The organism is Actinobacillus seminis, assembly GCF_002263215.1.
Lineage (GTDB): Bacteria > Pseudomonadota > Gammaproteobacteria > Enterobacterales > Pasteurellaceae > Actinobacillus_B > Actinobacillus_B seminis.
In genome coordinates, this window is record NZ_NLFK01000005.1 from 55,914 (window position 1) to 113,584 (window position 57,671).

50 protein-coding genes, 1 other RNA gene and 3 pseudogenes (1 of these 54 only partly in view) are annotated in these 57,671 nt (G+C 40.2%); 10 read left to right on the plus strand and 44 right to left on the minus strand.

Annotation, left to right across the window (positions count from 1 at the left end; genetic code table 11):
- From CFY87_RS06085 to CFY87_RS06170, 18 genes are all read right to left on the minus strand, one after another.
- Positions 1-192, minus strand: partial view of a hypothetical protein gene (locus CFY87_RS06085; protein WP_094946350.1) — the 5' portion only. The gene continues 81 nt to the left of window position 1, outside the view; 192 of the gene's 273 nt are visible here — the first part of the coding sequence; the start codon lies at positions 190-192; the stop codon falls past the left edge of the window.
- A 352-nt stretch (positions 193-544) separates the two neighbouring features.
- Entirely contained in the window at positions 545-946 is a 402-nt protein-coding gene (locus CFY87_RS06090; protein WP_094946351.1) for a helix-turn-helix domain-containing protein, read from the minus strand.
- Positions 947-993: 47 nt separating this feature from the next.
- The gene (locus CFY87_RS06095) at positions 994-1,260 is read right to left on the minus strand and encodes a type II toxin-antitoxin system RelE family toxin (RefSeq protein WP_094946352.1); all 267 of its coding nucleotides are present in this window, start codon (positions 1,258-1,260) and stop codon (positions 994-996) included.
- A 146-nt stretch (positions 1,261-1,406) separates the two neighbouring features.
- Positions 1,407-2,066: a primase-like DNA-binding domain-containing protein gene (locus CFY87_RS06100; protein WP_094946353.1), complete on the minus strand. Its 660-nt coding sequence runs from the start codon at positions 2,064-2,066 to the stop codon at positions 1,407-1,409.
- A 45-nt stretch (positions 2,067-2,111) separates the two neighbouring features.
- The gene (locus CFY87_RS06105; protein ID WP_094946354.1) at positions 2,112-3,248 is read right to left on the minus strand and encodes a hypothetical protein; all 1,137 of its coding nucleotides are present in this window, start codon (positions 3,246-3,248) and stop codon (positions 2,112-2,114) included.
- Between the two features lie 12 nt (positions 3,249-3,260).
- The gene (locus CFY87_RS06110; RefSeq protein ID WP_094946355.1) at positions 3,261-3,560 is read right to left on the minus strand and encodes a hypothetical protein; all 300 of its coding nucleotides are present in this window, start codon (positions 3,558-3,560) and stop codon (positions 3,261-3,263) included.
- Positions 3,541-3,807: a hypothetical protein gene (locus tag CFY87_RS06115; protein ID WP_094946356.1), complete on the minus strand. Its 267-nt coding sequence runs from the start codon at positions 3,805-3,807 to the stop codon at positions 3,541-3,543. Before CFY87_RS06115 ends, CFY87_RS06110 begins: the two co-directional genes overlap by 20 nt.
- Positions 3,800-4,135 carry an ash family protein gene (locus CFY87_RS11945; RefSeq protein ID WP_172539979.1) on the minus strand — a complete coding sequence of 112 codons (336 nt, stop codon included), beginning with the start codon at positions 4,133-4,135 and terminating at the stop codon, positions 3,800-3,802. Before CFY87_RS11945 ends, CFY87_RS06115 begins: the two co-directional genes overlap by 8 nt.
- Positions 4,136-4,656: 521 nt before the next feature.
- Complete coding sequence (locus CFY87_RS11955) at positions 4,657-4,908, minus strand: hypothetical protein (protein ID WP_174904591.1); 252 nt, start codon at positions 4,906-4,908, stop codon at positions 4,657-4,659.
- A gap of 160 nt (positions 4,909-5,068) precedes the next feature.
- Positions 5,069-5,770 carry a Rha family transcriptional regulator gene (locus CFY87_RS06130; RefSeq protein ID WP_094946357.1) on the minus strand — a complete coding sequence of 234 codons (702 nt, stop codon included), beginning with the start codon at positions 5,768-5,770 and terminating at the stop codon, positions 5,069-5,071.
- On the minus strand, positions 5,760-6,035 hold the full coding sequence (locus CFY87_RS06135; RefSeq protein ID WP_094946358.1) for a helix-turn-helix domain-containing protein: 276 nt from the start codon (positions 6,033-6,035) through the stop codon (positions 5,760-5,762). The genes CFY87_RS06130 and CFY87_RS06135 overlap by 11 nt, the downstream gene beginning before the upstream one ends.
- 18 nt (positions 6,036-6,053) lie before the next feature.
- Entirely contained in the window at positions 6,054-6,275 is a 222-nt protein-coding gene (locus tag CFY87_RS06140; protein ID WP_094946359.1) for a helix-turn-helix transcriptional regulator, read from the minus strand.
- Between the two features lie 186 nt (positions 6,276-6,461).
- A complete protein-coding gene (locus CFY87_RS06145; protein WP_094946360.1) occupies positions 6,462-7,139 on the minus strand; it encodes a hypothetical protein in 678 nt (225 codons plus the stop codon).
- A 141-nt stretch (positions 7,140-7,280) separates the two neighbouring features.
- Positions 7,281-8,525 carry an integrase arm-type DNA-binding domain-containing protein gene (locus CFY87_RS06150; RefSeq protein WP_094946361.1) on the minus strand — a complete coding sequence of 415 codons (1,245 nt, stop codon included), beginning with the start codon at positions 8,523-8,525 and terminating at the stop codon, positions 7,281-7,283.
- 255 nt (positions 8,526-8,780) lie between these two features.
- Positions 8,781-9,147, minus strand: a transfer-messenger RNA (tmRNA) gene (gene ssrA / locus CFY87_RS06155).
- Positions 9,148-9,257: 110 nt separating this feature from the next.
- The gene (locus CFY87_RS06160; protein ID WP_094946362.1) at positions 9,258-9,788 is read right to left on the minus strand and encodes a hypothetical protein; all 531 of its coding nucleotides are present in this window, start codon (positions 9,786-9,788) and stop codon (positions 9,258-9,260) included.
- 305 nt (positions 9,789-10,093) lie between these two features.
- On the minus strand, positions 10,094-10,822 hold the full coding sequence (gene bioD / locus CFY87_RS06165; protein WP_094946363.1) for a dethiobiotin synthase: 729 nt from the start codon (positions 10,820-10,822) through the stop codon (positions 10,094-10,096).
- An 82-nt stretch (positions 10,823-10,904) separates the two neighbouring features.
- Positions 10,905-12,131: an ROK family protein gene (locus tag CFY87_RS06170; protein WP_094946364.1), complete on the minus strand. Its 1,227-nt coding sequence runs from the start codon at positions 12,129-12,131 to the stop codon at positions 10,905-10,907.
- 197 nt (positions 12,132-12,328) lie between these two features.
- Between CFY87_RS06170 and asnS the strand changes: the two genes are divergently transcribed.
- Positions 12,329-13,732, plus strand: coding sequence for an asparagine--tRNA ligase (asnS, locus tag CFY87_RS06175; RefSeq protein ID WP_094946365.1), 1,404 nt, complete (start codon positions 12,329-12,331; stop codon positions 13,730-13,732).
- 95 nt (positions 13,733-13,827) lie between these two features.
- Here the strand turns inward: asnS and CFY87_RS06180 are convergent.
- The 11 genes and pseudogenes from CFY87_RS06180 to CFY87_RS06230 all read right to left on the minus strand — a co-directional run bounded on the left by CFY87_RS06180 (position 13,828) and on the right by CFY87_RS06230 (position 28,321).
- Positions 13,828-14,285, minus strand: a pseudogene (locus CFY87_RS06180) (ClpXP protease specificity-enhancing factor).
- A gap of 12 nt (positions 14,286-14,297) precedes the next feature.
- Positions 14,298-14,930, minus strand: coding sequence for a stringent starvation protein SspA (gene sspA / locus CFY87_RS06185; RefSeq protein ID WP_094946366.1), 633 nt, complete (start codon positions 14,928-14,930; stop codon positions 14,298-14,300).
- Between the two features lie 185 nt (positions 14,931-15,115).
- Positions 15,116-16,840 carry a group II intron reverse transcriptase/maturase gene (ltrA, locus tag CFY87_RS06190; RefSeq protein WP_094946367.1) on the minus strand — a complete coding sequence of 575 codons (1,725 nt, stop codon included), beginning with the start codon at positions 16,838-16,840 and terminating at the stop codon, positions 15,116-15,118.
- Positions 16,841-18,397: 1,557 nt separating this feature from the next.
- A complete protein-coding gene (locus tag CFY87_RS11705; RefSeq protein WP_158216620.1) occupies positions 18,398-18,541 on the minus strand; it encodes a hypothetical protein in 144 nt (47 codons plus the stop codon).
- Positions 18,542-18,561: 20 nt separating this feature from the next.
- Positions 18,562-18,954, minus strand: coding sequence for a 30S ribosomal protein S9 (gene rpsI / locus CFY87_RS06200; RefSeq protein WP_094946369.1), 393 nt, complete (start codon positions 18,952-18,954; stop codon positions 18,562-18,564).
- A 16-nt stretch (positions 18,955-18,970) separates the two neighbouring features.
- On the minus strand, positions 18,971-19,399 hold the full coding sequence (gene rplM / locus CFY87_RS06205; protein WP_094946370.1) for a 50S ribosomal protein L13: 429 nt from the start codon (positions 19,397-19,399) through the stop codon (positions 18,971-18,973).
- A gap of 277 nt (positions 19,400-19,676) precedes the next feature.
- Positions 19,677-21,673: pseudogene (gene recD, locus CFY87_RS06210) on the minus strand (exodeoxyribonuclease V subunit alpha).
- Positions 21,673-25,281 carry an exodeoxyribonuclease V subunit beta gene (gene recB, locus CFY87_RS06215; RefSeq protein WP_094946371.1) on the minus strand — a complete coding sequence of 1,203 codons (3,609 nt, stop codon included), beginning with the start codon at positions 25,279-25,281 and terminating at the stop codon, positions 21,673-21,675. Before recB ends, recD begins: the two are co-directional and overlap by 1 nt.
- Before the next feature lie 120 nt (positions 25,282-25,401).
- A complete protein-coding gene (locus CFY87_RS06220) occupies positions 25,402-25,758 on the minus strand; it encodes a DsrE/DsrF/TusD sulfur relay family protein (protein ID WP_094946372.1) in 357 nt (118 codons plus the stop codon).
- 121 nt (positions 25,759-25,879) lie between these two features.
- Positions 25,880-27,190 (minus strand): NCS2 family permease, encoded by a 1,311-nt coding sequence (locus tag CFY87_RS06225; protein WP_094946373.1) that lies wholly within the window; start codon positions 27,188-27,190, stop codon positions 25,880-25,882.
- A gap of 174 nt (positions 27,191-27,364) precedes the next feature.
- Positions 27,365-28,321 carry an oxidoreductase gene (locus CFY87_RS06230; protein WP_094946374.1) on the minus strand — a complete coding sequence of 319 codons (957 nt, stop codon included), beginning with the start codon at positions 28,319-28,321 and terminating at the stop codon, positions 27,365-27,367.
- 73 nt (positions 28,322-28,394) lie between these two features.
- Between CFY87_RS06230 and ybaK the strand changes: the two genes are divergently transcribed.
- Positions 28,395-28,871 carry a Cys-tRNA(Pro) deacylase gene (gene ybaK, locus CFY87_RS06235; protein WP_094946375.1) on the plus strand — a complete coding sequence of 159 codons (477 nt, stop codon included), beginning with the start codon at positions 28,395-28,397 and terminating at the stop codon, positions 28,869-28,871.
- Between the two features lie 82 nt (positions 28,872-28,953).
- Here ybaK and fabA read toward each other — a convergent pair whose 3' ends face one another.
- Both fabA and CFY87_RS06245 read right to left on the minus strand, forming a co-directional pair.
- On the minus strand, positions 28,954-29,484 hold the full coding sequence (gene fabA, locus CFY87_RS06240; protein WP_094946376.1) for a bifunctional 3-hydroxydecanoyl-ACP dehydratase/trans-2-decenoyl-ACP isomerase: 531 nt from the start codon (positions 29,482-29,484) through the stop codon (positions 28,954-28,956).
- Between the two features lie 220 nt (positions 29,485-29,704).
- A complete protein-coding gene (locus tag CFY87_RS06245; protein ID WP_094946377.1) occupies positions 29,705-31,483 on the minus strand; it encodes an AAA family ATPase in 1,779 nt (592 codons plus the stop codon).
- A gap of 153 nt (positions 31,484-31,636) precedes the next feature.
- Here CFY87_RS06245 and matP point away from each other — a divergent pair, with 153 nt between their 5' ends.
- Both matP and dld read left to right on the plus strand, forming a co-directional pair.
- The gene (gene matP, locus CFY87_RS06250) at positions 31,637-32,089 is read left to right on the plus strand and encodes a macrodomain Ter protein MatP (RefSeq protein ID WP_094946378.1); all 453 of its coding nucleotides are present in this window, start codon (positions 31,637-31,639) and stop codon (positions 32,087-32,089) included.
- A gap of 103 nt (positions 32,090-32,192) precedes the next feature.
- Positions 32,193-33,887 carry a D-lactate dehydrogenase gene (gene dld / locus CFY87_RS06255; RefSeq protein ID WP_094946379.1) on the plus strand — a complete coding sequence of 565 codons (1,695 nt, stop codon included), beginning with the start codon at positions 32,193-32,195 and terminating at the stop codon, positions 33,885-33,887.
- Positions 33,888-33,949: 62 nt separating this feature from the next.
- Here dld and CFY87_RS06260 read toward each other — a convergent pair whose 3' ends face one another.
- Genes CFY87_RS06260 through CFY87_RS06270 form a run of 3 tightly spaced genes read right to left on the minus strand, consistent with a single transcriptional unit; the run spans position 33,950 to position 35,950 of the window.
- Positions 33,950-34,282, minus strand: coding sequence for a branched-chain amino acid transporter permease (locus CFY87_RS06260; protein ID WP_094946380.1), 333 nt, complete (start codon positions 34,280-34,282; stop codon positions 33,950-33,952).
- Between the two features lie 5 nt (positions 34,283-34,287).
- Positions 34,288-35,022, minus strand: coding sequence for an AzlC family ABC transporter permease (locus tag CFY87_RS06265; protein ID WP_094946381.1), 735 nt, complete (start codon positions 35,020-35,022; stop codon positions 34,288-34,290).
- 1 nt (position 35,023) lies between these two features.
- On the minus strand, positions 35,024-35,950 hold the full coding sequence (locus CFY87_RS06270; protein ID WP_094946382.1) for a LysR family transcriptional regulator: 927 nt from the start codon (positions 35,948-35,950) through the stop codon (positions 35,024-35,026).
- A gap of 223 nt (positions 35,951-36,173) precedes the next feature.
- On the opposite strand from CFY87_RS06270, the gene metE reads away from it, so the two are divergent.
- The 3 genes from metE (at position 36,174) to CFY87_RS06285 (ending at position 40,526) form a co-directional block, all read left to right on the plus strand.
- Positions 36,174-38,447, plus strand: coding sequence for a 5-methyltetrahydropteroyltriglutamate--homocysteine S-methyltransferase (metE, locus tag CFY87_RS06275; RefSeq protein ID WP_094946383.1), 2,274 nt, complete (start codon positions 36,174-36,176; stop codon positions 38,445-38,447).
- A 179-nt stretch (positions 38,448-38,626) separates the two neighbouring features.
- Positions 38,627-39,529, plus strand: a complete 903-nt coding sequence (locus CFY87_RS06280; protein ID WP_094946384.1) for a type II restriction endonuclease — start codon at positions 38,627-38,629, stop codon at positions 39,527-39,529.
- The gene (locus CFY87_RS06285; protein WP_094946385.1) at positions 39,522-40,526 is read left to right on the plus strand and encodes a DNA cytosine methyltransferase; all 1,005 of its coding nucleotides are present in this window, start codon (positions 39,522-39,524) and stop codon (positions 40,524-40,526) included. The genes CFY87_RS06280 and CFY87_RS06285 overlap by 8 nt, the downstream gene beginning before the upstream one ends.
- Positions 40,527-40,603: 77 nt before the next feature.
- Here the strand turns inward: CFY87_RS06285 and tyrA are convergent, their stop codons facing one another.
- The 3 genes from tyrA to sppA all read right to left on the minus strand — a co-directional run bounded on the left by tyrA (position 40,604) and on the right by sppA (position 44,881).
- Positions 40,604-41,722: a bifunctional chorismate mutase/prephenate dehydrogenase gene (gene tyrA, locus CFY87_RS06290; RefSeq protein ID WP_094946386.1), complete on the minus strand. Its 1,119-nt coding sequence runs from the start codon at positions 41,720-41,722 to the stop codon at positions 40,604-40,606.
- A 9-nt stretch (positions 41,723-41,731) separates the two neighbouring features.
- On the minus strand, positions 41,732-42,796 hold the full coding sequence (locus CFY87_RS06295) for a 3-deoxy-7-phosphoheptulonate synthase (RefSeq protein ID WP_094946387.1): 1,065 nt from the start codon (positions 42,794-42,796) through the stop codon (positions 41,732-41,734).
- 201 nt (positions 42,797-42,997) lie between these two features.
- Positions 42,998-44,881 carry a signal peptide peptidase SppA gene (gene sppA / locus CFY87_RS06300; RefSeq protein WP_094946388.1) on the minus strand — a complete coding sequence of 628 codons (1,884 nt, stop codon included), beginning with the start codon at positions 44,879-44,881 and terminating at the stop codon, positions 42,998-43,000.
- Between the two features lie 129 nt (positions 44,882-45,010).
- Between sppA and CFY87_RS06305 the strand changes: the two genes are divergently transcribed.
- On the plus strand, positions 45,011-45,565 hold the full coding sequence (locus tag CFY87_RS06305) for a nitroreductase family protein (RefSeq protein WP_094946389.1): 555 nt from the start codon (positions 45,011-45,013) through the stop codon (positions 45,563-45,565).
- A gap of 61 nt (positions 45,566-45,626) precedes the next feature.
- Here the strand turns inward: CFY87_RS06305 and hrpA are convergent, their stop codons facing one another.
- The gene (gene hrpA, locus CFY87_RS06310) at positions 45,627-49,547 is read right to left on the minus strand and encodes an ATP-dependent RNA helicase HrpA (RefSeq protein WP_094946390.1); all 3,921 of its coding nucleotides are present in this window, start codon (positions 49,545-49,547) and stop codon (positions 45,627-45,629) included.
- A gap of 109 nt (positions 49,548-49,656) precedes the next feature.
- Here hrpA and CFY87_RS06315 point away from each other — a divergent pair.
- A pseudogene (locus CFY87_RS06315) lies at positions 49,657-50,468 on the plus strand (5'-nucleotidase, lipoprotein e(P4) family).
- A gap of 74 nt (positions 50,469-50,542) precedes the next feature.
- Here CFY87_RS06315 and CFY87_RS06320 read toward each other — a convergent pair.
- Entirely contained in the window at positions 50,543-50,995 is a 453-nt protein-coding gene (locus CFY87_RS06320; RefSeq protein ID WP_094946391.1) for a DUF441 domain-containing protein, read from the minus strand.
- A 200-nt stretch (positions 50,996-51,195) separates the two neighbouring features.
- Here CFY87_RS06320 and CFY87_RS06325 point away from each other — a divergent pair, with 200 nt between their 5' ends.
- The gene (locus CFY87_RS06325; RefSeq protein ID WP_094946392.1) at positions 51,196-52,521 is read left to right on the plus strand and encodes an L-cystine transporter; all 1,326 of its coding nucleotides are present in this window, start codon (positions 51,196-51,198) and stop codon (positions 52,519-52,521) included.
- Between the two features lie 453 nt (positions 52,522-52,974).
- Here CFY87_RS06325 and CFY87_RS06330 read toward each other — a convergent pair whose 3' ends face one another.
- From CFY87_RS06330 to accD, 5 genes are all read right to left on the minus strand, one after another.
- Positions 52,975-53,625: a YczE/YyaS/YitT family protein gene (locus CFY87_RS06330; RefSeq protein ID WP_336595881.1), complete on the minus strand. Its 651-nt coding sequence runs from the start codon at positions 53,623-53,625 to the stop codon at positions 52,975-52,977.
- 278 nt (positions 53,626-53,903) lie between these two features.
- Positions 53,904-54,128 (minus strand): sulfurtransferase TusA family protein, encoded by a 225-nt coding sequence (locus CFY87_RS06335; protein WP_094946394.1) that lies wholly within the window; start codon positions 54,126-54,128, stop codon positions 53,904-53,906.
- A 9-nt stretch (positions 54,129-54,137) separates the two neighbouring features.
- Positions 54,138-55,175, minus strand: coding sequence for a YeeE/YedE family protein (locus tag CFY87_RS06340; RefSeq protein ID WP_094946395.1), 1,038 nt, complete (start codon positions 55,173-55,175; stop codon positions 54,138-54,140).
- A gap of 229 nt (positions 55,176-55,404) precedes the next feature.
- On the minus strand, positions 55,405-56,757 hold the full coding sequence (folC, locus tag CFY87_RS06345; protein ID WP_094946396.1) for a bifunctional tetrahydrofolate synthase/dihydrofolate synthase: 1,353 nt from the start codon (positions 56,755-56,757) through the stop codon (positions 55,405-55,407).
- Positions 56,750-57,649, minus strand: coding sequence for an acetyl-CoA carboxylase, carboxyltransferase subunit beta (gene accD, locus CFY87_RS06350; protein WP_094946397.1), 900 nt, complete (start codon positions 57,647-57,649; stop codon positions 56,750-56,752). The genes folC and accD overlap by 8 nt, the downstream gene beginning before the upstream one ends.
- Between the last annotated feature and the right edge of the window lie 22 nt (positions 57,650-57,671).

A 57,671-nucleotide genomic window follows, 5' to 3' on the forward strand; every position in this document is an offset into this window, starting at 1 on the left:
TTCTTTTGTAATAGTTTCTTTTGTGGTTGCGTTTTTACACAACTGCGATTGCGTTTTTATACAATTATTTTTGCGTTTTTCTACAACTTTTCTTTTAGTTGCGTTTTTACACAAATCATCATTTTTCCACGCTGAAAAATTTAAATTGACCCCAATTTTTTTACCATCTTGAACAAGAATATTCTTTCGCAAAAGGCTCTTTTCTGTTCGTGGGTATCAGGATTTTCTTTATACCCCCGATCTCAATCGGACCGTAAAAGGACCGTCGCAAATCGCTTTTAGTTGTGATCATATGCCCACGGTAGGGATTAGGGCAATACTCTGTAACTGCGGTTAAATTGGTTCAACATCCACCATCAACACTATTTAACCGGGTCCAATCCCTACAATTTCGGGAACTCCCTATTATTTCGGGAACTCGCAAAACAAGCTCTATTTCACCATTTTTAGCTGTTTTGGTTGTTGGCGGATTGGCTCCCTTACGATTCCCATAATTGTATATTTTTTGTACTTGACACATTCTGCGGTTATTAATTGTTATGGTTTATAACGTAAGTTGAGTAGGCTTACAGTCGTAAACTTTCGCCAATCGCTCAAGAGTTTTGCGCTGTGGTTTGCTTTCTTTGCGCTCTGCTTGTGAAATAGCGGATTGCGTTAACCCTGTTTGTTTTGCTACATCATACTGCGACAGCTTGCGATAAATGCGCCACGCCCCCAATAAGCTAACATCTTCATTAATCATAATGTTTACTATCTCATTAGGGATTGTGTCGCCTTGTTCGTCTGCTTTGTTGGCTTCCACTGGAATATCTTCCCACTGCGCTTGTTCTTCTTTACTCTCAATCGCAAAACGGCTTAATAATTCCATTTCTTCAAATTGCTCAATTGGCAAAATCACAAAGAGCGGTTTGCCGTTGCTATCATTGATATATTGTAAATTGCTCATATTTGCCCCTTATTTCGCACTGTGGGCGATTTCTCGCCCCTGTTGGTTTAGTGGTAGGTTTGTTCATCTCGTTTCTTAATGGCTTGAATTTCAATTATTTTTGGCTCGCTGTTTATCCATTCAAAAATAACGCGATAATTGCCAACTCTTAGCCTGTATGTTCTTTCTTGCCCTTGTAGCTTCTTAATATCAAGCAATACATCGGGAAAATGCGCAAGGCTGTTTATTGCTTGCTGTACCTTGGGAATGTATCGGCTATCAATTTTTAAAAGCTGTTTAAGTGCTTTGGGTTGCCATTTGATACGGTTTGCCATTTTGCCAGTCTGTCACTTTGTTTTATTGAATGATTAGATTTTACTTAAAATAATAAGGTTTTGCAATAAATAACTTATTATTTAATGCGTTTTCTAATTATCACCAATAAAAAACCGCCCATAAAAAGCGGTCTGATTTCTGTAAATTATGCTTTACCTAGCCATTCATCTAAAATACGGTTATCACTAAATTTCACGTTAACACGCAATAGCCCTTTAACTTGGCTAAATCGCACGCCTAGCGATCTTCCTTGCTCGTCTATGGGGTTGCCTAGCTTTTCATTCATCGCGCCCTGAAAGGCGTCTTTAAAAGCGGTTAGCGGTAAAATATCTTTTGTTTTTAGGTTGAGATAGTCGCAAAAAGCTAAATAGGCTTTGTATAACTTCGTTTGATAGTCTTGTATTGTACTCTTTCCGATTGCTCCGCCTACTTTCATACCTTGCGCGAATGTGTCCGTTAGTGTGAAATATTGGGCAAATTCTAATACGTGATTTCCACGCATTTTAACGCCTAAACTTTCGTTGTTTCTGCGATAGTCTTCAAGAATGGTGCGCGCTTCTTCCTCCTTGGTAAATCTTGCCAATAGCTTTTTAGTTATGCCGTAAATCTCGCGCTTCACTTTGTTATTAAAATCGACGTCCTTTTTACTTTGTGGGATAACTCTATCAAATGGAATAATAACGCGCCTACGTCCTATGCCTCCGTTCTTATCAATAAACATTAACGGGTGATTGGTTGTCATCATAAAAATAGCGTCTATTTTCTCATTGCTTTTGTTTTTGTACAGCGTCTTAACTTCTACCATTTCGCCCCCTGTTAGCTTTTTAAGTTCTTCCGCTGTGCCTTTAAATTACCGTTGATCTGCGCTGTAGATTAATGTTTTACCCACCGCCATACTACGCCCATTACTCTCATTCTCGAAAGTATCAATGTCAATAAATGCCGTATTAGCATGACCGTTTAAGTGTGTAGCGATATGACCTAATACGGATTTGCCACCACCGCCCACGCCTGAACATTCAATAAATAACATCCATTCATGCCGATTAGTTAAGACCATGTAAAGCCCCGCTAAAATCGCCTGTTTTTTGGCTTCGTCGGCTTCCGTAACGAACGCTAACCAATCATCAAAATAAGGTGTATCACCTGTCAAATCTAACTCTATCGGCTCAATTTTCCGCAAGCATAAACCTTCAGATAACGGCAATAGTTCGCCTGTAGTTTTATTAATTGCGCCATTGATAAAGCCATTTAATTCTTTAGGTGTTGGCGGAAGTTCGGGCAAGCGAATGTAAAGCAAAGAGACAAGTTTAGCCAGTTTGTCCGCGCTGTAGTTATATTCTATTTCATCAAGGAATTGCGCAAAATCGCGCTTTAATTGAAAATCTTGCTTTTCTTCCCATTTGTTGCCGTCGTAAATGTAAGGGGTTGCCGTGCTAACTTCTACGCGCAAAGGCTTATTAAACCAACCAATGAACGCGTTGACTAGTTCTTTTGGGGTTGGGTTACTACTTAAAGTTACGCCATATTTCACCGCACTTTTGACTAGTTCGCGCTTGCTTGTGTCGCGTCTTAATTGCTCAATATACGGTCCTAGACTCTCAATAAAATCAAGCTCTGTAGTAACCAATGATACAAACTGCGCTTTAGTGTGGGTTGCTATATTGACGCATAACGCGCTCTTTTGCACTTCGGTCAATTCTCCGCACTGAATAAATTTAATCGCTCTCTGTTCCTTGTCTGCTATGCGCAAATTGGCGATTTCTTTCAGTTGTTCGTCTCCTAATATGATCGGTGCTTGGTCGTAAGGGTTGATACTTCCGCTTTTTTTGGTGAACGGTTGTATTTTTAAACCGTCCACCACTAACCGCCATGCAATACCCTCACCCTTGCCCCATACTTCCCACGCTGAAGAACCAACCAATACAAGCAAATCATCTAAATGTTGTTTGTTCCATTCGTATTTTAAGTGCGGTGCGTTTTTCATTCGTTACCCCATTTAATAATTGAAACAGTGGCTAATACACGCCCTAATATATCCGCTTTGCCTATTCTGTTTTTTTGCTTGCTCTTTTGCCTTGATTGCGTCTTTTAGGCTGTAATATTCGCCTACATCTTCCTGTTCACCGTTAGAGTAAACAAAAACCAACTCGCAAATGGTTTTGCTGGTGGGTTTAATGGCAATAATGCAGTCATGACGAGCCTTTATCTGCTGTGCTTTTGCTAATGCGTTCTCTTGGCTTTCTGCAGTTAACATTTCAATCTTGCCGTTTTGGTGCTTAATTCTTATTTGATACATGTTCGTCCCCTTTCACAAAATAAAAATCAACTTTTGCGGATTTTTCGGCTTGTTCCAAATAATCTTGCGCCGCGCTTAATGCTATTCTGATAATATTTTCATTTGTTAAAAATCCATCCAGTTCATCATCACCAATTCCATCGTTTTGAATAAGTGTCAAAATCGCCTTAGCTTTGATTATGGAATTATGAAGTTTGCCAGCCTCTGCCATTGGTAAGGCGCAATGAGTTGGAATTTTATTACGCATAAACCACCCCCAACACAACAAAGAACGGGGCAATTTGGGCACGTGCTTGTGCTAATGTATCGGCATTAATGCGCACGGTATATTTTGGAAAAGCTGAATAGTGTTTTGCGGTATTGCGTAAATCTGAACGGTTTACGTCTTTGAATAGGTAGATCATGGCTGATAACTCCACAAGAATATAATTTGAAGTTACCACGCTGAAGTTTCCAGGCTTAGGGCGGTAACGTGTAACGGGCTGGAAAACTGCGACTTGTGGAACACAGCAAAGGGAGAAACCTTTCCCGCTACACGCTACCATTGAGAGAAATGCCGATATGCAAATTTGCATAACAGTTTCTTTAGGTGTGTGTAAGCCACGAATAAAAAAGCGCAAGGCGCGCTATTATTCGCCACAAGTAAATTATTCGAGTTTCCAGGCTCGGCACTTGATTTTGCAAGTGCAAAACAAGAATAGATTGCTTTTCGTGTTTTTTCAATAAAAACATCATGAAAAATATTTGAGCATGTGTTATACTCTGTATTAGTTAATTTCATAGTCAAATCATCTCAAACCGTTCAAATGAACGGTTTTTTTATTGGTTATTTATTCGTATTTGTGAGTTCTGCCGCACGTTTTTCTATCTGCGTGAGTATTTTTTTAGCAAACAGTAATTCAGTTTCTAAGAACGCTGTCGGCAATCGTTCAAAATCCGCCATAAGCAACGCTACACGCGATTTTTGTACTTCAACAAATCTTCTATAGGGTAAGGTTCTTCATCGCTGTAAAGGCTCATAAAGATGAATAAATTGCTATTCCGATTTGTGATGTAATGCTCAATAGCCATAGGGCGTAAAAATTCTTTAGCGGTTCTACATTTCATTTTTGGACTGCTCCACTGTATTTTGATTTAAATCATTTTCCCCCTTGCTGGTGGACTTCCACCAGTCAACGACTGCGGGCGTATAGTCGCCTTTTTCTACATTTTCGATATGCTCCGCCAATTCATTAAACTGCTGAATTAAATAACGTGCCCCATTTCTAAATGCCTTGTATTGCTTGTTTTGCTCTGCTGATAGGGTTACGCCTTGATTGCGTAATTCCACCAACAAAGAAAGCCCCATTTGCAACCGCTCGGCAAGTTCAATACATTCCTTAGCCTGTAACTTTTTAAAGTGATAGCAGTCGGGAAAATCGCTTTTACAGCGTTCTGCGCTTTGCTTTGAAATAGCAAAAGTGCGGTTTGTGGGGAGGTTTTGAATGTAGGTTTTAATATTGGTTTGCTCATTTTGTTTCTTTGCCTTGTTTGTTGATTAATCCATTACGTACCTTGAAATAAGTCGCGCTAAAAGTTAACTGCGCTTTTCGGATCTCGTAATTCAGTCCTAACTTGATCATCGTTGCGTTTTCACTTGTTAGCATATCCACCAACTCAATTTGTTTTGCGGTTAAGTGTTGGCGTATCTCGTCATCTGTAGGCAATCCTTGCGCCTGTAGCCATTGTTTACGAGGTTTACCAAGTGCCACTACATAAATTAAATTATTCTCTCTTGCGTAAATGTGTTTATCTTGCTTGCCTGTAATGGTTTCACGGTATTGAATAGCGTCATTCATGCGGTGTTGGTCGTGTTTTAATTGGTAGCGTTTGCCGATCCAACTTTCCATTTCATTAAATCGTTGAATAAACTTTTCTTTAAATTCAGCCGATTTCTTGCCACGAAAACCCATAACCAAAAATGAAAAGCCGTCACGTGTCATTCTGTACATTCGTTGACGTCTGTTCCATTCGTCCTTGTAATAGGTCAACTCAAAATTGAGTGCACCAAAATTCGCTGAACATTCTAAATTTTCAATATCTCGCAAAATGTTGTCATGACGTTTGCCAAAAACATGTGCCACGTCTCGGCTAGTGGTCATTGCATTGCCTTTGATGTCTTTAACGATATACGCAAATAAATCTGCGGTGATAGGGTAGTTATTTGTCATTTTTATACTGTCCTTTGTGTTGTTGGTGGTCGCCTTGTGGTTCACTTTTTAAAAGATAAACGCCGATACGGTGTTTTACGCCGGCAATGTCATACTCATAGCGATAATCCGTTAAAATGTCGTAACCTTGCGCCCGTAGCTCCATTACACGCGGCGCCGGTGAACATATCCCCAATGTTTCCCTTAATTGGATAGTGCTTTTCTCGCCTGTGCGTAAGGCTTGTAAAATGGCCAATCTTTGAATAGCGGTGTTAGTTGATCTCATGCGTTCCCCTATGACAAATTAAGCATTTTGCACATCGCGATCGCTTGCTAATTTGGCAATGTAGGCTGTAATCTCGCTTTCCAGATAGCCTACAGAATTAGCCCCTAATTGAATTTTTTGCGGGAAGTCAGGTCGGTAACGTGTAGATTTGGGATTTTGCCAATCCGCAAAAGTCGATTTTCCCACGCCTAACATTTTCAATACTTCAAGTCTGCGAATAATGCGATCCGTTTGGCTCATTGTGTTTCTCCATATTTGAAAGATTAAAAGGTATGAATAAAGCTGCTTTGGCTTTCGTTGTTTGCGGTGGGAATTATGGAAAGGATTTTTATGTGATGGGAAATTTTGAACAAATGAACTCGTTCAATGAACAAATGAACTAAATTTTGGGGATTTTTGGACAATAAAAAGCCAGTTTTGAACTGGCTATAATTGGTTGAGATATTTTTTTATAGTGTTTTTGGATGGGATTAATCGGTTCCCTTTGTGTTTTGTATCTAGTTTTGAATGTAGCCGGCTATAACTTGGTATTTCTCCATTTTTTTCCAGTAATTCAGGGTTGATAATCAGACTTATAAAGTTTGCCAGTTTGTCTGCATTTATTCCGTCAGGCAAATCTGCCTCATAATCTTCTAAAACAATATCAGCGGATTTTTTTTCTAACTGTGCGATAATTTCCGCTTGTTTTCGGTTTTCTTCTTGTAGTTGCTCAATGGTTGCTTTTAGCTGTGTGATTTCATCTTTGTTGTTATTTGTTAATGCTTCAGGTATAGCAAAAGTTGATAGCATTTTAGATTTATATAGGAAATATCTATTATAATTATCGTCATCAATAAAATAATAAGTATCTATTCCTTTTTCCGTTCTATCTCTAAGAGCAGCTATAAAATCCCAAAAAATGGATGGGTAAGAGTCCTCTACTTTAAAAAAGCTCTCTTCTACAAAAACAACGTCAGGCTCAAATGGATCGAATTTACTTTCAATAAATTTAATAATCTTGTTGAGTGGAATATTCGGGTTTTTATCCACAAATAATCGAATAAAATCAAAAAATGAGATAAAGTTATTTGCTTCATTTCTTTCCAGTTCTTCTATATCCAGCATTTTTCTTTTTGCCCTTTGCCCCATTTATGAAAGGAAAGAACAACAAAAAGCAAATAGGGCATTAATACTTTCTTTCAGGGTGGTTAATTACTCCGCCCCAGTTGTTCTTTATTCGTTACAATCAGTTAAATCTACTAAAGATTACGCAACAATTTTCAAATGATATTGCGGTAGCGCACCTTGCGAACATTCTTCAATGTAATCGCCCCACGCTTGAAGTAGTTTAAAACGTTGCGCCAATCGTTCCCCGCGGTCATAAGCGGTCTTTATTCGGTCATTGTTCAAGTGTGATAAAGCCACTTCAATTAAATCGCTATTAAATCCTTTATCGTTTAAATAAGTTGACGCAATAGAGCGCAAACCGTGAGCCACCAACCGCCCTTTATATCCCATTCGCTTAATCGCAGAATTTGACGTTTGTGCGTTAATATGCTTTTGCGGATATTTAGAATTAGGGAATAGATAACGCTTGCCCCCACTTAGCTTTTTAATTTCTTTCAAAAGGGCTAGCGCTTGTCGCGACAGTGTTACTTTGTGTTCAATGCCACGTTTCATTTTTTCTGCGGGGATAACCCACAATCTCGCACTTTCATCAATTTCCGCCCATTCCGCTGATGCGGTTTCATTCGGGCGTGTCATTGTTAAAAGTTGCCACAAAATCAAATAACGAGTTAGCAAATTGATTTGAGCATTGTTCAACGTGTACATAAACTCGCCTAAATCTTCGGGCTTAATCGTTTTAAAATGTTCAACCGTAGGTGAATCAAATTCCTTTGAAATATTGGCTGTCGGGTTAAATGTAATCATTTCACGGTGTAGCGCATAAGTCATAATCTCGTTATGCTTTTGAATGGTGCGCTTAAGTTTTTCTAACGTGCCGGCGTCTTGATACGGTTTAAACGCCTTTAAAGCCATTGGCGCAGTAATTGACGTAATCGGTAAATGCCCAAAGTGCGGCAGTAAATTGCGCTTGATTAAACTAATTACATCTTTTTGATAATCAGCAGAAAAATTCTTTTTTGTTTTGCGATACTCAAACCACGCCCACGCAACAGATTCATAAGTATTATTTAATTCAGCTAGTTTTGCTTGCTGTTCTTGCTCGCGGTGTTCTTGCGGATCGACGTTTTGAGTGAGTAGAGCATTAAAATCATCTCGAATTTGGCGCGCCTGTTGTAGTGATACATCGGGATAACGCCCAATACTGATTAAAACCCTTTTCTTTGGCTGTGTGAAAGGCTTGTAATAATTAAACCGCCATAACTTAGCCCCATTAGGCTTAATCAGCAAATAAAGCCCTTTCCCGTCTGCTAATGTAAATTCTTTTGCTTGTGGTTTTGCTTTCTCTATTTGCGTGCTGTTTAGCGGTTTGGTTGTGCGTGCCATAATCACCCCTTGTTCCGTATAACTATCTACAAAAAATAGGTATAGTAATATCGCTGTAACTACATGATATTTATACTGATATTCTGTTTTAGTTATACGGCTTTAGTTATATGCTCGGCTAGTATAACTAAACGTATAACTAAAAGTCTAGGGTTTTATAGGATTTCATAGGAACGCATAGGCAATAAAAAACCCCTTGAAGTCAGTATTTTCAAGGGGTTTTAGGATTTCATAAAATCGCTTTGGAATATGTTTTGGTGGAGCTGGGGGGAGTTGAACCCCCGTCCGAAATTTCTCTACCTTTAGCACTACAGGTTTAGTCTCGTCTTTAATTTCACTTGCTACCAGCGGACAGACACGCAAGCAATAAGCTAGCTTGATTCAATTTAGTGTTTCGATCTCCAAGCCTAAGCGTCCACACGATCTCGTTTAGGGTTGACTCCGCATTATCCCCGTCTTACGAGCGGAAGCTGGGGAGCGAAGGCTATGAGCAGGTTATTAAGCTGCTAAAGCGTATTGTTCGTCGTTTGCGACTATTTTTTTGCGGTTTATTTACGAGGCCTACCGCACCTCGACCTGCACCTTGGGCTTCGCTAATCCCGTCGAATCCAGAATCAGCCCCAAAATTTCGTTTATTCTAACAAAAATTGGAATAAATGAAAATGAATTTAACAATAAATAACGAAATCGGAAAATGTGCTCTCTTTCCGGTTCCAAAAAACAAATTTCAGATCATTTAGTTTCCGTTGCTTGTTTTACTTGCTCAGCTGCTTGGTTAACTTTGTCCATTACCGCATCTTTTGCTTCAGTCGCTTTTTCAGCCGCAGCATTTTTTGCCTCAACTGCAGCTTCTTTCACTTCAATTGCTTTTTCTGTAGCAGCATCTTTAGTTTGATCCGCTTTTTCAGCTACTGCATTTTCTACTTCAGCGGTTTTCTCTGCCACTGCCTCTTTAGTTTCAGTTGCTTTTTCGGTTAACTCATTCACTTTTTCATTTACAGCTGATTGCACCTCTTCAATTTTTTGCACTACCGCCTCTTTCATTTCTGTTGCTTTTGCAGAGATGTTATCTTTCATCTCTGAAGTCGCTTGCACGGTCGCATCTTTAACGTCGGTTGCGGCTTTCACTACTGCATCTTTAGCTTCGGTCATGCTTGCTTTCGCATTATCAACTTGTTCCCCAGTTTTGCTATCTTTATCGAAACAAGCACTTAAAGATAAAGTCGCACCTAACACTAACACAGCCAATACTGATTTTTTCATGTTTTACTCCTGAATAAAATAATAAAAATGAAGAGCATGTTCGATTAAATATCACGCTCTAAAGAACAGATTTAAGTATAATACAATTTATCAAGAATGAAATAAGATTTACATTATTTTACGTAAACAATGGCAAATTTATTCATTAAAAAATGATAACTAATTGAATATTAAATAAATTTAAAAGTAAGAAAAAATGAAAAATTTACTTATGTAAAATCAACATTTACGCTATAATAAAAAACCGTACATAAATCCCTCATTTCGAGTAAATTATATACGATTTAATTTTTTCCATGGAAGAATTATTTCACTAACTCTTTTTGCATATAGGTTAAACGCTCAACATTGGTAATATATTGCCCTAACTCCTGTTCTTCCGGTCTATGCACATAAGGAATTTGTCCCAACAGCGGGGCATCAATTTTATCACTAAGCAAGCGAATAATTTCGGCATAATATCCTAATCCCGGATTAATTCGATTCGCAATCCAGCCCAGTAGCGGTAAACCGGATTGTTTAATTGTTGCCACACTTAATAATGCATGATTGATACACCCTTCTTTAATTCCAACGACTAAAACTACCGGCATTTGATGAGATGCCACCCAGCTGGCAAAACTATGTGTTTTATTCATTGGCGTCAACCAACCGAAAGATCCTTCAACAACAACGGTTTGGTATTGATCCGTCAAGCGTTTTAAATCGCGATTAATTTTTTCAATATCAATAATCTCGCAATCTGTAGTCAACATCGGCATGGTATGCACGAAGGTATAACTATTTACGTCTTGATAGGAGACTTTTTCTTTCGTGGAATGCATCAATGTCAATACATCCGGATTATCTTGCGTACCATAATCGTCTTTTTGAGTTTGTTGTAAATCAACATAAATCGGATCATCCTGTCCACACGCAATGGGTTTATATCCGACAATACGGATATTTTTCGCTTGTAATGCTTGAATAATTGCTCGACTGGAAATTGTTTTCCCGACATTGGTATCTGTTCCAGTGACAAAAAAGCTACTCATTGGTCATCTCCTTTATTAAACTGGAGAAAATTCTAAACCAATTTTTTATCAAAAATATTGAGCTAACACAAGTTTTGTTAAATTAAGTTTCAGATTTGATCAAATGTGTTAACAAACTACCGTTATAAATTCCCTGTTTAATTGCGGAGGTTAATACTACAGGGCTATTCCACTGGTATTGGCTGATCACTACTTCAGTCTGATGTGGCGTATTGACGAGATTTTTTGCTAAGGTTGCATTCAAGCGAGGCAGGAAAATATCTTTCGCAGATAATAAACTGGAACTGAACATAATTTTTTCGGAGGAGAAAATATTCACTAAATTCATCAACACATACGCCAAAGTATCCGCAATAAAATACAAAATATTGACCGCACTTTTATCGCCATCATTGGCTTTTTGGCATAAAAATTGAATTTTATCATTTTTATTCGCCAATACATTTTTAGGATAAAGCTGATCAATTAATTGATAAATTGCCTTGTGAGTAATTTGATTAGTCAATTGATAACGTTCCAATTCCGGCAAATGAATATTAATCAATTCTTGCAATAGGTTATCTTTCGGCACAATCAGTTTATCAATATTAATTTTTTTGTATTCTTTATGATAAAGCAGCTCGCCTTGTACCAAAACACCTAAATTGATTACATCATCCAATTGCAAAAATAACACATTATCACAGCCAATCACGCTACCTAAGGTATTTTCCGCATATAACCAGGTTTGGAAATATTCTGTAATCAAAATCGGAATATCAAAGTGCGGTTCAAATAAGGCACGCAAATTTAAATCCAGTGTTCGTTTACCTAAGCGAACCAGATTTTGCGTTGATTTGTCCAACTCCCCCGCCACCGCAATAGAAAATGTCATTGGGTGGTTGAGTTTCGGCTGAATATTTGACATAAAATGCTGCACACAATTAAGCAAAAATTGGTCTAAATGATCAAAGTCATCACTGTGTAACGGATAAATTGCCTGTTCTATTGGCGCCCCATCCAAGCCACATAACAAAATGTCAAAATGATCTTCAATCAAAATAGCACATATAGATTGCCAATAAAAAGGAGAAACGCATAATCCGACTGCAGGTCGTCCGCGCGACTCTGTATTTTGCACCGCTCTTTCAATAATTAATTTTTCATCAATCAACTGTCTGGTCAACGCGGTAATTGTTGCCGGTGCAAGTCGAGATAATTTGGATAGATCAATACGTGAAATTTCTTCAAATTGTTCAATTAATTGATAAATTTTACCTAATTGTTTTAATTTTAGCGGTAATTTGTCTTCCTTTCTTACCTTTGCCATAATCGTCCTAATGGTTTATTTGAAGTTATTAAAATCTTTTCCCCTTTATACCAGTAACCTTAAAAAAAACAAGGCGATATTTGCAATTCTGTGAATATTTTCACAAAAATAAAAAATTTAATTCATTTTGGTAATTTACCGAAGTTGCGGTAAACTAGGCGAGTTTTTTTATTCAATTTTATTGCATTGAGGTTGATATGACAAAAATTGCATCTGTTGCTGAAGTTTTACAGGGTAAAGTTTCAGTCGGTGAAAAAGTAACGGTTCGCGGTTGGGTACGTACACGTCGCGATTCCAAAGCGGGACTTTCGTTTTTAGCGGTTTACGACGGTTCTTGCTTTGATCCAATTCAAGCTATCGTAAACAACGATATTCAAAATTACGAAAATGAAGTGCTACATTTAACAACCGGTTGTTCTGTGATCGTAACAGGGATCATTGTTGAGTCGCCGGCAGAAGGTCAATCAGTTGAATTACAAGCAGAAACGGTTGAAGTTAGCGGTTGGGTAGAAGATCCGGAAACTTATCCTATGGCAGCCAAACGCCACAGTATCGAATATTTACGCGAAGTCGCGCATCTTCGTCCGCGCACAAATATTATCGGCGCAGTTGCGCGTGTTCGCCATTGCTTAGCACAAGCAATTCACCGCTTTTTCCATGAGCAAGGCTTTTACTGGGTTGCCACCCCGTTAGTTACTGCCTCCGATACGGAAGGAGCGGGTGAAATGTTCCGAGTGTCCACTTTAGATCTTGAAAATTTACCACGCACCGATAAAGGTGCGGTAGATTTTTCACAAGATTTTTTTGGTAAAGAATCCTTTTTAACCGTTTCCGGTCAGCTTAACGGCGAAACCTATGCTTGTGCATTAAGTAAAATCTATACCTTCGGTCCAACATTCCGCGCAGAAAACTCCAACACCACTCGCCACTTGGCGGAGTTCTGGATGGTTGAGCCGGAAATTGCATTTGCAACCCTAGCAGATAATGCAAAATTGGCGGAAGATATGTTGAAATACGTGTTCCGTGCTGTGTTAAATGAACGCCAAGATGATTTAAAATTCTTTGAAAAACACGTAGATAATACGGTCATTACCCGTTTGGAAAACTTTATTAATTCTGATTTTGCGCAAATCGATTATACCGATGCGATTGAAGTATTATTAAAATCGGATAAAAAATTCGAATTTCCAGTTTCTTGGGGGATCGACTTATCTTCCGAACATGAGCGCTATTTGGCGGAAGAATATTTTAAATCGCCTGTGGTGGTGAAAAATTATCCAAAAGATATTAAAGCATTTTATATGCGTTTAAATGACGACGGAAAAACCGTTGCGGCAATGGACGTGTTAGCGCCGGGAATTGGTGAAATTATCGGTGGTTCACAACGTGAAGAACGCCTTGATGTATTAGACAAACGCATGGCTGAAATGGGACTAAATCCGGAAGATTACTGGTGGTATCGCGATTTACGTCGTTACGGTACCGTTCCACACGCCGGTTTTGGGCTTGGTTTTGAACGTTTGATCGTGTATGTCACCGGTGTACAAAATATCCGTGACGTTATCCCGTTCCCTCGCACACCACGTAACGCCAACTTCTAATCAAAACCTTCCCCACTTGATGTGGGGATTTTTATATAAAAATAACGCAAAAAAGACCGCACTTTTTTAGTTAGATAACGTGTGTTTTAAGCGGCTTATTTCACAATTCGTAAATGCGTCGCTGATTTTTTATTATTTTTTCGGTTTTAGATTCCGTTTTCGGTTTATCCACCGCTTCGGCAAAACTTAACGGTTGTTCTGTGGTAGTCGTGTGTTCTTGTTCATCATAAAAAGGCTCCGGCTCAAACATCACTCCATCTCCATTTTCACGGGCATAAATCGCTAATGCGGCGCCTATTGGAATATAAATATCTTGTGCTATACCACGAAAACGCGCATTAAATTGAATAAAATCATTAGTTAACGCCAAATTACCCGTAGCATTTGCCGAAAGATTTAACACAATTTGCCCATCTTTCACATACTCTACCGGAACTTTCACCATAGGATAGGTCGCATCAACCACCAAATAAGGCGTGAATTCATTATCGACCAACCAATCGTAATAAGCTCTTAATAAATAAGGGCGTTTAGGAGATGCTTTATATTCCATAAACTAACCTATTTAATCCATTAAGCTCTTCGGAGTAGACTCTCCGACAGACTGTAAAAAAGAATCCCGTTGATATACTCTATCCATATAAGCCTTAATCGCTTTACTGCCGGCACCGCTAAATTCGACGCCTAATTGTTGCATACGCCATAATAAAGGCGCGATATAGCAGTCCACTAAACTAAATTCTTCGCTCATAAAATACGCAGTTTGGGTAAAAATCGGTGCAATTGCCAGTAATTCTTCTTTCAAGCGTTTTAAGGCATCCGCTTTTTCTTCATCACTTCCTTTTTCCGCTTGCTCCAATAAAGAATACCAATCTTGCTCAATACGCAACATCAATAAACGACTTTTTCCACGTGCAACAGGATAAACCGGCATCAAGGGGGGGTGAGGAAAACGTTCATCAAGATATTCCATAATAATACGTGAATTAAATAACACCAAATCGCGATCGACTAAAGTCGGAATGGTGCCATAAGGATTCAACTCCACTAAATCTTCAGAAATTACCTGCGGTTCCACAACTTCCGTTTCATAAGCAACCCCTTTTTCTGCCAGTACAATGCGCACTTGATGGCAATAAATATCTGTTTCATTCGAAAAAAGCGTCATTATTGAACGTTTATTTGCAGCGCTTGTCATCTATTCCTCCGACGACTAAAAAATAAAATTGAAAGCTAGTGAGACATTCTACCACAAAGCGTATGTGAATTTCCAAAGGTTATACTAAAAAAGTCTGTTTTGACAAAAAAACCAAAATAGAATTCTATCTCCGCCTCTAAGAACTGTACGAGCGAATTTCTCCGCATACAGCTCAAGCCTTTCTATTAGCCATAAGCCGGTTTCACTACGTCTAATTTCAAGGCATGAATTTTAACGTGACAATTTGGATGAACCAAACAGCGATTACTTAACGCATCACTACCGCCAAACATTTGGTACACAATATGATGGTCGTGCCATCCCGTTTCTTTGGTTATTGGTTCTCCACATAACGCACATTTGCCCCGTTGGGTTTTATATAGCGCTTGCCATTGTCGTCTATGTGATTGTTCTTCATATAGACGTTCCTGTCTGCGTTTTTCTCCATATAATTCCCATTCTGGTAGAAACGGATTATATCCCCCTTGAATTTTTATGTGTCGTTTGATTTTTACTGCACTGCAATAGAATAAATCAATTGGGTGCCTTTCACCTTTTGTGTTGGTATATGTTCCACCAAACACCCATTTCCGAATTGCTGTGTCATGGAAATATTTTTCCCTTATCCACAGCTTATTCTTATTGGCATGTCTTCGTCTACACCACTTCCATAAGGCTTTCCAAACTAACATATCTATCCGTCCAAACGCCTTACTTGCCACTTGACTTCGATGATAGTTTGCCCATCCTCGTAACATTGGATTAAGCACTTTTATTAGGTTTTCCTGTTTCGCCATTTTCATTTTGGAAATCACCGCTTTGACTTTGCTATAAAATGCTTTCACATTCTTTTGGCTTGGTCTATTCAGTATCTTTCCTTTGAAACGTCTTACATTCCAACCTAGAAAGTCAAAACCTTGTTCAATATGCACCACTTTGGTCTTTTCTTCTGAAAGGGTTAATCCTCTTTCTTTCAAAAAGCCCCGTATTAGTGGGATGACTTGTTGTTCAAGTAATGCTTTCGTTTTACCGGACACAATAAAGTCATCTGCATATCTGACTACATAGGTTTTGTTCTCCCGGATTTTCTTACTACCTTTTTCTCCAAAATGAAGTTCAAGGAGTTTTTCTAATCCATCCAATGTCATGTTAGCCAGCGTTGGTGAGATTATTCCACCTTGCGGGGTACCTTCTTCTATCCGTTTTAATTGACCGAATTCGACTACTCCCGCTTTTAGCCATTTTCGCAGTATCCGTTTATTCATAGGGATATGCGTTAATAGCCATTCGTGGCTAATGTGGTCAAAACAACCTGCAATGTCTGCATCTAGCACCCATTCAACCGGTTGATTGGTTTTCTTGCCTTTCCGCGAGAATATCTGGTGTATATGGGTAATGGCGTCCGCGGTTGAGCGGTTCAGCCTAAATCCATATGACCCCTTATCTGCGGTTGTTTCTGCCACGGGTTGTAATGCTAACAAGTAAAGGGCTTGCATAGCTCTATCTTTCATTGTCGGTATCCCTAACGGACGTTTCTTCCCATTGGGTTTAGGTATATATACCCGTTTTAATGGACTGGGTTTATATCTTCTTTCCGTCAATGAACATGCCGCTTGCCATTTTGCATTGGGGCTATCCCAAAGCACTTTGTCAACACCACTTGTCCGTTTGCCTTGATTTTCCGTCACTCGCTTTACTGCCATTAATTTGGCGTAATGTGAGTGGGTTAGCATTCGTTGTAAGTTTTTCACCTTACGCCAATTGCCTTCCAATGTCGCCTTCGCAATCCGAATTTGCATTCCTTTCACATACTTTTCTGCTTTATGCCAATCGACATAATGCCAATCGGATATGTGCGAGGTCGCTGGATTGCAAGCTAACTTTTTAGTATAATGCTTGCGCTCTTTCATACCTACCTCTGATATTACAAGGTAAGTTAAAAGGTCTCGGTAGTGGGTTAAATTCCTCGCTTGTAAACAATCGTCTGGTTACAAGAGGAACTACCGTTTACCGATAGTTTTAACCGCTCTTGTAACCAATTGGGTTAAAGAGTACGGGCGTTAGGTGGTCGGGTCTTCCCAACCTGATACTGACTAATCAAGTTAATTAGTCTGCAAGCCTAACGCTCGCTTTTCTTTAAATTATTTACATTCGTTATTAGTCTGTTCCCTCCCAATAAAGGCAAGAAAACTTTAAAACTGCCCTTACTGGGCAGACCAATACTAATAACCCTCAAAGGAATTGCTACTCATCTTACGATGAAAGACCAGTTGGAAGTCTGCCCTCTTTCGAGTGAGCCCTGTTTCATGCCCTATCTACGCCATTACAGCGTAGCTTTCGCTTTTTCCAACCTCCCTTACCTGCACTTCCAACAGTCTCACTTACGCTCAACCTGCCTTGTAATCAAGGCGAAAATACAGGCTTACCAAGTTCCATTATCATCACACGGATAGTGAAGATACCATCTGTTCCCCGACAGTGCTTTGATGGCGTATTCCCAAAGATAAAAGGAATAACCGACTGCATACCATTTTGGTCTAAGCCAATAACAACCGTAGGCTCTTTCTTCCTAACGAGGTTTATCAACGGTTCACTTACGTTTATCTTTCTATCCAGTCTAGCCTCTCTCAAGATGTGTTGTTCATCCTATCTCAATCCTACCTCACGGTAGTGATTGACCCTTACGGGGAGTACATTGTCAGGATGCTCCGCACAAAACCGTTGCCAGTGATGCACTTTCCCTAGACTACTGTTAGCCATATAACAGGTTGCCTCATTAATTTTATCTGTACGGCTTATATCTTCAGATAATTTAATTGCAACAATGATGATAACAGCTTACGCCTACTTACTAAGTTAGTTTCCTATGCTAAATAAGTCCGAGCTTCCGCTTCCTAATTCACCGATTAACCATCCAACGGATGGCGATTGTTTATATCAAAATTCTTCGTTCATTGCCCATAATCGTCTGATTAGGTTTGGATAGCTACTCCTAGCTAATCGTCTGTATTATGAGGATATGTAACGGGAATTTAAGGTATAGACATCTCTAGCTCCTAAAAACTGACAAAAAACACATTTGTCATTAATGTTTTTATTCACTATTGTGTAGCATTCTGTTATGTACAGATTGCGAGGTGAAAATAAATATAGTAAAGCTGACACTCACGCCCTAAGATATAACCATTATCTTAGTTTGAATGCCTCTTCCAGAGTGCTGAGGCATATTGGGGACTTTATTTATAGTAGGTGCTGTAAATTTACTCTGCTCTGGGGTTTTAACAACCCAACTCATCTCCTTTTACAAGTAGATGGTCTTTAGGTTACACCTAAACGGGAAGTATGGGTAACTTCGGTTTGCGGACCTTGCTTTCTTACTCCTCTTGATACTGACGATTGTATCAAGTACATATAAAGTGAAGATCATACCTTACAACCTTTCGAGTTGGTTCATTTACTTTCCCAACTTAGAACAAGATTTTGAGCAACGCTCCGTCTCTTGCCTGTCTTCCCAAGTACCCCCAAGGAATACTTGAAAAGTTGGAAATAGGTGGTATAATACCACCCACTCCCAGCAATAACCCCTTGATATATAAGGAGATTATTGCCATAAGTACGACACCTTGTCGCACTATCTTTTAGAATATTGTGGACGACGACGCGCTTTGTGTAAACCCACTTTTTTACGTTCAACGCGACGAGCATCACGGGTAACAAAGCCCGCTGCACGCAATGCAGGACGTAGAGTTTCATCGTATTCCATCAATGCACGAGTGATACCGTGACGGATTGCACCCGCTTGACCTGAAATACCGCCACCTTTTACCGTAACGTATAGGTCTAACTTATCAGTTAATTCAACCAATTCTAATGGTTGACGCACGATCATGCGAGAAGTTTCGCGACCGAAATACACGTCTAATTCACGTTGGTTGATAGTGATTTTACCACTGCCCGGTTTGATAAATACACGAGCTGAAGAGCTTTTGCGGCGACCTGTGCCGTAGTTTTGATTCTCTGCCATTTTCCTAACCCCGTGATTAAATATCTAAAACTTGTGGTTGTTGTGCTGCGTGTTCATGAGTTGAACCTGCATACACTTTCAATTTACGGAACATTGCACGACCTAATGGACCTTTTGGCAACATACCTTTAACCGCAATCTCAATCACAGCTTCCGGACGACGTTGGATCATTTCTGCAAAAGTCGCTTGTTTGATGCCACCTACATAGCCTGTGTGCCAGTAGTAAATTTTATCGCTTTCTTTATTGCCGGTTACGGCAACTTTGTCCGCATTAATAACAATGATGTAATCACCGGTGTCAACATGCGGAGTATATTCAGCTTTATGTTTACCACGTAAGCGGCGTGCTAATTCAGTAGCTAAACGACCTAAAGTTTTACCTGTCGCATCTACTACATACCAGTCGCGTTTGACCGTTTCCGGTTTTGCTACAAAAGTTTTCATTAATTAATTACCAATAAAATAATATTAATACCCAGTGTCTAAAATTCAGACACAACCAGTTATCTTAATCTTCACCCCTTCGAGTGCGATCTCGACAAAATAATGCGCGGTGGGAATCCAACACATTTACAGGGTCGCGAGATTATACAAGAGTTTTATCCAAAAGCCAATTTTTTATTGACAATTAATTTTATTCGCCAAAGTACGGTCAAAAATATGATAATTTTTTCGCCATTAGTAGGAATAAATCGCAAAAGAATCACCGCACTTTTATCGTTTAGACCTCGACTTCCCCCTCTTTTTCCGCCAATTCTGCTAAAACTAATCCCTGCCCTAGCCGACTTTGGCGTGTAGTTTGTTTGTTCACCGCACTTTCCCAACTTAACCGATTGGCAAAAATCGTCAACTGGCTTTTCGCTCGCGTGACGCCGGTATAAACCAATTCTTTGCTTAATACCGGATTCGGTTCAGTCGGCAACACCAAAAAGGTATGATCAAACTCCGACCCTTGGGATTTATGTACCGTCATCACAAACGCCGGTTCATGGCTTGGAATACGGCTGGCAAGTTCGCTTTTCCCGTTTTCAAACCAGTATTTTCCGCGAATTTTATCGCCCTCTCGTTCTGTAATATAAAGCCCGACATCCCCGTTGGATAAGCGAATATTGCTGTCATTTTGCGTAATCATCACGGGTTTTCCCAAGTAACTGTCGCGACTGTGCTGAAAATTCACCAATCCCACTTGACGCAAACGCTCGGCGATCGCTTGATTTAAATATTCGCTACCCAATTCACCAATGCGAAGTGCGGTCAAAAATCGCACAGAATTGAAGGCGGTAAAAATGCGCGGTAAATGTTCGGAAACCGGCAAATTCTGCGCCACCACTTGTTGAAGAATCAGCAAATAATCGTGATAAAAATGTACCGCTCTTTCAACTACAGCATTCACGCAAGTCGCCATATTTTCCTTGATGGACAATTCTGATGATCGGTCGTTCAAACTGTCAAAATCCACTAAGTGAATTTCATTTTCTGTTGCCTGCGTTAATAATTGCCAAGCGGCTTTACTTTGCCGGTTATTGATCAAATTCGCCAATTGCGCAATGTGCGGTTTATCGCCAAAACGCCGACTTACCAGCAAATGACATAAACTGTCACCGATTGCCGCGCCATCACGACATTCTGCAATGTCGCTCCCGACAACTTGACGCAGATAATCCGCTTGCTGCGGACGATACCCTCGTTCGGAAAACTGCCCCAATTCTGCCAAAATCGCGCCCGCTTCTACCGACGCCAATTGATCTTTATCTCCTAACAAAATCAATTTGGTCGTCGGTTTGAGCGCCGCCAATAATTTTGCCATCAAGGTTAAATCAATCATAGAGGCTTCATCAACTACCAATAAATCCAAAGGTAGCGGGTTTTTCGCATGATATTTAGTGCTTCCCTCAAAATAAGACACACCAAGTAAATGATGAAGGGTTTCCGCTTCCGTTGGAATAACATCTAAAATGGCTTTATCTAATTGAATATTTTCTTTATTCTGCAAAAACACCAAGGTTTTTTGCATACTTTCTTTTAAACGCGCTGCCGCTTTTCCCGTCGGTGCGGCTAATTTAATACGCAGCTTTCCTTGATGCAGATCCTGCAACGCTAACAATAAACGGGTCACAGCGGTTGTTTTTCCGGTTCCCGGTCCGCCGGTGATCAAACAAAATGGCTGACGAATAGCGGTAGCCACTGCAATTTTAGGGCGATTATCGGTATCTTGATAAGGAAAATAACGCTGCATAATCTGAGCAATTTGCTTGATAGGAAATACTAATAAAGAAGCCGAAACGGTCGTTGCATGGTGCAAATATTGTACAATCCGCTGTTCATCTTGCCACACACGATAAAAATACAAAGCGTTATATTGAAATACAAAAGGCGCATTTTTTTCGTTGGATCGTCGCTAAAAGCAACATGATCAGCCAGCAAAGATTGCCATTGCGAGACCGGTAATTCTTTGATTTTTTTTCGAATTTCCGTCAAATAATAAAACTCGCTTTTCGGCAAATAAAAGGCATCCGACAAAACCGATTCCGATAAATCGACGCAAGTATGCCCTTGCTGATAATGATAGCTACAAAGTGCGGCTAAAAAAATCGCTAAATTTTGTTTTTCTGGCGGATAAGTTTGCGACTGCGATTTATCAGCGATAAATTTGGCAAAATAATAATCCCCGACATTAATCAACTTTTTTTCTTGTAATTGTTGCAATAAAGCTAACATTAAAACAGCTCCTCCAATCCCTCAATGAGTCGCAGGTCAGGTTTATCAAAAAATATCCCTTGCCCGCTTTTCCCGGACGGGGCAGGTTGCCCATTCATACCGCGCAAAAAAGCATAAATTACGCCGCCAAAATGGCGTTCATATTGATAATCCGGATCGCGCGATTTCAGATAACGGTGTAACGCCACGCAATACAACAAATATTGCCAATCATAATGGCTGTTTAACATCACTTGCGTTAATGCCGACGGGGCATAATCAGCGGCGAGGCTGCCTAAAAAATTGGATTTATAATCCACAATATAATATTTACCTTGATGACGAAAAACCAAATCGATAAAACCGCGTAACATTCCGTTAAATTCGTAAGAAATTAATGGGTTAGATTTTAAATGATGATATTTTTCAAGTAACAAATTAAATTTTTTCGCGCTAAATTTTTGGTTGACCTGTAAATAAAATTGCAACTCACGCAACGCGTTTTTACGCGAAATTTGCCCCAAATTCAGGCTTTCATTGGCAATTAATGGCGTATGTAAAATAGCATTAAACCATTGCTGCAGAGGTACTACCCAATCTTCGCTCAACATTAATCCATGGCAAAAATCTCGCAACTTATCGGCATCAGTGAATTGCGCAAAATCATATTTCTCAAAATAGCGGTGCAATACGGTACCGATATGAGATCCATGAGGAAAATCAAGGGGAGAAAAACCCGAAGGATAAGGTGTAATTTCCGCTTCCTCGCTTATTGGCGAGATAATTTCCTTAGGCATTTCCTCTGTGGTAAATTGCCGATCATAATCTTTTGCCGCATCAGAAATCGGCGATATTTCCACCGCACTTTCACCACTCCGTTCCGCATTTTGCTCTGCCAATAAACGTTGATGCCGCTCCAATAATTTACTAAAACTACTGACTTGCCAATCCCGTTGAATATACCCATGAAATGACGCACTGCTCAATGGTTCTTCCGGCACAACATCAGATAAAGGCGGCAATATTTCTAAAGTGTCAATCGGTTGTATCTCAATGGCTAAATTCGCTGACAGAGATTTTAAATTTTCAATTAAATTGACCACACTTTTATCAAATTTAGCTTTAATTTTCGGCTGATCACCGATTTTCCCTTGCGTAAGGCAATATAACAACGCGCTCCAACTGTCTTTAAATTGTTCCGGCAACGCCATCACTACCTGATATTTCGCGCGAGTTAAGGCAACGTACAATAAACGCAATTCTTCCGCCATTTTTTCTTGCAAACGTTCGTCGGCGTGCGCACCATTCATATCCCAAAACACTTCATCTGCGTCGCTATCATAATAGGTTTCTATCGGATCGCTGTAATTAATCCATGCGTTGGCAATAAACGGTAGCCACACCACATCATAAGCCAAGCCTTTAGATTTGTGGATAGTCACGATTTTGACCAACTCCCTTTCGCTTTCCAAACGGATATTTTCCGTTAAACGCGCTTTGCCTTGAATTTGCTTTTCAAACCAATGTAATAACGCCGCTTCCGTCTCATTTAAACGGGCGGCTTGTTGCAATAATTCCGCTAAATGCAAAAAATCCGTTAATTTACGTTCCCCTTGTGGCTGTGCCAATAATTTTTCGCTAATTTGTTGTTCTTGCAGTAAATAATGCAACATAACCAACACACCTTGTTGCTGCCATAACTTTCGGTAAGCAAGAAAAGTTTCAACCCACATTTCCCATTGGTTTTCATTTTGTCGAATGCGGTACAACTGCTCGCAGCTTAAGGCAAAAAGGCTACAAGAAATAGCGCGCAACAAGGTTCTTTCGCTTAACGGATTAAAACAGGCATACAAAATTTGTAGCAACTCCATTGCCACAGGGCTGTCAACTACATTGCTTTTATCAGATAAATACACCGAAGCAATGCCCCGCGCCAATAAGGCTTGTTTAATCATTTCCGCTTGCGTCGCGCTGCGCACTAACACTGCGATATTTTTGGCTTGTAAGGGATCTTCTGCGATTTTGGCTTGATTTTCCATCGCACTTTTTAGCCAATGCTGAATGGAATTAGCACAACAGTCGGCAAAATTTTTCGCCTCTCCCACATAACAACGCATAGGCGGTTCAATTTTTCCGTTCAACACAAAATCTGCTTTCTCGCTCCCCGCCCGCACCGGTAAAAATTGAATATCTTGGTATAAAAATGGCGGCGGTTGCTGAAAATCAAAAAAGCGGTTAACACAGTCAATCAGCAGCTGACCGGAACGCCAATTTTCCGTTAACGTGTAACGTTGTTGCGCTTGTTTTGCCGCTTTAAGATAAGTAAAAATATCGGCACCGCGAAATTTATAAATAGATTGCTTCGGATCACCAATCATAATAAATCCGCAATCTTTCGCTTGTGGAGAAAGATAAACCGTAGCAAAAATTTGATATTGCAGTGCGTCCGTATCCTGAAATTCGTCAATCATGGCAAAAGGAAATTGCTGCCGAATTAATTCCGCCAAACGCTCTCCTTGCTCGCCATGCAAGGCATCATGCACCAAACGCAATAAATCATTAAAGCCTTTTTGGTGATGATTTAATTTATATTCAAACCAACGTTGCCGAATGGCGTTAATGCAATGATATAAAAAAACCGCTTCCAAAGTGTCAATTTGTGTACCAATTTCAGCGATCAGCTGATCCACTTCGGCAAATATCGGATGCTCCACGGGATTTTTACTTTTGTTGATTGCCTCCGTGGTGAAATACTGGAGTTTTTCCGCGACCGAAATTTTATTCGGATCACTTGCCCAAAGGTGTAACTCGGCAAAGCGGGAGGATAACCAATCCGCACGAACGGTTTTCTTTTCTTTCATCTGTGCGTGTAAATCAGGCGCGACATTTAACCAAGTTTGTTTAAATTCGTTTAATGCGAATAACAACGGACTAATCGCGCTTAAAAAAGAGGAAATATCGCCGTCTAATAAGTGCGGTGCATTAATTTGCGGTTTTAACTCGACACCGGAAAGTTGCGAGGCAATTTTATCCAATAATTGCGCCGGCGTGCGACATTGGGAGAAAATATAACGTGTTGCTGCAACGGATTGATGATAAAAATGTGTGCGCCAAAATTCATTAACGATACGTTGCAATAATTCCTGTTCGTCGCTTAGCAGCTCAATATTAAAATGAATACCTGAATTAAAGGCATATTGCATAAGAGTTTGCAAACAAAAGCTGTGAATAGTCGAAATTTTCGCCAAATCCATATTTTGTTCGGCAAGAGTTAAACGAGAAATGGCTTGCGTTAAATCCGTGATACTGTCTGCCAACTCAAATAAAAAAGGATCCTTTGCCAATACGGTTTTATCTTGCGTTTGGCGATATTGAATAAGCAGTTGTTTGCTTTGATAAATGCGTTCTCGAATACGTTCTTTCAGCTCTTGGGTTGCCATTTCGGTAAAGGTTACCACCAAAATTTGCTCCACATTCAGCGCCTGCGGAAAGGAATTTTCTCCTGCTTGTAATAACAAACGCAAATATAAGGAAACCATGGTATGGGTTTTTCCGGTACCGGCAGAGGCTTCAATAAGGCTGACCGAATGAAGTGGCATGGAGATTGGATTTAAGGATTGTGTCGTCATATTACCAAAAGTTGAGATTAAGCACGCTTGATATTAAACCACCGAAAAACACCATAAAAATATAACACAAAGTGCGGTCATTATTTTCTGTGTTTTTCAGTTTGCGAGATGTAAAAAAGATTAAAAATTTAACACTTTATCGGCAGCCATCGTCCAATCGGCTAATTCCGCCAAGGTACCGATTTCTACGCCCTCTGCTAACGTGGCATCCGTAATGCCGCGCGCATTGGTACAAGTCTTGCATAATTTTATCGCGGCACCTTGCGCGGTCAAAATTTCCAGCATTTGTTGCACATGATAACCCTCCGCCGGATTTTGTTTCGCCAATCCGCCGGTTACTGCATCAGACATCAAAAATAATTTTAAATCGACCGCACTTTTATATTGATCCTGTAGTTGCAACGCTAAACGTAAGGCACTGAAAAAGCTCTCGTTTCCGTAGGCGGCAGAATGGATAATAAATAAAATCTTTTGCATAATAATATCCTTATTGGAAGGAAAACAATGGATTTTCATTGTACACCCTATTGGATAAAAGTAAAAAGCGAATGACACAAAAAAGGCGTTCCGTAGAACACCTTTCTTGAGATTTGGCGGCTTAGCCAACCCAAATAAATTTGGCGATAAAGAGCAGCGCAACGACCCAAACCGGCGCGTTCACTTCTTTCCAACGCCCCGTTCCGACTTTCATCACGCAATAACTAATAAAGCCGAAAGCAATTCCCTCGGTGATGGAATAGGTAAATGGCATCATGGCAGCTGTGATAAAGGCGGGTGTGGCTTCCGTTAAATCATCCCATTGTACGCGAATTAAATTAGATGCCATTAAAATGCCCACATACACCAAAGCGCCCGCTGTGGCATAAGGTGGCACGACGCTTGCTAACGGTGAAAAGAAAATGGTCAATAAGAACAACAAGCCGACAACTAAAGCAGTCATGCCACTACGTCCGCCAACAGAAACGCCGGCGCCACTTTCAATATAAGTACTGATCGCGGAAGTACCGATATAAGAACCGGCAACTGCGCTGACGCTATCCACATACAAGGCTTGTTTCATTTTCGGGAAACGCCCTTTTTCGTCGCTTAATCCCGCTTTATCGGCAACACCTAATAAGGTTCCGGAGGAATCGAATAAATTGACCAATAAAAACGAGAAAATAATACCCAATAAGGCGGTATCCAAAGCGCCGGCAATGTCCACTTCGCCGATAACCGCGTCTAAACTTGGCGGCATAGAAATAATCCCGTGGAAAGCAACATTATCATCAAATAACAAGGCTAAGCACGTGGTGACTACAATGGAAATCAACACGCCTGAATAAATATGACGCGCGGCTAACACCACAATTATAAAAAAGCCCAAAACTCCCATTAATACTTGCGGATTATGTAAATCGCCCAATGCGACCAGCGTTGCCGGGCTCGCCACTACCAATCCCATATTTTTGAACCCGATCAAGGCAATAAAAAAACCGATACCGGCGCCAATCCCAACCCGCAATCCGAGCGGAATGGATGCCATCAACCAATAACGAATTTGAAAAATCGTGAGAATAAATAAGCCGACCGACCCCCAAAAGATAGTTCCCATCCCCACTTGCCAAGAATAGCCTAATTTGCCGACAACCACATAAGCCAAAAATGCATTTAACCCCATTGCCGGCGCTAACGCGATCGGTAAATTACTGAATAATCCCATGGCAATCGTGCCGAACGCGGCGATAAGACAGGTGGTCACGAAAACCGCTTGTTTATCCATTCCTGCATCACCCAAAATAGATGGGTTAACGAAAACGATATAAACCATGGTAAAAAAGGTTGTGATACCGGCGATAATTTCTGTTTTGGCAGTCGTATTTTTTTCTTGTAACTTAAACAGTTTTTGTAGAACAGATTGATTTTCCATTGTTATTTCCATGTGTTGTAAAAAATAAACGTGAAAAACAATCCTAAAGATAGGTGTTTTTCCTACCGATTGTAGCAAAAGCCTTGATAAAGTTCGACGAGTTTTTTTGTAAAAATGATTGCCAATAAAAAAACGACAAAATAATTTGTCGTTTTTAGGGAAAAGGGAATTGATTTAATAGCCTTCTCGATAAAGCCTCTCCAACAATTTGACACCGAGAAACGCGATATTAAAACGTTGTTCGTCAGCAACGGTCCAAAAACTGATGCCACTTTCCACCGCACTTACTCCGCTAATATGCAATTTTACATCCGCTTCGCCATTTTCACATTCACCATTTATCACCGGTGTAATCACCTGCTCTGCATCATATTGAATAAATGGGTTTTGTTGCCATAATTCAATTTGTCTTTCCATCTGTGCATAATCACAAAGTGCGGTCACTTTTTGGCTCATTCCATAAAATACCGGCACTTGCACCGCGTGTAACACAACACTTTCCAATTGCGGAAAAAAGGATTGCACCTGCATTGCCAACGGTTCTCCGTTTTGCGGGAATACGTCAAACGCCAAACGTTGCTGCGTTTCGTCCAAAGGAATACCGTTTAATAATTGTGCAGTTTGACCGGCTAAGCGATTTACGGTTTCCCCGTTGGTATAGGACGCCGGCAGTAATGAAGTCACGCTCAAGTGTTTCACCGGCATATCCTGCAATAATGATGCTGTTGCTAAAATCACTTGCGTCACTTGCGGATTAGGCAAGGAAACAATATTACGGTGTAACTCACTTAATTGCGCCTCATTTATCGTCGGGATCACCGCCGGCACATCCGGCAACCCTGCGCAAATCCCCAATAAATCCAATACCACAACACCGGCGTTAGCGGCTTGTAATAAATAATTGGAGCGTGCCACGTCGGTAGCAAAAAAGGCATATTGAAACTCACTCCAATCCACCTCATCCGCTGCCATTTGCGCCACACTTTTATGATTAAAACGCAATCCCTGTTCTTCGGCGAAAGGGTAAATCTCCACCGCCACAATTTGTTCCACATTCAGCTCTGTTTGTTCTAACGCTTCCACAATTTTTTCGGCTAACTCAAATTCCGCCGCAATGGCAATCTTTAACATTTTTTCTCCCATTAACTGAATAATCAGCGTAAAATAATCTCGCTATTGTACTGAATTATTTAAGGAAAAGAAAATGACACCCGCAATTGATTTACTCAAAAAACACAAAATTCCTTTTATTTTACATAGTTATGATCATGATCCGAATAATACACATTTTGGCGATGAAGCCGCTGAAAAATTAGGTATAAACCCAAATCAATCCTTTAAAACGCTACTCGTCGCGGAAAATGGCGATCAAAAAAAACTCGCCTGTTTTGTATTACCCACCGCGAATATGCTCAATCTTAAAAAAGCGGCGAAAGCTATCCATGTGAAAAAAGTGGAAATGGCGGATAAAGAGTTTGCTCAAAAAAGTTCCGGCTATTTAGTCGGCGGTATTAGCCCTCTCGGGCAGAAAAAACGCCTGACCACCGTGATTGAACAATCGGCATTACAATTCGATAAAATCTATGTTTCCGGCGGCAAACGCGGCTTAAGTGTGGAATTATCCCCGCAAGATTTGGCAACATTACTTAATGCGGAATTTATCGATATTATTGATGAATAACCGAAAGGCGCCCCAATTCATTTTCTTACAACGAATTGGGGAAAATTGAGATAAGAATGCTGTGAGATGAAAAATAACGCAATTAAAAACAAGAGGTATCTTGGAATAACCCGACTTTTAAATCCGTTGCCGTGTAAATGACGCGACCATCCACCTCAACCTCACCATCAGCCATTCCCATCACTAATTTACGATTAATCACCCGTTTCATATTGATACGATAAATCACTTTTTTAGCAGTCGGCAAAATTTGCCCGATAAACTTCACTTCCCCTACACCCAACGCGCGTCCTTTACCCTTGCCGCCAATCCAGCCAAGGTAAAAACCAACCAACTGCCACATTGCATCCAGCCCCAAGCATCCCGGCATCACCGGGTCACCGATAAAATGGCAGCCAAAAAAAGGCAAATCCGGCTTAATATCCAACTCTGCTTCAACATAACCTTTATGAAACAAACCACCTTCTTCATTCATTTCAATAACCCGATCCATCATCAGCATACTCGGTGCCGGCAATTGCGGTCCTTCTTTACCAAATAGCTCTCCACGTCCGGATGCCAACAACTCATCATAGTTATAGCTGCTTTTCTTGTTTGGTGTACAGTTGTTCATTTATTTAAATCCTCTAAATCAAATTTATTTACGCAGAATACCTTAACTTCTAAGCAGTATAACAGCATTGCTAAAAATAATATACAGCTAACAACTGTTAGCTCAACTTATCGGATCAGTTAAAATAAAACAAAAAACAACCGCACTTTTGTATAGAGCAAAATAATAAATGTTATCTTCATGCTTCCAATATAAACTCAAGAGTCGGCAAAAGAACCCGCTAGCGCCCCCAAAATACTCGTCGCAACCAGCCACCTTTTTGCTGTTGCTCGGAACGCAATTCAATACGTTGTTGAATTAAGCGGGAAAGCGGTTGATTATCCGCAGAATAATCCATATTTTCCTCCTCAACCAAATGGCGCCGGAATAAAATTTCACAGGCTTGATACACATCTTCAACCACCCAAATGGAAAATTGATGATTTTTCACCGCACTAACAACCGCTTCAGACAAGCTTAGTTGATGTATCGTTGCACTTGGGATAATAACACCCTGCGAACCGGTTAAACCGCGACGTTCACACAAGGTAAAAAAGCCTTCAATTTTATCGTTTACTCCGCCGACGGAATGCACCAAACCAAATTGATCAATCGCGCCGGTTACCGCAATAGACTGCGGCAAAGGTAAATCCGCCAACGCGCTGGTTAATACACAAAAACCGGCAAGCGAAGCGCTATCGCCATCAATTTCCGCATAGGATTGCTCAAATACAATAGACGCCGAAAAAGGCAATTGTGACGCCAATTCCAAAATATTTGCCAAGCAACTTTCCGCAATCATCAACCCTTTACTATGCAAATTTCCAGCAAGTTCATTTTTACGTTCTACATCAACCACTTCGCCATCACCAAACTGCACGATACAGCTAATACGCGACGGTTCGCCAAACGAAATCGGCGTTCCCTGATATTCCACCACTGACAAGCCATTAATTTGCCCCACCATTTCCCCATCAGTGGCGACAAACACTTGTTCATTTAGAATTTCGCCGTAAGTTTGCTCACGCAAAAAGCCATATTGTTGATATTTTTGCAAAAAATATTGCTCAAAAACGACCGCACTTAATGGACTATCTTGGGTAAACGCTGCCGCATCTGCCAAAAGTGCGGTTAATTTTAACGGAGAAATGCTAATCAAACTGCGGCTTTCAGTTTCTCGAACCAACAGCTGATAAAGTTTATTTACTCCATCATCGGTAAGGTTGGGCAACCCCGCTTGTTTTGCCAAGTTCACCACATAATCGCGCCATAATTGCGGATCCTGTGCGTTATTTAAGGTGAAATAACTTTCAATTTCTGCATAATCCGCCCAATGATAAAGCTCCTCGTCCACTTCATTTAATAATGCTAATTCTTCGCGGCTACCTAATAAAATAACTTTCAACGATAACGGGCAATCCGGAATGTGACAAGGTAACGATTTATAAGGATGCAAGGAGTACCAACTAAAGGTTTTGCTTAATAAAAGCTGTTTTAAGCGTCGCCACAAATCCGATTGCGACAAAAAGGCTGCCGCGCTCAAAATTAATACGCCATTATTCAATTGATGTACCAAGCCCGCGCTTAATTGAATATCTTGTGAACAGGGGTGTATCCTTACTGTGCCGAACAATTGGCTTTGATCGAAATACAATGCCGTTGCCACTGATTTTTGTGCCGCAAAATTGTCGTCAAGAGATTGTGCCGGCTCAATATAAATAGACGGAAAAGAAAAGCTGTCGCCCTGCTCGATAACATAACGTACACCGGAAATTGACAAATTCCGCGCTTGCAACGATTGTATGTGTTTTTCCAATAATTTGGCATATTCCGTTTGATCATCAGCTTTTAAGACCAATAAAGTGCGGTGCGTATTTTGCAAAAAATGTTTTATTGCCGAAGATGCTGCGGGTTGCAAGGTAAAAAAATCGGAAAATTCGCCGGATTGCCCTTGAATATTCAGGGTTGGCGTAAGATCTTGCCAATCCAGTTTTTGTTCGGTTGCCAAAGATAAAGTCACTCTTATTCTCTTTCGGTTAGCATTTTAAAAAGAAATATTATCGCATATTTCCATGATTTTCGCTGTAAAATTTACTAGAAAAAATAGATAAATAGGCGTATGATAATTTACGTTACCACGTCACTAAGTTAGCCAATAAATAAGAGAAATGCCATGAAATACCAAAAACTGGAAAATCAAGAAGCCAATTGGAAATGGGTATATTTAACCAAAAAAGCTCGCGACGGAGAAAATATTACCCGTTACTCGGAACGCAGCTTGCAAGAAAGCATGACTCAACAATTTATTGCCTACCAACATCAGCCGGTGCAAATTGAAGAATGGATTGAAAAACATTTATCCGAAGAATTAATCGTTAAATTGGATCAAGCCATTCGCGCACGCCGAAAACGTTTTTTTAACGCAGAAAAACAAACGACCAAGAAAAAATCCATTGATTTGGAATATGCGGTATGGCTCCGTTTGTCAAAATATTCCCGCAAAATGAAAATGACCCTATCGGAAACCATTTCCTATATGATTGATGAGCGCGAAAGCAAGGCGCTATATGAAAATCAAATGTCGGAAATGAAAGCGAGCTTAAAAGACTTATTGAATAAAAAATAGATTTTTTGTTAAGTTGCTCACATTTTGACGCTTAATCTAAAACTTTCGTATAAGATATTGTTATAATAATGTTACAAATCAGACCTAAAATAAGGATAACATTATGCAAACACAGCAATTAATCTCTGCCCTCACCCAAATTGTTGGAGCTCGCCATATTATTACCGATCCGGATAAAACCGAATCTTATCGTAATGGATATCGTTTTGGCACAGGAAATGCTATCGCAGTACTGCGCCCCGGCTCTTTAGTGGAGTTTTGGCGAATACTAAAAACTTGCGTTGCGGCTGATGTTATTGTGATAACACAAGCTGCAAATACAGGGTTGACCGGTGGTTCAACACCGAGCGGTAATGATTATGATCGCGATATTGTGATTATTAATGTTATGCGTATGAGCGGTATTCAATTAATTAATCATGCCAATCAAGTAATTTGCTTACCCGGGTCTACCTTAAATGAATTAGAAAATCAACTCAAATCGCATGACCGTGAACCGCATTCAGTCATTGGTTCTTCTTGTATCGGTGCTTCAGTTATCGGCGGGATCTGCAATAACTCTGGCGGTGCATTGGTGCAACGAGGTCCGGCGTATACGGAAATGGCATTGTATGCTCAACTTAATGAGCAAGGCGAATTAGAATTAAAAAATCACCTCGGTATTTATCTTGGTGATGAACCGGAAGAAATATTAAACAATTTAGAAAATCAATACTACCAAGCTAAAGATATTCAACAAGATTATGCTAAAGGGCATGATCATTGCTATTGTCACCACGTGCGCCAAATTGATGAAGATACGCCAGCACGTTTTAATGCCGATTCGGCTCGTCATTATGAAGCCTCTGGCAGTGCCGGCAAATTGGCGATTTTTGCTGTGCGTTTAGACACATTTCCACTGGAAAAAAATACTGCAGTATTTTATATCGGTACAAATCAAACTGCCGTACTCAATGAATTACGTCGTCATATGCTTGCCAACTTTGAACAATTGCCAATTTCCGGCGAATATATTCATCGTGATGCCTTTGATATCGCGGCAAAATATGGGAAAGATACGTTTTGGGTCATCAAAAAATTTGGCACGCATCAACTTCCACGCCTGTTCACATTAAAAGCGAAAATAGATCGTATTGCGAAAAAAAGTCGCATTTTACCGACGGATCTTAGCGATAAACTCATGCAAAGTTTGTCTTACCTGCTGCCACAACATTTGCCGAAAAACCTTTGGAATTATCGTGATAAATACGAACACCATCTGATTTTAAAAATGGGAGGTAAAGGTGTACAAGAAGCGAAAACCTATTTGCAGCAATATTTTTCTGATAAGCAAAAAGGCGATTATTTTGAATGTAATGCCCTGGAAACCCAAGCCGCAATGCTGCATCGTTTTGCAGTAGCATCAGCGGCAATTCGTTATCGGGCAATTCACTCAGACCAAGTGGAAGATATTGTGGCACTGGATGTGGCGTTACGTCGTAACGATCAAGAATGGTTTGAAAAACTACCGACAGAAATTGATCATAAAATCATCCATAAATTATATTATGGGCATTTTATGTGTCATGTATTTCACCAAGACTATATTATTAAAAAAGGACATGATTGCTTGGCGTTAGAGCATCAAATGTGGGATTTGCTCGATCAGCGCGGTGCACAATATCCGGCGGAGCATAATGTCGGTCATTTATATAAAGCTAAACCCGAATTACGTAAATTTTATAAATCCCTTGATCCGACGAACAGCTTCAATCCCGGTATAGGGCAAACAACAAAGAAAAAATATTGGCAAGAATAAATATTTCGGTGTTAATAAAAAGTGCGGTGATTTTTACCGCACTTTTCGACTTCCGTTTTTAATTATAAAACAAATACTTGTTGCACCAAAAACATATATAACCCGGTACCGACGATCATGGATAAAAACATATTTTTCTGCCAAAAATGCAGCACTAATACCATAAATCCGGCAATAAAATCCGGCAAACCGAAATAGCCGCCGGTGAGATCAATATTTTTATAACAATAAATCACCAACATGCCAAACATTGCCGCCGGCAGCACTTTGCCTAAATAACGAATATATTCGGGAATGGGACGATTTGCCGGAAATACCCAAAAAGGAAGTAAACGCGATAATTGTACTGCGCCCACCGCCACTGCGATAGTCATTATTTGTTCTAAAAGCGTCATATTGCCTACCCTTCAATCTGCTCGATACGTTGTAATTTTTTCGCCAATTTAGGACGACGCAAGGTTAAGATGCCCCAAATGCCGATTAACGTTGGGATCAGGAAGTTTTCTTTACCGACCAGTAATAAACAAATCAACGCCAACCCTAAGCCTAATAAGGAACTTTCGTGATTTTTTTCTTTCATCCAGTTTTCAGCAAAAATAATTAAAAACAACGCGGTCATGGCAAACTCCACGCCTTTTAAATCCAAGGGTAAATTGCCAAAGAGGTTACCTAATACTGCGCCTAAAATCCAATAACAATGTAAATACAGGGTGACAAAAAACATATACCAACCTTTATCTAAGTGCGGTGGGATTTTTGCCATATAATTTAAGGAAAAACTTTCATCCACCATGGCGCTGATCATATACCAGCGTTTTTTTCCATTTTGCGCACCGTATTTTTCCAACATAGAAATGCCATAAAAGATTTGACGTCCGCTCACCATTAAGGTAATCAAAAAGAGCTGTAAAGGGGCAAATGCCAATACTAAAGAGCCGGCGACGATAAACTCCACCGATCCGGCATAAATTAATGCTGCCATCACCAACGGATACCATATACCAAAGCCCAGCGTTTTCATATACAATCCGTAAGCAATGCCTAAAAATAAAAAACCGAGAATCATCGGTACCGAATAAGGAAACGCCGCTTTCGCCGCGCCCCAAATCGGGCTCGTTTGTTTTATATCTGACATGTTATTCCTCTAACATTGATAAACCGGGTAATGTGGAGAAGCTTTGCGATTTTACGGTTTCATAGAAATCATCAAAATAGGACGCGTTGTCATTTTCTCGACGGGCGGCATATAAATTGCTGTATAACCCGTCCTCCGTGATTTTTCGCGCCACAATATAACCACGATCCAAATAAGGTTTTGCCGCCCAAAATGGTAAAGCGGCAATGCCTCGTTTACTGGCGACCAATTGAATTATTGCAATAGTAAGTTCGCTGGTGCGGCGAGTTGGATTGATACCTTGCGGATGCAATACTTTGCGCAATAAATCCAACATATCATCCGGCACAGGATAGGTAATCAAAGTTTGATCAATAAAATCTTCCGCCTGCCAAATCGCTTTGTTCGCTAAGGGATGATCTTTGGCGCAAAGCCCGACCATTTCATAGGAAAACAACGGTTGATGCACAATGCCCGGTGTTTCTTCCACTTCGGAAACAACCGCCCAATCTGCGCGATGAGTAAGCAATAATCCGACAGGATCCGTATGAAATCCGGAGACAATATCCAATTCCACTAAAGGCCAATGTTGACGAAAACTATCCATTGCCGGCATCAACCAGTCAAAACAAGTATGGCATTCCACCGCGATACGCAACTCTCCTGCCTCGCCTTCTTTTACCCGTGCCAAATCTCGCTCGGCTTCGATAACTTTCGGTAAAATTTGGTTGGCAAGCTGTATCAAACGATCACCCGCGGCGGTAAAACGTAAGGGTTGTGTTTTACGTTCAAATAGCGACAAGCCATATTGATCTTCAAGTAATTTTATTTGATGAGATAAGGCGGATTGAGTGAGATAAACTCGTTTGGCGGCAAGCGAAACACTGCCGGTTTCTTTTAATGCCAATAAAGTTTTTAAATGTCTTAACTCCAGAAAAATCGGTTTCATTAAAATTGTTCATAAAAAAGAAGAAATAATGAGTGAAATTATATAAAAAAAATGACCGCACTTCTAATGAAATCAAGAACAATCCCAATTATTAATTTTATTCATGCAAAATGTGAAAAATATGATATTGCATAATGACCTGACTTTCGGCATGATGATTGCAACCGGACGTTTAGACGTCTAAATAACTCAATTCAATCTTAAATGCAAAAAGGAGTTCAGTATGACAACATTCCACTTATCCGGATTTCCGCGTGTAGGCGCCAAACGTGAATTAAAATTTGCCCAAGAGCGTTATTGGCGGGGTGAAATTGACGAGCAAGATTTAGTCGAAATTGCCAAAGCGTTACGCGAAATTAACTGGAAACATCAAGCCAATGCGCAAGCGGATTATGTTGCGGTCGCAGATTTTACATTCTACGATCACATTTTAGATTTACAAGTAGCCACCGGCGCTATCCCCGCGCGTTTTGGTTTTGATAGCCAACATTTGACTCTGAATCAATATTTCCAATTGGCGCGTGGTAATGAAGATCAATTTGCTATTGAAATGACCAAATGGTTTGATACAAACTATCATTATTTAGTGCCGGAATTACATAAAAATACGCAATTTAAAGCCAATCCGGCGCACTATGTTCAGCAAATCCGCGAAGCCAAAGCCCTTGGTTTTAAAGCGAAACCGACCATTGTCGGTCCGTTGACGTTTCTTTGGTTAAGTAAAGAAAAAGGTGCTAGTTTTGACCGTTTTGAACTGTTAAATCAATTAGTTCCGGTTTACGTAGAAATTTTGACCTCACTTGCAGCCGAAGGGGTGGAATGGATTCAAATTGATGAACCGGCGCTAGCGGTAGATCTGCCAGCGCAATGGATAGAAGCCTATAACACTGTTTATGCAACACTTGCTAAAAACGTGCCGGCAAAATTATTGCTTGCCACTTATTTCGGTTCAGTAGCGCCACATGCAGATTTGCTGAAGAATTTACCGGTTGCGGGGTTACACATTGATTTAGTGCGCGCGCCGGAACAATTGGCGGCATTTGAAGATTATGACAACGTGCTTTCCGTCGGGATCATTGATGGGCGCAATATTTGGCGCGCGAATTTAAATGCGGTATTGGATGTTGTTGAGCCGCTAAAAGCAAAACTCGGCGATCGTTTATGGATCGCACCAAGCTGCTCATTGCTGCATACGCCTTATGATTTATCGGTTGAAACGCAATTGCAAGCCAATAAACCGGAACTGTACCGTTGGCTCGCCTTTAGTTTGCAAAAAATTCAAGAATTACGCCAAATTAAGAGCGCACTTGAACAAGGACGTTCAGCGGTTCAAGCAGAATTAGACGATAGTCAAGCCGCGGCGGATGCGCGAGCAAACAGCAAAGAAATTCATCGTCCGGAAGTCGCGCAACGCCTTGCTAATTTGCCCCCAAATGCAGATAAGCGTCAATCGCCATTTGCCGAGCGCATTGCAAAACAGAATGCTTGGTTAAAATTACCGCTATTGCCAACCACCAATATCGGTTCTTTTCCACAAACCAGTGAAATCCGCCAAGCGCGCGCCAGCTTCAAAAAAGGTACGCTGTCGTTGGAAGCTTATGAAGCTGCAATGAAAAAAGAAATCGAATATGTCGTGCGTCGCCAAGAGGAATTGGATTTGGATGTGTTGGTGCATGGTGAAGCGGAACGCAATGACATGGTGGAATATTTCGGCGAATTACTCGACGGTTTTGCGTTTACTAAATTCGGTTGGGTGCAAAGTTATGGTTCTCGTTGCGTGAAACCGCCTGTGATTTATGGGGATGTCGTCCGTCCGGAACCAATGACCGTGCGTTGGTCAACCTATGCGCAAAGTCTAACAAACAAAGTGATGAAAGGGATGCTGACAGGACCGGTCACGATTTTACAATGGTCATTTGTGCGTAACGATATTCCGCGTGCCACCGTGTGTAAACAAATCGGCGTGGCATTGTCTGACGAAGTATTGGATTTAGAAGCGGCCGGCATTAAAGTCATTCAAATTGACGAACCCGCTATTCGCGAAGGATTGCCGTTAAAACGGGCGGATTGGGATAATTACCTACAATGGGCAGGCGAAGCTTTCCGTTTAAGCTACATGGGTGTGCAAGATGATACGCAAATCCATACCCATATGTGTTATTCCGAATTTAACGATATTTTACCGGCAATCGTGGGGCTGGATGCGGATGTGATCACAATTGAAACCTCCCGTTCCGATATGGAATTATTAACTGCATTTGCCGATTTTAACTATCCTAATGATATCGGACCGGGCGTTTACGATATTCACAGTCCACGGGTGCCAAAAGCAGAGGAAATCGAACATTTATTGCGCAAAGCGCTTAATGTAGTACCCAAAGAACGCCTATGGGTCAACCCGGATTGCGGTTTAAAAACCCGTGGCTGGAAAGAAACTCTCGAACAGTTAAAGGTGATGGTTAACGTGACCAAAAAATTACGCGCAGAACTCGCGTAATTGAATAAATAAGCGGTAGAGTGTTAAGAGGATTTCAATGATAAAACCTCTTAAATTTCTACCGCATTTTTCTTATACTAATTATCAACACTGTTAATTTAAATTTATACGCTTCATCCAGTAACAATAGTGGATAATTCTTGTTATACTACTCAGCAAAATTTCTCTTAGGTATCATTATGAAAACAGAAACTATCGAAGTGTTATTCAAACTGCCTGAAAGTGAAGAACATCATTTTGCCGACTTTATTAAAAAACAACGTGATTTGTTGATTTCTAGCCCAAAGGAAAATGCAAAGAAAGCCACGGAAAAAAATGCAAAAATTATTAAAAAATTACTGAAAGAAAATAAAATTTCTGATGTAATTATTCATTTGCGTGAGCATTCTTACGAAGAATATTTAAAGGAAGAAAGCATTCTTAATGGCGTGATTTTAAAGGAAATCAGCCGTAAATTTGATACACCACATCATATTTTTGCAAAGTTAAGTGATCGGTTATTTACCCTAAACATCAATCAAAAAGATGAGTTCCAACAAGAATTGATTGAAACCTTTGGCAATTATGCTGGTGCAATTAGTCCTTATATTTATCAACTTTGTTTAAGTAATACACAATCTCGTCGTTCTCGTGCTGGTAAAACTTTTGAAGGTATTATCTATTTTCTTTATGAAAATTTCGGTTATACCTTTAATTCTCAAGCACAAGTAGGGCGTAAAGAATTTTCAAAATTAGGTTTAGGTAAAATTGTGGATAGTATTTTACCAAGCGTGGAAGCTTTTAACGAACGTCGTGATAAAACTATTATTGGATCAATGAAAACCACATTGCGTGAACGCTGGCAAGAAGTAGTCGAAGAAGTCAGTCGTTCAAACATTCCTTGTATTTATTTGCTGACCGTTGATGATGATATTTCGGAAAATAAAGCCATTCAAATGGGCAATCATAATATCGTATTAGTGGTGATAAATTCCGTAAAAAATCAACCGCACTTAAAGGATAAACGCAGTATTATCAACTTTGAAAATTATTTCTTAGAAGAAATTCCAAACATAATGAAATATTGGGGTGAAAATGCTTAAACTCATTGATTTATTTGCAGGTATTGGCGGTATTCGCCTAGGCTTTGAGCAAGCCTTTGGCAACATTCAATGTGTTTTTGCCTCTGAAATTGATAAATATGCTATTCAAACTTATCAAGCAAATTTTGGCGATGAGCCTATTCACGGTGATATTACGCAAATTGATGAAAACGATGTACCTGATCACGATATTCTACTCGGTGGTTTCCCTTGCCAGCCATTCTCACAAGCAGGATTAAAAAAAGGATTTACGGACACTCGTGGGACATTATTTTTTGATATTGAACGCATTTTATTAGCCAAACGTCCACAAGCTTTTTTGTTGGAAAATGTGAAACAACTTAAAGGACACGACAAGGGAAAAACTTTACAAGTCATTTTGGAACATTTAAAAGAAGCAGGTTATAAAGTTTATTATGATGTTCTAAAAGCAAGAGATTTTGGTGCGCCACAAAATCGGGAACGTATTTATTTGGTTGGTTTTTTAGATCACAACATTGAATTTAAATTCCCACAACCAACTGGATTATCAACCCGAGTAGGAGATATTTTAGAAAAATCTGTTGATGAAAAATATACTCTTTCAAACAGGCTTTGGGCTGGTCATCAACGACGTAAAGAACAGAATAAGCTTAATGGTAAAGGTTTTGGTTACGGATTATTTAATGAACATTCGGAATATACCAATACCATTTCTGCTCGTTATTACAAAGATGGCAGCGAAATTCTAATTCAACAAAAAGGTAAAAACCCACGTAAACTTACACCAAGAGAAGCTGCTCGTTTACAAGGTTTTCCAGCAGATTACAAAATTCCAGTTTCTGATGCACAATCTTACAAACAATTTGGTAATAGCGTTTGTGTGCCTGTAATACGAGCAATTGCAGAGAATATGCGTAAGGCGATGGAGAAACGCGTTAATGAGAAAAAAGAGCCTGTTCAGATCAAACCATCTTTAGAACCAACACAAGAAGCTCAACAGTTATCTATATTTTAATAAAGCAAGCTGTGGAGTGTTAAGAGGATTTTAATGATAAAATCTCTTACATTTCCACCGCACTTTTCTAAACCTAATTAACGCCCGTCATTGGCTTGTTGCAGCAATTGGCGGCTTTCTTTTAAGAATTGTTCGGAATATTCGCCGAACCAAGCATGAACTTGATTGAAACAGTCAATAAAACCTTGTCTATCGCCTTGTTCAAAAAAGGCTAAACTTTCTTCATAGCTTTGTTTTAAGCTTTTTATCACCGCTAAATTTTCAGGTTTATCCATGATAATGTCCGCATATAATGCCGCATCTTGGGCAAACAAGCGTCCGATCATTGCCAATTCCAAGCGGTAAATCGGCGAAGATAGCGCCAGCAATTGTGATAATTGCACCGGTTGTTTGGAAAGGTGTAATCCGCTGGTAAATGTGGCGAAATGGCGCAAGGCTTGAATGTAGGTCATGCTTTGGTCATGCTCTTCGGCTGCCACTTGGTAAATTTTAGCGCCCCAAATTTGCATTTGGCTCAAAAGCCATTGATATTGTTCCGGATAACGCCCGTCGCAACGCACCACGACTTGCTTTGCCATGCTGGCAATATCCGGTCCGAACATTGGGTGTAATCCTAATACGGGTCCTTGATGCACTTCCAACATTTTTGCCAACGGCGCCCGTTTTACTGAGGTTAAATCCGCAAGCAAGGTTTGCTCCGATAAATATGGAGCAAGGCGTTCAATGGTTTGCAAGGTTTGATCGATAGGAACAGAAACGATCACCACATTCGCCCCGGATAAAATTGTTTCCGCCTGATTCCAGCCATCACGATCTAATGCTATGACGTTGTAACCTGATGCACTAAGATAACGGGAAAATAGTGAGCCTAATTTTCCATCCCCGCCCACAATCACGATTTTCTTAATCGCTTCATTTACCGTTTTAAAACCTAAATGATGCTCTCGGAAATAAGATTCACGCATTAAACGACGCAATACATCTTCAATCAAATCTGCCGGCACGCCTATGTTTTCTGCTTCCTGACGACGGGCTTGCAACATGGCATTTTCGCGTTCCGGTACATAAATCGGTAATCCATATTGGTGTTTCACTTCCCCAACTTGTTTTACCAATTCCAAACGCTTCGCAAATAAATTCAATAATTCACGATCCAGCTTGTCAATCTCATTTCGAAGTTCGTTTAATGCGTCCACAACATCACCTTATTTCTTTTTTAACTCGTCGCTTATTTTACGCAATAATTGTTCCGTTGTCTGCCAATCAATGCACGCATCCGTGATTGAAACTCCATATTTCATGTCACAAACCGGCTGTTCCGCACTTTGATTACCCGCATTTAAGTTACTTTCCAACATCAATCCCACAATAGAACGATTGCCATTTACAATTTGCTGCACCGCATCCTCTGCCACGCTCGGCTGACGACGATAATCTTTATTGGAGTTACCATGGCTACAGTCAATCATAATCGCACTTTCCAAGCCCGCTTTAGTCAATTCTTCTTCGCATTGCTGCACAAACTCCGCCGCATAATTCGGTTTTTTGCCACCACGTAAAATCACATGGCCATTCGGATTACCGGCAGTATGCAATAAATTCACTTGTCCTTGTTGGTTAATCCCAATAAAACTATGCCCCATCGACGCCGCTTTCATAGCGTTAATAGCAGTTGCCAAACTACCGTCCGTACCGTTTTTAAACCCCACCGCCATGGATAAACCGGATGCTAATTCGCGGTGAGTTTGTGATTCCGTCGTACGCGCGCCGATTGCCGACCAACTGAATAAATCAGCCATATATTGCGGCGTGATCGGATCAAGAGCTTCGGTCGCCAGAGGTAAACCTAATTCGGATAATTCCAACAATAATTGGCGAGAAATATGCAAACCATGCTCAACATCAAAGGTACCATCAATTTTCGGGTCATTAATTAACCCTTTCCAACCGACAGTAGTTCTCGGTTTTTCAAAATACACCCGCATTACAATATAAAGCTGATCTTTCAATTCGTCGGATAAGACTTTTAATTTGTGGGCATACTCAATGGCAGCAAGCGGATCGTGAATCGAGCAAGGACCGATAACCACCAACAAACGTGGATCTTTTTTATGAATAATATCGGCAATTTCTTGACGAGATTTTTCAATTTGGCTACGTAACGCGGCAGGAAGCGGCAATTTTTCTTTTAATTCTTTAGGCGTGATCAGTACTTTTTCATTCACGATATTGACGTTATGAATACTGTCTTTGTGGTTTACATGGTTCATGGAACACCCTCTTTTGTAAATTTATAAATACACAAAATGTAATAAATACATTACATCACAATCGGAACAACTTCAATCTTTATTTTAAAAATTCAATATCTTTAATAAGCATAGTGATTTTTTACTGAATTTTGACAAAAAAAGACCGCACTTTATGATAAAAATGCGACCTGTTAGCTTTTGTTCGAAAAGTTGTACAAATTATTTTACATTTGCACAATTTAAACAATACAGATATTGTCCTTTTGGATCATTCAATTGATTTAACTTGCCCAGCTGTTGCTGCAATTGTTGCGCTTGTTTTGGAAAACCACTCCATTCCAACACCGCATTTTTGATCCAACTTTGCCGACTTTGTTTTAAATCCCTCAATAACGTCGAAATTAATGAATTATCTTCATCCTCTAACCATTCCACGCCAATATCTTGCAATTGCTCCTCTGCCGGACGACCTTTATTAATCAACTCAATGGCTTTTTCTACCGCGACATCAAAATCGCCAATTGCATCCACCAATTTACGTTGATACGCATCTTCCCCCAACCAAACTTGCCCTTGCGCAATGTTATCCACTTCAGCTTTACTGATTTTGCGTCCTTGACTCACTACATCTAAGAAACGATCATAACCTTTCTCAATTTCCAACTGAATAATTTCGCTGTTTACCGCAGAAATCGGGGTAAATGGTGAACGGGTCACTAAATCCGTGGTCGCCACACCATCCGCCGAAACACCGGCTTTTTTGATGGTATTTTCAAATGTCGGTACCATAGCAAAAATCCCAATGGAGCCGGTAATCGTATTTTTATCCGCCACAATATAATCCGCGGTACTGGAAATCCAATAACCACCGGACGCCGCCATACCGCCCATAGACACAATGACCGGTTTTCCGCCTTGTTGCAAATGCGACACTTCCTGACGAATTAATTCAGAAGCAAACGCGCTACCGCCCGGGCTATTCACTCGTAAAATCACCGCTTTAATCTGCGGATCATCATAGGCTTGGCGCAACAACGCCGCAATGGTATCGCCACCCACATCGTCTTCGGCGCTTTCGCCATCAATAATTGCACCTTCCACATTAACTACCGCAATTTTATTCACACTGTCACTGTGCATACGATCCGGTAAATTTGCCAGATAGTCGTCAAATGGCAATAATTTTGCATCACCATCACTATTTTTACCGAAAAGTGCGGTCAATTTTTGGTCTAAAGTAAAACGATCGGTAGTCTGCGTAACCAATTTACGTTGTTTAGCATAGGCGGTACTATCGCCCTGTAAGGCTTTTAAATCTTGTAAATACTGTGACGCCTTCGGCAACACGCTATTTAGCGGAATTTGACGATTATCCGCGATTTGTTGCTGATAATTTTGCCACATTTTGCCTAACCATTGCTGCAAATTCGATTTGGCTTCCGCAGACATAGCATCTCGCAAAAACGGTTCCACTGCCGATTTATAGCTTCCCACACGGAAAATATGTGGCGTAATAGCGAATTTATCCAGCAAAGATTTAAAATACAACTGATCTACTGCCATCCCTTCAATACCAACGCTACCTTGCGTATTCAAATAAATTTCATCTGCATAACTTGCCAAAAAATATTGCGCCTGCGTGTAATTATCCGCATAAGCAATAACCGGTTTACCGCTGGCTTTAAATAATCGGATGGCTTTGCCTACATATTCCAACGCAGGCAAATCCCCTCCCTCAAAATAATTCAAATCCAGCACCAAACCTTTAATCCGAGCATCTTCAGCTGCACCGGAAATCGCATAGCCCACATCAAATGTCGAAATTTGGCGCGGAACGTGCTGATTGTTTAGCGTTTTCAATGCGCTGTTCCACGACATAGAATTTTCCCGATTATCGCGCAAATAACCGTCTAAATTAACCCATAATGCACCCTGATCGCCACTTAAATCCTGTGCGACCGTTTTTCCCTGAAAACTGGTGACCAAACTTAATAAACCTAACCCCAGCACGACAAAAAGCAAAAAGACCAGATTCATGACTAAATCGCGGATAAAATTTAATATCCGCCAACAAAATTTGACAAAATTGAGAATAAATTGCATAGATTTCCTTTTCATTAACTTAAAAACGCTTTACCATACCACAGAATGCGGAGTAAGACGATAATAAAACGCAGGAAAAACCCGCCGCACTTTACAATAGTTCAGAAATAAAATAATAAGGCATAACAAATGGATACATTACAACTTTTAACCACAAGACATTCAGAAAAACAATTATCGGCGCCGGCGCCGAATAAAGCGCAATTAGAACAACTTTTCCAAGCCGCCTCACACGCGCCGGATCATGGCAAATTGCAACCTTATCGTTTTATCGTGATGGAAAATGCCGGCATGGAAAAACTGGGTGAGCTATTAAAAAGTGCCGTCATTGAATTTAATTTAGGCGAAGAGCGGTTAAAAAAAGCGGAGAATTTAGTTAAACGTGCACCAATGTGTATCGGAATTGTTGCCAAAATCGATAAAACTGTTGTTAAAGTCCCGGTTTGGGAACAGATGCTCGCTGCCGGCTGTTCCGCCTACGCCATTCAACTCGCCGCCAACGCCCAAGGCTTTGCTAATGTGTGGATAACCGGACCTTGGATTGATGGCTGCGATCTTAGAAATGCCTTCGGTTGCGACGAAAATGACAAAATCATTGCGCTCTTGATGATCGGCACCGCAGAAGAAAAAATCACTCGCGAACCCCGCCCGTTTAAATTCGACGAATTTGTGCGATATTTATAACCGGACATTCTGTTGGCACATAAACTTAATTATCTTGTGCCAACAGTACTCCAAAGCGCACTTATCCCAACGTTTGAATCGTATTTAAGATACGTTTGTCGGAAATTGAGTATTTGGTGCCGAGTTGTTGTGCAAATAAACTGACTCGTAATTCTTCTATCATATATGGAATTTCCAATATTTCCGTCGGAACCGGTTTAGATTTTGGTAATTTATGCAACAATTGCTGATAGGCTTGCGTAACTTGTTCCACGCGTAACATGGCAGCGTGATCGCGGTTAACATCTTGCGCTAATTTATCAATTCGTTTGTCGATCCCTTGTAAATAACGCAGCAAATCCGGCAGGCGCGTATACCCATGTTTTTGCACAAAATTCGGATAAATCAAACCGCTCATTTGTTGCTTAATATCCGACAAAGCAAATGCCATGGTAAAATCCATTTTACCTTTTAAACGTTTGTTCATTTCAAAACTTAAGGTCAAAATTTGTTCAACCTGCTGCGCAATATCAATAGTGGTTTCATTTAAATCGGCGCGAACTTTTTCTCGAAGACGTTCAAAATCGGCTTCGTTCCATACAAAACCGCCAAAATCCGCCATGAGTTTATCCACCGCACAAGCGATACAATCATCAATCAACTCCAATACACGCCCGAAAGGTGTGAAATAAAGCCCTAATTTGGATTTGTTAGGCAATTTTTCGTGCAAATATTTAATCGGCGAAGGAACGTTTAACAAAATCAAACGCCGCAACCCCTGTTGCATTGCCACTTGTTGCTCAAATTCGGTTTCAAATAATTTGATTCCCACTGCATCTTTTTCATCTACAATCGCCGGATAGGCTTTAACACTGAAGCCTCGTTTTTTATGCTCATAAAATTGTGGCAAATCAGCAAAATTCCATACATGAATGCCCGATTGTTCGATCGCATCATCCGCCACTGCGGAAAGACTTTCTTGCACTTTGCCTTTTAATTCAAATTTCAACTCATCTAAATCGGCACTTTCGGCAATTTTTTTGCCTTTTTCATCAATCACGCGAAAGGTCATCTTCAGATGGTTTGCTAATTGATCCACTTGCCAATTTTCTGATGCCACTTTAACTCCGGTCATGCGTAATAATTCATAGCTTAAGCTGTCAAGTAACGGTTTTTCCAACGGTTTCGCGCGGGCTAAAAAGGCTTGGGCATAATTAGGTGCCGGTACAAAGTTACGACGTAACGATTTCGGTAAACTTTTAATTAATCCGATCACCAATTCTTCGCGTAACCCTGGAATTTGCCAATCAAAACCGTCGGTTTCAACCTGATTTAATAAAGGCAATGGAATATGTACCGTAACGCCATCCGCCTCGGCTCCCGGTTCAAATTGGTAGGTTAATTTCAATTTTAGATTGCCTTGCTGCCAAAAATTTGGGAAATCCAATTCACTCACCGTACCGGCATCCTCTTTAGTTAAAAAGGCTTTTTCAAAATTCAATAATTCCGGATCTTGCTGTTGCGCCTTTTTCCACCAATGATCAAAATGCTTTTGCGATACCACATCCCCGCCGATACGTTTTTCATAAAACTCAAACAACGTCCGTTCATCCACTAAAATATCCCGCCGCCGGCTTTTGTGCTCCAATTCTTCAATTTCTTTGATCAATTGACGATTTTGATGGAAAAATTTATGTTTTGTCGTCCAATCGCCTTCAACTAATGCTGATTGAATAAAAATTTCACGACAAACAACAGGATCAATTTGCCCATAATTCACGGGGCGAGCCGTCACAATCGGTACGCCATATAAGCTCACTTTTTCATCCGCTATCACCGCCCCGCGCGATTTTGACCAACGTGGTTCAGCATAAGATTTTTTCACTAAATGCGACGCCAAAGGCTCAATCCATTCCGGCTCAATTTCCGCGACCATTCTGCCCCACAATTTAGAGGTCTCCACCAATTCCGCCGCCATGCACCATTTCGGCTGTTTTTTAAATAGAACGGAATTAGGGAAAACGGCAAAATGCGCATTTCTCGCGCCTAAATATTGCTGTTTTTCCGCTTCTTTTAAACCGATATGCGACAATAAACCGCTTAAAAGTGCGGTATGAATTTGCGCATATTCTGCCGCTTGTGAATTAATCGGCAGCCCCATTTCACGCGCGGTTAAGCGAATTTGATGATAAACATCCTGCCATTCGCGAATGCGCAAATAATTTAAATACTCTTTTTGGCACAAGCGTCGAAATTGGTTTTTACTCAAGGATTTTTGCTGTTCTTGTAGATAATTCCACAAATTTAAAAAAGCTAAAAAGTCCGATTTTTTATCGGCAAAACGACGGTGTTTATCGTCTGCCGATTGCTGTTTTTCTTGCGGACGTTCGCGCGGATCTTGAATAGAAAGGGCGGCAACGATAATCATCACTTCATAAAGACAAGAAAATTTGACCGCACTTAGCAACATTTTGGCAAGGCGTGGATCAACGGGTAATTGGGCAAGTTGTTTACCAACCTGTGATAATCGACGTTTTTTTAGGGTCACAGTGCCTGTGTCCCCACGATATTCAAACGCCCCCAATTCTTCTAACAATTTCATGCCATCTTGGATATGACGATGATCCGGTGCATCAATAAACGGAAAGGCTTCAATATCGTCCAAGCCCAAGGTGTTCATTTGTAAAATAACGGAGGCAAGGTTGGTGCGTAAAATTTCAGGATCAGTAAATTCAGAGCGCCCATTGAAATCTTCTTCTGAATATAATCGGATACAAATCCCTTCCGAAATTCGCCCGCAGCGCCCTTTGCGTTGATTCGCGGAGGCTTGCGAAATCGGCTCAATCGGCAAACGTTGCACTTTGGTTCGATAACTATAGCGAGAAATTCTCGCAGTTCCCGTGTCGATCACATATTTTATATTCGGAATTGTCAACGAGGTTTCTGCTACGTTGGTGGATAAAATAATCCGATTTAATCCGCTCGGTCGGAAAATACGTTGCTGCTCGGCAGCAGACAAGCGCGCGTATAGCGGTAAAATTTCCGTATGGCGTAATTCCTGTTTTTGCAAGGCTTCGGCGGTGTCTCGAATTTCCCGTTCCCCGTTCATAAAGATCAAAATATCGCCACGCCCTTCCGCTTGTAACTCATTGACTGCATTTAAAATCCCTTGCAGCTGATCTTGATCTTCTTCCTCTACAATTGGACGATAACGTACTTCCACCGGATACGTTCGCCCGGAAACTTCAATAATCGGTGCTCGGTTAAAATGTTTAGAAAAACGTTCAACATCAATGGTCGCAGAGGTAATAATCACTTTTAAATCCGGACGTTTCGGCAAGATTTGCTTAAGATAACCTAAGATAAAGTCGTTATTTAAACTGCGTTCATGAGCTTCATCAATAATCAAGGTATCATATTGATTTAAAAAGCGATCATGTTGAATTTCCGTTAATAAAATCCCATCGGTCATCAATTTAATCAAGCTATTTTCACTCACTTGATCATTAAAACGCACTTTATAACCGACCACATCACCTAATTCGCTCTGCAATTCTTCGGTAATTCGCATGGCAACAGAACGCGCGGCAATACGTCTCGGTTGCGTATGCCCAATCAATCCTTTGCGCCCCAAACCCAACTCTAGGCACATTTTCGGCAGCTGGGTAGTTTTTCCCGAACCGGTATCGCCGGCAATAACGACCACTTGATGTTGTGCAATTGCAGCTAAAATTTCCGTCTTACGCGCACTCACCGGCAAATCAGGAAATTCAATATTTTTGACCGCACTTTGACGTTGCTGCAAACGCAAATGTGCCAGCTGAATTTGTTGCTGAATTTCCGCTGCTACGGCTTGTTGCGCGGTTTCGTTTTTAATGTGTGATAATCCCTTAATCCGCGCTTGTAATCGACGTTGATCCAAAATCATCATATCATCTAATTGAGCAAGCAATTGTTTTTGTAAGGGAGTAACAGGTTGATTTTTGTAATGCTTTGTTGTCATGGTTAACACTATAGGATAAAAAATGTGATGAACATCACATTATTACAATTATATTCACTGTCATTATATGCTAAATTGCTTACTCTCATATAATAAAAAAGGAGATTTTATGAAATCAATTAAACTCGCCATGATTGCACTGGCAACCGTCACCGCACTTAGTGCCTGCTCCAGCGCTCGCGAACAGCAAGATGAAGCCATGCTACAAAATCAAGCCGCTCTTGGTATCGTTTGGATGCAGCAATCCGGTGAATATCAAGCCTTAGCGCGCCAAGCCTTTAATGTGGCAAAATTCGCCTTTGATCAAAGGAAAGCGACAAAAGGTAAGAAAAAAGCGGTAGTTATAGATTTAGATGAAACAATGCTCGACAATAGTCCTTATGCCGGCCGGCAATTTAAAAATGGTCAAGCCTTTAGCGGCGATACTTGGACTAAATGGGTGGATGCTCGCCAATCCGGCGCTGTTCCGGGGCGGTGGAATTTTCAAACTACGTTAATAGTCACAAAGGCGCGGTCTTTTTTGTGTCCAACCGTTTGGACAGCGTAGAAAAAGCCGGCACCATTGATGATATGAAACGCCTCGGTTTTACCTATGTCACTGAAGATCGTTTGTTGTTAAAACAAGATAAATCCAATAAATCCCCCCGCTTTGAACAAATCATGCAACAAGGTTACGACATTGTAGTGTTTGTTGGCAATAATTTAAATGATTTCGGTGATGCAACTTACCATAAATCCAATCAAGAACGTCGCGAATTTGTCGCCAAAAACCAACATTTATTCGGCACGAAATATATCGTCCTACCTAATCCAAACTATGGTGATTGGGAAGGTGGATTAAGCTCGAATTATTATAAAGACAATACACAAAATAAATTAAATATCCGTAATCAAGCCATTAAGGCATGGAACGGAAAATAATCTAAAGTAAAATTAAACAAAAAATGGCCGCACTTTTTATCTTGAGCGAAAAGTGCGGTTATTTTTCTCATTTTTTATGATTTTCCTAATGCTAAAGAGAGAATCCCTGCTGCAATTAATGGTCCAACAGGAATACCGCCAACAAAGGCGACACCTAAAATAGTACCGATTAATAATCCGGTTAAAAGTAAAGGCTGAGTTCCCATTAAGTTCACGCCACGACCGCCGAACCATGCGACCAGCATTCCAACCGCCACCGCTAACAACATTTTCCAATTAAGAAATTCAGAAAGCGCCGGCAATTGCACTTTTCCCGAGACTAATGGACTCAACACGCCGATCGTTAACAAAATAATCCCGATATTTAATCCATTTTTCTCCATAAAAGGGAGATATTTCGCCAATATTGTTTGCTTCATAAGCAACAATACTGCCGCAGAAATAGTAACAGAATTGTTGTTGCTGATAACGCCCAGTAAAATCAGCATGACTAATAACAGCGAAACAGGATTAATTTGTAATGACATTATCATGTCCTCAGATTGTAAAAGTACGGTGAATGGATTTTGATTATAGCAAAGATTTACAGATTTATGTTAAAACTCTCTTAATTGAATATAAAACAAACATTTTTAATAACTAATTCATATAAAATATAACTAAATTGGCTTGTTGTGAATATGGGGTTTTGTTATGCTCAACACCTTTATTTCTATGGGGGAACTATATGCCTATCGTTAATATTATTATATTTGCGCTTATTCTCGTTTTTCTGGCGTGGTTATTGCACAAAACCCAAAAATTAGGACACACTGTTTTTGCAGGACTATTGTTAGGTTTAGTTTTTGGTGCGCTACTGCAAAATTTCTATGAGAAATCCGTGATCGATGGTTCGCTTGTTTGGATCAATTTAATTGGTAACGGTTATGTTCGCTTACTGCAAATGATCGTGATGCCATTAGTATTTATTTCAATTTTATCTTCCATTGTCAAAATGACACAAACCCGTTCGTTAGGAAAAATCAGCTTTAGCGTACTTTTTACGTTACTATTAACAACTGCAATTGCAGCAGCGATCGGTATTACTATGGTATATATCTTCGGAGTTTCCGCAGAAGGTTTGGTGAGTGGTGAACGCGAAGTTGCGGCACAAGATAATGTGTTGACGAAAGCGAAACTAGTCACCGCGATGAGTGTCCCTCATATGCTATTGTCGTTTATTCCAAAAAATCCATTTGCTGATTTAACGGGTGCAAATCCGACATCCATTATTAGTGTAGTGATTTTCTCCGCTTTTCTAGGCATTGCTGCATTAAGTTTGGGAAAAGAGGATGCGACATTAGGCGAACGTATCGCCCAAGGCGTGGAAACCTTAAATAAATTAGTGATGCGTATGGTACGTTTTGTTATTCGTCTTACGCCTTACGGTGTATTTGCTTTAATGATTAAAATGGCGTCCACCTCCACATGGGCAGATATTGTTAACTTAGGGAATTTTATTCTCGCTTCGTATGTTGCCTTAGGATTAATGTTTATCGTTCATGCTATTTTATTATTCTTAGTCAAAGTTAACCCGCTGGAATATTACAAAAAAACCCTACCAACGCTCAGTTTTGCTTTTAGTTCTCGCTCCAGTGCTGCCAGTTTACCGCTGAATATCGAAACACAAACAGAAAAATTAGGTAACGATCGTGTAATTGCTAACTTCTCTGCAACATTTGGTGTTAGTATTGGTCAAAATGGTTGTGCCGGCGTTTATCCGGCAATGTTAGCTGTCATAGTTGCGCCAATGGTCGGTATCGATCCTTTCACATTACCTTACATTTCAACCCTGATTTTAGTTGTCTCGTTATCCTCATTCGGTATTGCCGGTGTAGGCGGTGGTGCAACATTTGCGGCAATTGTAGTATTTTCAATACTGGGATTACCTCTTGAATTAATCGGGTTGCTCATTTCTATTGAGCCCTTAATTGATATGGGCAGAACGGCGTTAAATGTCAACGGAGCGATGGTTGCGGGAACGCTAACGGATCGATTGCTGAAAAAAGCTTAAAATTTCAAATAAGGCACAGATAAAGTGCCTTTCTTCGAATATAAAAAATGAGAATGCCGTTTTCTTGAACAACATTCTCACTAGTTCAAACTAAGATAAATTTAAAGATTTTCGTGATAAGCTTACATTTATCTTGACCGGTTAAAACAGCGTCTTTAAGATAGACATATACATATAGCACTAAACTAAATTTTAAATCCCAACAAAGACTTCTACCATCTGTCGTATTTTCTCTAATTTATCAGCATTTTCAGCTTACAAAACGAACATTATTCCGCCGGATAAAGCAATATAATCATCATAGTATCAATGGGTTAGCAGTTTTAGGCAATAACCGGGATAATGCGGTAAAGCATATGTTATCCTTCCAAAGTCGGGATGATCAAAGGTCGCCTCAGCTCGTTTTCACAGTATTGCGGAAGCAAGTTCATTATAGAAGTCTTATACAAATAATTAAACAGATAATTTATTTTCTTTTATTGGCTTATTTTCTGTTAAATAAGTGCGGTACACGCCTCTTAATTGTTGATTAAAAAATATAACAACATGGCCAACGAGTAAGGCTGAAACTAATGTTCCGACGCCTACACCTTTGATATCACGGAAATAGAAAAGAGATAATGTCAAAGCAATAATAACTAAAGTCACATCTAAAATAACTTTTACTTTAACAAAACGAATACGTTTTACACTTGCAATGACATTAACTACACTATCGCCCGGTACCGCCACTATGCTCGGTGCAATCTCTAGGCTGATACCCAGTCCTAGGAAAATACAACCCAATAATAACATTCCCCATTGAATGATTAGTGTATGAGGTGTCCAAAAAGAAAGGAAGTGCATCTCAATATCAATCAAATAACTGAAGACTATACTTACGGGAATTTGTAGTAGTAACGAGATTTTAAAAGGATTTTTTAATAACATCATTTGTATAATTAAAAAAATAAAATTAAGAAGCAATGTCGCTTGCCCAAATGTCAACCAATCAACGGCTAAACTCAACACATAGGGAACGCTGGAAATTTGGGATGTCCCTAAATCAGCTTTAGTCACCAGTACTGTCCCTAGCGAAATAATGCATATCCCAACGAAAAAAATAAAAACCGTATAAAATCCCTATTTGTTATGTGTAATTTCATATATTTCTCACTTTATGTTATATTTCATTTAAAAAAATGCTAAACTATACTATTTTTAACCCCAATTAGATAGCATAACTCATTCAAATCTTTTTCCCAAAAATAAAAACTACTTATAATACAAATTATAAGTAGTAAAAAAAAAAAAAAACCTATCCCCTGTGTGCCTTGCCTCCCACGACTAAATTAAAAAACTACTTATAATACAAATTATAAGTAGTTTTTTAAATATTAAATTTACGCTTTTTGAATAGTAATTTCCCACGCTGCATCATCTACTTGCGCAAAATGCGTGACGGGATAACCGTTTTCTGCTGCCCAACGGGGTAAATTTTCTGTTGCTTCGGCACAAGTAAATTGAATTAACAACTCATCACCAATTTCTAAATCTACAATTTTCTTTTTAGCTTCCATTAAAGGAAATGGACATAAATGCCCATTTGTATCAAGAATATAGCGCATATTGATCTCCTAATTTGCTTGTTTAAGTGGACGAACATAATAGAAATAGGACATAATCCATACTCCTACCATGATAAAAAAGAGTGAAATCCAACCTTTGGCACTCATCACCGCAGTTGCTGTTAAACCGTTTCCTATCGTGCAACCGCCAGCTAATGACGCACCTACCCCCATCAACAACCCACCGATAACACTATTACGTAAGGTATTAAGATCCGGTAAGCGCCATCTAAATTCTCGACTACCTTTTGCCGCAATGTAAGAGCCAAACATAATGCCGAGAACGAGAAAGACGCCCCAGTTAACATATTTTACTTCACCGGAAGTAATAAACAAAATAATATTGGCTGAAGGTCCCGTTATACTTAAACCTGCTGTTTTTCCAGCTATTCCATTGGCTACCCAAGCGAAAAATGCAAGCATCCCAATAAAAACCGCGGCAACAAAAGGATGTATTTTTTTCTCAAATAAATAGTGGCGAACTCCATTATAGCGAGGAGATAAACTTGCTACTTTTACTACCGGTTTCGATAGGCTTTTGTAAACGCTCAATAGAGTGACAATTAATAATAATGCCACAAGCCACCACACGGAAATTCCTAAATTGGCAGCAATATTTTCATTCATTTTGCCATACTGCCCCATCAATTTAGTAAAATCACTCAATGCTCCGGAACGCATTGCCGCCGCACTCAACATATACATAAATAAAGCAATCCAACTGCTGATTAGTCCTTCACCTGCTCGATACCAAGTTCCGGTAGCGCAGCCGCTTGCAAGAACAATACTTATCCCAAAAATTATTGAGCCAACAATAACAGAAAGTAATGAGAAATCCTTATAAGGTGAACTGATATAACCAAGCTCTATCAACGCTAAAACACCGATACTTTGTACCGAAATAGCAATTAATAATGCATAAAACATACGATTATTTTTGGAGAGATACATATCTCGAAAACCACCGGTTAAGCAGAAGCGAGCACGCTGAAAAACAAAACCCAGTAATCCACCAAGTAATAAGGCTGATAAGAAAGACCAAAACATAACTAACCCTTAGTATAATGTTTTTGAAGAAAAAGTATTAAAATTGTAAAATTTTCCTTTTTATTGTCAATAATGGCATCATTATTTATTGATTTACATCAAATATATCCTACAAAAGAAGATTTAATTTTATCACGAATAAGATGCCGATTTTTGTAGAAGATAACACCCAATTTGACATTTCACTATAGATATGGGCATTCTCCATGTAGAATATGGCTATCAAAAATTAATTATGGATAGTAAGGCATTCTAACAATCCGGCGACGGTATAAAAAGATCCGAAAACTAAAATAAGATCCGATTTCTCGCTATTTTTGACCGCACTTTTTACCGCTTCGGCAACAGAAGTCTGCGCTTCGGCAGAAACCGATTGTAAATGCGTTTGAGCAACTTGCTGTAACGCATATAACAATGCCTCCCCGGCTTGTCCACGGCTTCCCTCCAAGGTAGCGCAATACCAATAATCCACAAAAGGAAGCAACGGCGACAATACACCTTGTGTATCTTTATCTTTCAAAATACCGCATACCGCAATAATCTTGCCTTGAATTTGCGGACGAAGTGCGGTCAGTTTTTCCGCTAAATATCGCGCCGCCTGCGGATTATGCCCTACATCAATCACCATTTTTGCCAAAGTTTTCGTCGTTTTTCCAACGGAGGCTGCCAAGACGGTTAATTTTTCCGGTGCAATAAATTGAAAACGTCCGTTTAGTTCCACTTGCTGCAAAGATTGCATAATGACTTGAGCTGAAATATCAAAAGGTAAATGTTGAACAACCGCCAGCGCAGTCGCGGCATTGGCGAGCGGAATACGCGGAAACGGAAGATTTTCTAACCGCACTTTTTGCCCTTGTTTATTGCCTTGCCAAGTCCAGTGGGTGCTTTCACTTTGATATAGCCATTCCATATCGCGGCGCATAATGTGACAATGTAACTTATTTGCCTGCTGCAACATACTGTCCGGAATTTGCGGATCGCCGATCACAACCGGTTTATTCGCACGAAAAATACCCGCTTTTTCAAAGCCAATTTGCTCGCGCGTATTGCCCAAAAATTCCGTATGATCAATATCAATTCCGGTAATCACTGCAATATCGCTATCGACAATATTAGTGGCGTCCAAACGCCCGCCTAGCCCAACTTCCAAAATCACCACGTCTAATTTTGCTTGTTTAAAGAGATGTAACGCTGATAAGGTGCTGAATTCAAAATACGTTAGCGACGCACTTCTATGGGCATCAATAAAGACAAAGGATTCACAATGTGCGCTATCCGGCAGCTCTTGATTTTGAATCCGAACCCGTTCGTTATAACGTAGCAAATGTGGCGAAGAATATACACCGACGCGATAACCGGCGTTTAATAACAGGATTTCTAATAAACGACAAGTGGTACCTTTGCCATTAGTACCGCCAACGGTGATCACAAACGGAGCGGGCGTTAATAAATCCAACTGCTGCGCCACGGATTGTACGCGCGCTAAGCCTAAATCAATGGCTTTAAAATGACTGTTTTCTAAATAAGAAAGCCATTCCGCGAGTGAAGAAGCGGCTGTTGGCGATAATGTTGATTTATCCATTATTTGCTTCTGTTTCAATCACTTCCGGCTCAACAAACGGAGAGGGTTGATGAGTGAGTTTGCTAAGTAAACCGGCAAGGGTCGAACGCATTTCTGCACGTTCAACAATCATATCAATCGCCCCTTTTTCTAATAAAAATTCGCTGCGTTGAAAGCCTTCGGGTAATTTTTCGCGCACGGTCTGCTCGATAACACGCGGACCGGCAAAGCCGATTAAGGCTTTTGGTTCGGCGATATTGATATCTCCAAGCATGGCAAAACTTGCCGAAACGCCGCCAAGTGTCGGATCGGTTAAAACGGAAATAAAAGGTACTCCTCTTTCACGCATTTTTGCCAAAACTGCACTGGTTTTCGCCATTTGCATTAACGAAAATAATGCCTCTTGCATACGCGCACCGCCGCTGGCAGAAAAACACACAAATGGACAATTCAATTCAATCGCTTTTTCTGCAGCTTGCACAAATTTAGCCCCGACCACAGACCCCATGGAACCGCCCATAAAACTAAAATTAGATGCGGCAACGATGATCGGCATATTATATAAGGTTCCAGACATAACCACTAATGCGTCTTTTTCCCCGGTTTCTTTTTGCGCCGCGGAAATACGATCTTTATATTTTTTTAAGTCTTTGAATTTTAAAATATCTTTAGGCTCTAATTCCGCTGCCATTTCCTGCTCGCTGTCCTTGTCCAATAAGGCTAACAAACGCTCTCTGGCATCAATTCGCATATGATGCCCACATTTCGGACAAACTTCCAAATGACGTCTTAATTCATCACGGTACAACACTTGTTCACAAGAGGTACACTTCGTCCATACGCCCTCCGGCACATTTGATTTACGTGCTGCTGTCGTAGGACTTTTACTAAAAATTCGATCAATCCAGCTCATTTTTATCCTTTTTTATGCATAA

What these genes read in the sequence shown, in the direction of transcription:
- CFY87_RS06090 (WP_094946351.1), bottom strand. Translation starts at nt 946, where the DNA reads ATGAGCAATTTACAATATATCAATGATAGCAACGGCAAACCGCTCTTT.
- CFY87_RS06095 (WP_094946352.1), bottom strand. Translation starts at nt 1,260, where the DNA reads ATGGCAAACCGTATCAAATGGCAACCCAAAGCACTTAAACAGCTTTTA.
- CFY87_RS06100 (WP_094946353.1), bottom strand. Translation starts at nt 2,066, where the DNA reads ATGGTAGAAGTTAAGACGCTGTACAAAAACAAAAGCAATGAGAAAATA.
- CFY87_RS06105 (WP_094946354.1), bottom strand. Translation starts at nt 3,248, where the DNA reads ATGAAAAACGCACCGCACTTAAAATACGAATGGAACAAACAACATTTA.
- CFY87_RS06110 (WP_094946355.1), bottom strand. Translation starts at nt 3,560, where the DNA reads ATGTATCAAATAAGAATTAAGCACCAAAACGGCAAGATTGAAATGTTA.
- CFY87_RS06115 (WP_094946356.1), bottom strand. Translation starts at nt 3,807, where the DNA reads ATGCGTAATAAAATTCCAACTCATTGCGCCTTACCAATGGCAGAGGCT.
- CFY87_RS11945 (WP_172539979.1), bottom strand. Translation starts at nt 4,135, where the DNA reads ATGCAAATTTGCATATCGGCATTTCTCTCAATGGTAGCGTGTAGCGGG.
- CFY87_RS11955 (WP_174904591.1), bottom strand. Translation starts at nt 4,908, where the DNA reads ATGGGGCTTTCTTTGTTGGTGGAATTACGCAATCAAGGCGTAACCCTA.
- CFY87_RS06130 (WP_094946357.1), bottom strand. Translation starts at nt 5,770, where the DNA reads ATGACAAATAACTACCCTATCACCGCAGATTTATTTGCGTATATCGTT.
- CFY87_RS06135 (WP_094946358.1), bottom strand. Translation starts at nt 6,035, where the DNA reads ATGAGATCAACTAACACCGCTATTCAAAGATTGGCCATTTTACAAGCC.
- CFY87_RS06140 (WP_094946359.1), bottom strand. Translation starts at nt 6,275, where the DNA reads ATGAGCCAAACGGATCGCATTATTCGCAGACTTGAAGTATTGAAAATG.
- CFY87_RS06145 (WP_094946360.1), bottom strand. Translation starts at nt 7,139, where the DNA reads ATGCTGGATATAGAAGAACTGGAAAGAAATGAAGCAAATAACTTTATC.
- CFY87_RS06150 (WP_094946361.1), bottom strand. Translation starts at nt 8,525, where the DNA reads ATGGCACGCACAACCAAACCGCTAAACAGCACGCAAATAGAGAAAGCA.
- CFY87_RS06160 (WP_094946362.1), bottom strand. Translation starts at nt 9,788, where the DNA reads ATGAAAAAATCAGTATTGGCTGTGTTAGTGTTAGGTGCGACTTTATCT.
- bioD (WP_094946363.1), bottom strand. Translation starts at nt 10,822, where the DNA reads ATGAGTAGCTTTTTTGTCACTGGAACAGATACCAATGTCGGGAAAACA.
- CFY87_RS06170 (WP_094946364.1), bottom strand. Translation starts at nt 12,131, where the DNA reads ATGGCAAAGGTAAGAAAGGAAGACAAATTACCGCTAAAATTAAAACAA.
- asnS (WP_094946365.1), top strand. Translation starts at nt 12,329, where the DNA reads ATGACAAAAATTGCATCTGTTGCTGAAGTTTTACAGGGTAAAGTTTCA.
- sspA (WP_094946366.1), bottom strand. Translation starts at nt 14,930, where the DNA reads ATGACAAGCGCTGCAAATAAACGTTCAATAATGACGCTTTTTTCGAAT.
- ltrA (WP_094946367.1), bottom strand. Translation starts at nt 16,840, where the DNA reads ATGAAAGAGCGCAAGCATTATACTAAAAAGTTAGCTTGCAATCCAGCG.
- CFY87_RS11705 (WP_158216620.1), bottom strand. Translation starts at nt 18,541, where the DNA reads ATGGCAATAATCTCCTTATATATCAAGGGGTTATTGCTGGGAGTGGGT.
- rpsI (WP_094946369.1), bottom strand. Translation starts at nt 18,954, where the DNA reads ATGGCAGAGAATCAAAACTACGGCACAGGTCGCCGCAAAAGCTCTTCA.
- rplM (WP_094946370.1), bottom strand. Translation starts at nt 19,399, where the DNA reads ATGAAAACTTTTGTAGCAAAACCGGAAACGGTCAAACGCGACTGGTAT.
- recB (WP_094946371.1), bottom strand. Translation starts at nt 25,281, where the DNA reads ATGACGACACAATCCTTAAATCCAATCTCCATGCCACTTCATTCGGTC.
- CFY87_RS06220 (WP_094946372.1), bottom strand. Translation starts at nt 25,758, where the DNA reads ATGCAAAAGATTTTATTTATTATCCATTCTGCCGCCTACGGAAACGAG.
- CFY87_RS06225 (WP_094946373.1), bottom strand. Translation starts at nt 27,190, where the DNA reads ATGGAAAATCAATCTGTTCTACAAAAACTGTTTAAGTTACAAGAAAAA.
- CFY87_RS06230 (WP_094946374.1), bottom strand. Translation starts at nt 28,321, where the DNA reads ATGTTAAAGATTGCCATTGCGGCGGAATTTGAGTTAGCCGAAAAAATT.
- ybaK (WP_094946375.1), top strand. Translation starts at nt 28,395, where the DNA reads ATGACACCCGCAATTGATTTACTCAAAAAACACAAAATTCCTTTTATT.
- fabA (WP_094946376.1), bottom strand. Translation starts at nt 29,484, where the DNA reads ATGAACAACTGTACACCAAACAAGAAAAGCAGCTATAACTATGATGAG.
- matP (WP_094946378.1), top strand. Translation starts at nt 31,637, where the DNA reads ATGAAATACCAAAAACTGGAAAATCAAGAAGCCAATTGGAAATGGGTA.
- dld (WP_094946379.1), top strand. Translation starts at nt 32,193, where the DNA reads ATGCAAACACAGCAATTAATCTCTGCCCTCACCCAAATTGTTGGAGCT.
- CFY87_RS06260 (WP_094946380.1), bottom strand. Translation starts at nt 34,282, where the DNA reads ATGACGCTTTTAGAACAAATAATGACTATCGCAGTGGCGGTGGGCGCA.
- CFY87_RS06265 (WP_094946381.1), bottom strand. Translation starts at nt 35,022, where the DNA reads ATGTCAGATATAAAACAAACGAGCCCGATTTGGGGCGCGGCGAAAGCG.
- CFY87_RS06270 (WP_094946382.1), bottom strand. Translation starts at nt 35,950, where the DNA reads ATGAAACCGATTTTTCTGGAGTTAAGACATTTAAAAACTTTATTGGCA.
- metE (WP_094946383.1), top strand. Translation starts at nt 36,174, where the DNA reads ATGACAACATTCCACTTATCCGGATTTCCGCGTGTAGGCGCCAAACGT.
- CFY87_RS06280 (WP_094946384.1), top strand. Translation starts at nt 38,627, where the DNA reads ATGAAAACAGAAACTATCGAAGTGTTATTCAAACTGCCTGAAAGTGAA.
- CFY87_RS06285 (WP_094946385.1), top strand. Translation starts at nt 39,522, where the DNA reads ATGCTTAAACTCATTGATTTATTTGCAGGTATTGGCGGTATTCGCCTA.
- CFY87_RS06295 (WP_094946387.1), bottom strand. Translation starts at nt 42,796, where the DNA reads ATGAACCATGTAAACCACAAAGACAGTATTCATAACGTCAATATCGTG.
- sppA (WP_094946388.1), bottom strand. Translation starts at nt 44,881, where the DNA reads ATGCAATTTATTCTCAATTTTGTCAAATTTTGTTGGCGGATATTAAAT.
- CFY87_RS06305 (WP_094946389.1), top strand. Translation starts at nt 45,011, where the DNA reads ATGGATACATTACAACTTTTAACCACAAGACATTCAGAAAAACAATTA.
- hrpA (WP_094946390.1), bottom strand. Translation starts at nt 49,547, where the DNA reads ATGACAACAAAGCATTACAAAAATCAACCTGTTACTCCCTTACAAAAA.
- CFY87_RS06320 (WP_094946391.1), bottom strand. Translation starts at nt 50,995, where the DNA reads ATGTCATTACAAATTAATCCTGTTTCGCTGTTATTAGTCATGCTGATT.
- CFY87_RS06325 (WP_094946392.1), top strand. Translation starts at nt 51,196, where the DNA reads ATGCCTATCGTTAATATTATTATATTTGCGCTTATTCTCGTTTTTCTG.
- CFY87_RS06335 (WP_094946394.1), bottom strand. Translation starts at nt 54,128, where the DNA reads ATGCGCTATATTCTTGATACAAATGGGCATTTATGTCCATTTCCTTTA.
- CFY87_RS06340 (WP_094946395.1), bottom strand. Translation starts at nt 55,175, where the DNA reads ATGTTTTGGTCTTTCTTATCAGCCTTATTACTTGGTGGATTACTGGGT.
- folC (WP_094946396.1), bottom strand. Translation starts at nt 56,757, where the DNA reads ATGGATAAATCAACATTATCGCCAACAGCCGCTTCTTCACTCGCGGAA.
- accD (WP_094946397.1), bottom strand. Translation starts at nt 57,649, where the DNA reads ATGAGCTGGATTGATCGAATTTTTAGTAAAAGTCCTACGACAGCAGCA.